This is a genomic window from Pedobacter nutrimenti (genome assembly GCF_032678445.1).
GTDB lineage: Bacteria > Bacteroidota > Bacteroidia > Sphingobacteriales > Sphingobacteriaceae > Pedobacter > Pedobacter nutrimenti_A.
Window position 1 is genome coordinate 230687 of sequence record NZ_JAVTSQ010000008.1, and the last position, 57671, is coordinate 288357.

Sequence of the window (57671 nt, forward strand, 5' to 3'; positions counted from 1 at the left end):
CATTTTCCAATGGATTTTCAGTTGCATTTTTACAGAGTTCCAGAAAACGATCATCTAACAGCTGTTTGAGTTTATGCTCATTTTCGAAGGGCAGAAAAAGATTTTTTAAATTGGCAAGCTGAACATGAGGAAAACTATCCAGGTCAATTATTTGGTCGAGGTAGGCAACCATATTCAGTCCAAAAAATTGAGTTAACGCGGCTGGTTTTAGTTTTATAGCAAAAGATCCAGTCCAACCCGTATTTTCAAGGTAAAAATAACTGGTGATCTGTCCTGCAAATAAATGTGGTGATTGGAATTGCCACTCTCCGCTAATTTTTGATTTGTATACATCTCCGTAATTAAAGATCAGCTCTGTAAATCCGTCAGGAATAATCTTTTCGATTTTTGGGGTGGAGTTCCTGGACTGCATCATCCAATAGCATTCAATGAATGGTTCAAGGTCAGGATGTGGGTCAATTCTGGTAAACTTCATCATGCAAATTATAAAATTTCGGAATTAACTTGGCTCGTACAGTTTAAAATTTAATCTTTATCAATAAATCATCAATTGATAACAAAAGTTTAGAATCATTTAATTGGCTTTCATCAAAAGGTGGTTATAATAAAGCTCGATTATGAATATAAAAACGCACAGGATTGGAGAACGCAAATTAGCTGAGATCATTTCAGATTCTGTTTTAATAAATAATGCTGAAGAAGGATTACAACTTCTTGTTGATTTGTATTACCAGGATTTTGAAAGTATAATCATTCATGAAAATAACATAACCCCTGTTTTTTTTGATTTGAAAACGGGGCTTGCCGGTGAAATATTACAAAAGTTTTCCAATTATAGAGTAAGACTTGCCATTGTAGGAGATTTTGAGAAATATCCCGGTAAAAGTATCAGGGATTTTATCTTTGAGAGTAACAAAGGCAGATTAATTAATTTCTTATCTACAGCAGATGAAGCGAAAGATAAATTACTCAGTTAAATCCTTGGGTAATTATAGATGTGATTATATATGGAAGTACAGGTGATGTAAACAGCCATGAACATTTTGTTTTGAAGGGGATTGTTAAATCGGCTTATACAGATCCGGAGAGTAGAGAACATATTCTGCAACTTCCTGATGAGCGAAGACTAGACTGGGCAAAAAAGCAGTCCAATTAATAAGGTCTAATGCTAATGTAAATTTAACCTCCCGGGTTTTGAAATTAAAAAGGATATAGGTACTTTGTTATACATCAATTTTAATGTTATCCATTAATTTTTAATTAAAAAATATGAAAGCGAATATTGGTATTAAAGAAGAAAATCTTGCAGCTGTTGCGCATTCTCTAGGTAAAATTCTTGCAGATGAATTTGTACTCTACACGAAAACGAGAAAAGCGCATTGGAATGTCGTGGGGCCTGATTTTCATAGCAAACATCTCTTTTTTGAAGCTCAATACGGAGAACTGGAGCAAATTGTGGATGATGTTGCGGAGAGGATCAGAACTTTAGGGCATTTTCCACCAGCATCTTTAAAAGAGTATTTAGCTTTAACACACCTTACTGAAGAATCAAAAGGTAAAAATGACAGCGCAAGCTTTATTAAAGAATTATTGGAAGACCACGAGAGCATTTTAATTCATTTGCGTGAAAACATAGATGGCTACAGTGAGGCGTTTCACGATGAGGGCACTAGCGATTATATTACTGGTTTGCTTCAAACCCACGAAAAAATGCCCAGTTTGCATTTATCAAAGACTAAAAAAGGCACTATTACAGTGCCTTTTTTAGTCTTTGATAAATGCAAACTGGGCATTTTTATATACGGGTCTTTGCAATTGAACTTTAAGCTCTCTGAAAATATGAAGCGGGCCCTCTGTTGCAAAAAGATTCACCAGCCAACTTGGTAGAGCGCCTCCCGGATCTACATGCAGCGTATACTCCACCCGGATATGATGATCCGATTCTGGTATGATCAACCATTTTCCTATAGAGTTATTTATTCTGACCACGCCTTTTTTTATTGGGACATGTCCACTTACCGCCGGGCCTTCGATGGTGATTACTTTAGTATGTGGATTTTGATTAACGGTCAGATGTGCTACAAAATCCCTGTTTTCCACTGGCCAGGGTACGCTTACTTCAGAATAATAATAAAGTTCAGAAGGAGAGATACGTTTAATCAATTTACAGGATTTTGTATGGTAAATCCAATCCGGAGCCGATTCCACATCAAGTAGTAATGCAACAATCTCAGAGGCTCTTGCATCAAATTCACATTCTACCCTGATGGCTTTAATCTTAGAGTTGGCCATATTCCCCGTGTAAATCTTAATGTTTTCTTTTTCTTTACTGAGTTTCCAGTCTCTTTGAGCAAAGACAGGTTGGAAGCTCCAAAATAAGAGTACGGAAAGAAATAGGTTTTTATACATGAATTTAAAATCTGAGCTCTGAAGCTTACAAATTTATTCATATTGGTAGAAATATATGTTGACTAAAAGTCATTATTGGTCAGATCTTCAGATTTTAATTGAATTAATACATGACACAGCAATAGAAGCTGCGCCATGTAAATACACTAACCAAAGTAACTTTACCAACTATGACCTAAGTCAGCGAAGGATGAATTCAAAAATATTAGAAATAGTTTACCTGGATGGGGTAAAATCCTAAACATTTAGGGTGGTATTTCATTATTTAATATAGTCTGTTGGCGTTTTTCCAAATTGTCTCTTGAATTCTTTGCTAAAGTATTTGCGGTCTGAAAAACCAACCATATAACCAATTTCATATACGGTATATCTTTTTTCAAGCAGCAGCTGAGCCGCTTTTTTGAGACGTATTGACTTTGAAAAATCATTCACAGACAAACCGGTAATGGCTTTGAGTTTTTTATAGAGTACCGGTAAACTCATACCAATTTTTTCTGCCAGAAGTTCTATTCCAAAATCTTCATCCTCCATATGGTTTTCAATGATCAGAATAAGTTTAGAAATAAATTGTTCATCTACATTGTTTATATCCAGGTCATTAGGTTCTGGAACATAACCTTTATTGTATTTTAAACGGATATTTTCTCTGGCCTGTAGTAAGTTACGCACATGCAACTGTAAAATCTTCGTACTAAATGGTTTGGTCAAATAGACGTCTGCTCCTAAAGTCAGACCACTGATCTGGTCGGTTTGCTCGGCTTTAGCTGTTAGAAGGATAACCGGAATATGGTTAGTCCTTTCATCGTTTTTCAGGCGTTCACAAAGGGTAAAGCCGTCCATTTCCGGCATCATGACATCACTGATGATCAGGTCAGGAATTTCTTCAATAGCTGTATTCCAGCCTTCGAGTCCATTACCTGAAAATAGGATATGATAACTGTGATCAAGAGAACCGCCAATCAGTTGCTGCAGTTCCGGATTATCTTCCACAATAAGTATCTTGAATCTTTTGTTGTCCGCTAGCTGGGGAATAAAATCTGAATGAACATCAGATTGACTTTCTTCCGGAACAGAGAGACTACAGTTGGTTTCTCCCGATGGATTCATCAGGTAATTTTTCGGAAAATGTGCATAGCCATTTAATAAAGTGATATTAAAACAGGTATTCCCTGGCTGATCTGCTGTAGCGGGATTACTGGTCACTTCAATTGTACCTTTGTGTAACTCGGCAATCGTTTTTGCCAGTGCCAGACCAATTCCATAACCTGTATTCTGTATGCTGTGGTCATCTACCTGGAAATAGTTGACAAACAACTGCTCCAAATACTGGGGGGCAATGCCACTTCCTGTATCCGTAATACTGACTTGTACCAGACCTTCTTTATGTTGAAGGTTAATGGCTATTTTTCCTCCCCCAGGGGTAAATTTAAAAGCGTTAGACAACAGGTTGAAAAATACTTTTTCCATTTGTACGCTATCGAAATAAATAAGAGCAGGTTCGCTGTCATATTCAAATGAGAAGTCAATGTTCTTTTTTACAGCAAGAACTTCAAATGAGCCACGGATTTCATCTAAAAACTCAATAAGATCATGTGGAGCAACTTTAAGTTTTAGATGTTTGGTTTCGGCTTTTCTAAAATCCATAAGCTCGCTAACCAGTTTCAATAAACGGTTGGCGTTCGACTTTATGCTCATCAGTGGCTTCATATTTTTTTGATCCTGAGCGTCATTTTCAATCAATTTTTCTACCGGGGCCATGATCAGTGTAAGATGCGTACGTATCTCATGCGATACATTGGTGAAAAAGTTCAGTTTAATCTGATGCAATTCCTCATCTTTTAGTAATAATCCTCTAAGGTAGAAGAATCTGGTAATGAAAAATACAATGATTCCCAACAGTATAATATATAAGCAATAGGCCCACCATGTTTTCCATAATGGAGGTAAGATTTCAATCTGCATGCCCACTGGTTTGCTCCAGACTCCATCATTATTAGCACCTTTAACCAGCAGTGTATAGGTCCCGGAAGGTAAATTGGTATATGTAGCAGACGGGGTATGGCTTTCTATCCATTCTTTGTTAATACCCTCTAATTTATAAGCATACTTGTTTTTATTTGATTTAATATAGTTAAGAAGAGAAAACTCAATAGTGAAAACATTCTGGTCATCATTAAATATCAGTTTTTTTGTGAAACTGATGTCCTGTTTTAATAACCGGTCTCTGGAATTAATGGGCACAGGGATGTTAAAGAGCTTTAAGCCTGTAAAGACTATCGGTGTAACATAGTTGTTTTTGCCAATTTCCTCAGGATTAAAATAAGTAAGGCCATTAAAGCCCCCAAAATACATGGTGCCGTCCTTTGCTTTAAAAAAGGAATTATAATTGAATTCATCACCTGCCAGCCCATCACTGGTTGTGTAGGTTTGAAAGGTATTCAGCTGCGGATTGAATTTCGATAGTCCATTTGAAGTACTAATCCATAGCTGATGAGTTTTATCTTCCAGTATTCCCACTACATTATTGTTTGGCAGGCCGTCCTTAGTGCTATATACATGGGATAGGGATTTTTTCTGTGGATCATATTTGCAGAATCCGCCATAGTAAAGCCCAATCCATATATTTCCTTTAGAATCTTCCTGAATGCAATTGATATAATTAGCATTATTATTTACACTATTACTGCCTTGCGTCAGTTTGAAGTACCGAAGCACAGAGGGTTGATATGTATATTGGTATAAACCGGTTGTAGTAGCTATCCATAGATTATGTTTGCTATCTTCAAAGAGAACCTTAACGTTCTTTTCTGCTAAACTCTTTAACTGCGGCTGAATAGGGGAGATTTTTAGATGAGTTCCATCTTTTTGAAAAACCCTCAAGCCTGTCTGGCTTCCAATCCATAATGCCTTGTTATGGTCTTCCAAAATTGCAACGATCTCAGCACGTGTTGTCCTTGTATTGTTGCCCTGAGTAACGAAATGCTTAAAACTGTTATGGACAGGGTCAAAAAGATTAAGATCTGCCCCATGTGTACCGATCCAAAGGTGATTGCTTTTATCTTTATATAATACCTTAACAAGATTAGAAGCCAGACTGTTTGTGTCTGTATAGTTGTAACCATAGGCCTTGAATTGCCGGGTAGATCGGTTATAATAATTCAGGCCACCGCCTTCTGTTCCGATCCAGAGGTTATCTTTCTCATCGCCAAGTATTGAGCTGATGACATTATGATTTAAGCTTGTTGATTTTTCATCATATTGCCAGGTTTTGAAATTTGTTGCATTGGCATAAGATACGTTCACTCCGCCATAATAGGTGCCTATCCATATCGAGCCATTTCTGTCCTGGTAAATGCTATAAATGGAGTTCTGATTCAGGCTCTGGTTATTGGACTTTCTGTGTTGATAGGATTTGAAAGTCTGTGTATTGGCATTCAGTATGCTTAGACCTTCCTGGGTTCCGATCCAGAGGTCTCCGGTCTTCGTTTTGATGATCTTACGTATCGCATTGTGCACGGGTCCATCATCTTGCTGAGGTTTGTGCCGAAAGGTCTTAAAAGTCCTGGAAGCATGATTATAGAGGTTTATTCCTCCTGTTTCTGTACCAAACCAGAGGTTTTTCAGATGGTCTTCCGCAATAGCGGTTACGGCATTATCACTTATACTCCCAGGTTGACCGTCCCTGGTAAAGACTAGTGGCTCTTTTCCTTTGCTGAAATAAAGAAGACCTTTATTCGTACCCACCCAAAAAGAACCTTCATCATCCTCAAAAATGCTCAGAATTTCATTACTAAGTAGCGGGTGACGAAGGCCGGCGAAGGCTGCTGGCTTGAATGTATCTGTTTGACGATCTGTAAGTAGATAGAGCCCCATATAGGTGCCCAGCCAGATTCGTCCGGTTTTGTCCTCGTAGATTGTTGTAATGGCATTAATACTGTTTTTATATCCTGAGGGAATATAGATTCTTTTAAAGGAATTCTTTACTGGGTCGAATCTGTTTAACCCATTGGATGTACCCACCCACAATACATCCTTTGAATCATTATACATGGACAGTATATAGTCATCAGAAAGTGTTGTGGTATCTAATGAACTGCTTTTATAAAGTAAAAATTTATGACCATCGTATCTGTTTAAACCAAATCTTGATCCATACCACATAAAGCCCCGGCTGTCTTGCGCGATAGCAAATATGGAGTTTTGTGAGAGTCCATTTTTGGTCATGAGCTGGTTGAAGCGGAGTTCCTGGCTTTTGCAAAAGTGATGCAAAAACAGAAACAGACTCAAAAAAACAATTCTTTTCATTTGCTCTGGTTATAAAATATTTGGTCGACCGTACTGGTAAAGCGACTACAAAAATACGATTTACAGGGTGTTTTGAGGAGTTAAGCATGATTTTCATCCCATTTAGTTATGATTTTCATCCCTCTTTTTTTATGATTCACTCCAATTTTACCCTCAGCCAAAGAAATAAATTTTGTTGCCTAAAACAAAATAAAACCTAAACCAAATTATGTATGATAAAAAAACTACTCCAATCCAGTCAGGCTTTTTTCCGAAGCCATAGTAAACACAAAACCAATTAACCAATACTAACCAATCAGGGGTAAAACCTGCAGACGTGTTTTATGAAAAGAATACTAATGATCATTTGCACAGCAATCTTCCTGTTGCCGGGAATTGTCAGTGCACAGAACAAACTCATTACGGGTAAAATTAAAGACAAAGATGGCCCATTACCCGGGGCAGGGATCACCGAAAAAGGGATGGAAACCAACGCTACACTCACAGATGCCAGCGGGAATTTCAAAATCAGATTAAAAGGTAACAGTCAAATTCTTGTTGTCAGGAATATAGGGTACCAAACGCAAGAGATTGACGTAACTGGAAAGACAGAAATTTCAGTAACATTAAATACAGATTCCAAAGGACTGGATGAGGTGGTTGTAGTTGGATATGGAACTCAGAAGAAAGTGAACCTCACTGGTTCAGTAGCCTCTATTAGTGGCAAAGAATTAAGTGCAAGACCCATTACCAACGTTTCATCTGCTCTGGCCGGTTTAGCACCTGGGGTATCTGTTCGACAAGGCAGTGGTAAACCAGGCTCTGATGGGGCTACCATCCGAATCCGTGGAACAGGTACGTTGAATAGCAATAACCCATTAGTTGTCATTGATGGTATTATCGGTTCAATGGATGCGGTAAATCCAGAAGATATTGAGAATATTTCTGTGCTGAAAGATGCTGCTGCAGGCGCTATTTATGGATCGCTGTCTGGAAATGGTGTAATTCTGATTACAACAAAGAAGGGTGCAGTAGGAAAGAACAGTGTGACTTACTCTGGTGTTTTGTCTTTTGCCAGACCAAGCAACTTGCCTGATTTTGTTTCTGATTATGCCAGATTTATGCAATTAACAAATGAGAGCGCGAGGAATATGGGCGTTTCCGAAGTGTATTCTGCTGCGACAATCCAAAAATGGCAGGAAGCCGATAAGAATCCTGATGGAATTTCGGCAAGTGGTGTACCTAATTATGTGGCTTATCCCAATACGAACTGGGCTGACTGGATGTTTGGTAAAAATCAGGTAGTGCAAAATCATAATGTAAGTTTGAATGGGGGAACAGAGAAAATAACCTATAATATCTCTGCTGGATATTTGGGAAATAAAGGGATTATGGACAATACTGGTTTATCCAGATACCAGTTTAGAGCGAATATTGAGTCTAAAATCAATAAGTTTATTACACTGGGTACACAGACCTTTATTTCTACTCAATCCATTGGTAAGGCAAATACAGATAATGCTTTTAATTACCTGTGGCAAACCACTCCAGGGATTTATCCGATCTATGATGGAAAATATGGTTTTGCGCCAGCTGTAGAGGAACCGGTAACAAACAATAATATTTTAACCTATTTAAATGGAACTGGCGGAAGGAATAAAGAGACTAGGATCAATAGCACATTGTATGGCATTTTTAATATTTACAAAGGATTAACTTTTGAAACAAAGGTAAATTATCAAGACCGGTACCAGGAGTTAAGTTCATTCGCATTGCCAATTGAAAGATGGGATTTTTCAACAAATGCGCTGAAAACTCCGCTTTTGGCTGGAAGTGATCTGACAACCAGTTTTGAATTTAATAAGAACTATACGCTGACTTTTGATAACGTTTTGCGATACATTACAAAAATTGGTGATCACGATATCAGTGCAATGGTAGGTTATAACCAGTTCTATTATGATTACTATAACCTTACGGGTTCTAAAAAGGGTCTGATCGACTATAATATTACAACACCTGGATCGGCAACAGACATTTCTAATGCAGTTGGAGGAACCGAATATGATAGAAGTATGCGCTCATGGTTTGGAAGAGCCAATTATGCATACAAATCGAAATATCTTTTGGAAGGTGTACTGCGATACGATGCCTCTTCAAAGTTTGCGGCTGAAAATAGATACGGTTTCTATCCTTCCTTTTCTGCAGGATGGAGGATTTCTGAAGAGGATTTTATGAAAGGTATGTCTGATCATATACAAAACCTTAAACTGCGTGCGTCATGGGGAAAGGTAGGAAATAACGTTATGAGCGCAGATGATAACAAAGGGAATTATGATTATATGGCTACCTACCAGAAAGTAAATTATTCTTATAATAATGCTTCTACCTCTGGTTTGGCAGTGCTTAAAATAGGAAATGATCTATTGCAATGGGAAACCACCACACTGGCCAACATTGGTCTGGATGCAACAATATTCAAAGGAAAGATGAATCTTGGAATAGATCTATATAACAAAATTACCGATGATATCCTTACCATTCCACCGATTCCTCTGACTGCGGGAACTGCGTCTGCACCAACACAAAATACGGCGTCAATGAGCAACAAAGGTGTAGAGATTGCTTTGGGGTGGAAAGATAAAATTGGTCAGGTAGAATATTCGGTAACAGGTAATTTTGCTTATAACTATAACCGGGTGACTAAATATAGAGGTGTTTTGTCTGAAGGCTATACTACCGATGCAAATGGTAACAGTATATATAGTTCTAATATTGGCTTGGTTTCTTCTTCTACGGATGCCATTCCTGATGGAAGAATCCTGGAAGGACATACAGTTAATGAATATTATCTTTTGAACCCTTATAAAGGTAATGGTTCCTATAAAAATGCAGACGGTAGTGTAAATAGAAATGGCGGACCGAAGGATGGTATGATCAGAACTCCTGCCGATCTGGACTGGGTGAAATCAATGATCGCGGCTGGCTATAAATTTGGACCTGTAGGTACAGTTGGAAAAGGGCAGCTTTATTATGGAGATTTAATTTATGCGGATGAAAATGGTGATGGTACTTACGGTAATAATGCAGATAAAAAATTTACAGGGACCTCAACAACACCAAAATATACATTTGGACTAAGTCTTGCCGCGGCCTGGAAAGGTTTCGATTTTTCTATGCTTTGGGCGGGTAGTACTGGTTTGCAGTATATGTTTAACCAAAGTGGAATTAACAGTACCAGAACGAACTTAGGCAACGCTATTGGGACTAGGATTGCTAATGATCACTATTATTATAATGATGCTAATCCGAATGACCCTGCCAACAATATCAATGCTGGATTGCCACGTCTTAAATGGGGGTCTTCTGATAGTCAAACCAATATTCCAAGTACATTTTGGCTATATAATGCATCTTATCTGAAGCTGAAAAATGTTCAGATTGGTTATTCTTTCTCAAAACAACTGGCCGGTAAAATTGGACTGAGCAGACTTCGGGTTTTCCTAACTGGCGAAAACCTGCTGATGATTACAAAATATCCTGGATTAGATCCTGAGGTAGGTATCAATCTATCTTATCCAACAATGAAGCAATTTGCTGCTGGTTTAACTGCAACTTTTTAAACGAAATGAACATGAATCAATATACATATACTACTAAAAAAGCGTTCATGATACTAATTGCGGCAATAGGTATCTGCGGATGTAAAAAGGATTTGTTAAATACAACACCTTACGATTCGGTAAGTTCTGCTACGATGTGGACGAGCGATAATTTAACGGATTTAGGTGTTACAGGCGTATATCAGACTTTAAGACTGGGAATTGCAAATAGTGGTGCGACAGAAAGAGAGCTGTATCAATTGGATGGTCTTGGATTCAGTTCTATGACGCGTGGAGGAAATGACTTGGTAACGGCAACAGCAAACAGTTCCAGCGGTCGTTTCAGTAATACATGGAAGGAACTTTATGAAGGTATAGCGCGCGCCAACGATGCAATTCAGAACATTGCCGACCGTTCGCCGTCCTCCCCCGAAAAAAAAGCACGATATATAGCAGAATGTAAATTTTTGCGGGCCTATTTCTATTTCCGTTTGAATCAGGTTTTTAAAGGAGTACCGGTTTATTTGAAACCTACCGCAGTAAATGGATTTACTAAAGAGCGTGAAACAGAGGGAAAGGTTTGGGAAGTGGTCGTAACAGATCTTACCGATGCGATTAATGAAGCGAACCTGCCTTTAAAATATGCAAAAGGCGCTAGTCAGTACGGCCATGTTACAAAAGGGGCCGCTTACGCATTAAGAGGCAAAGCGTATTTGTACCAGAAAAAATGGGCAGAAGCTGCTGCCGATTTTGCTAAGGTAAAAGATGCTGGCTACAGTCTTTTTACAGGCGGGTATAAAGCCTTGTTTAAGGAAGCAAATGAACAATCTGATGAGATGATATTTTCTATGCAAAATATTGCCGTAGATGGTTACGGTTCCACAACCCAATGGTATTTGGGAAACCGCGAATCTTTTGGTTCTGGTACTGCTGCAGGAGCGGGATGGAATTCTTACTATATATCGCCTTCCCTGGTCGATACGTATGAAAATGCAGATGGTACAAAGTTTAATTGGGATAGTGTTATTCCCGGATACAATGCAATGCCAGTTAACCAAAGAGAAGTTTATTTTTTAAGGAACAATCTGACTCCGGCAGAGATGAGTACCTTTGCGGCCAAAGGTCTCAATATGGCTTTATATTTGCCTAATGGAAATGAGCAACGTATCAAAATGGCCTACGCTAATCGGGATTCCCGCTTAAATGCAACAGTAATCGTCCCATATTCCACTTACCTTGGCCGCCCTTTAAATGGTGCTGATCAGAACTATACGATGCGCTGGCCAGCAAACAATGATCAAATCCCTGTTCTGGATCTGTTTTCAGATTCCCGTACCCAATTGTTCTATTTGTATCGAAAATTTGTCTATGAAGGATCTTCTGAAATTATTAACCGCCAATATGGCGCCATTGATTTCCCAATCATAAGATATGCTGATGTACTGTTGATGTGGGCGGAAGCACTAAATGAACAAGGTTTAACCGGAGAAGCCATTAATAAAGTCAATGAAGTAAGAGTAAGAGCTGGAATTGCATCATTGAACTCTTCTGCTGCAACACAAGTGAACGGACAAACAGATCTGCGCGAGCGCATCAGAAATGAAAGAAGGGTAGAGCTGGCAGGAGAGGGAATTAGTTATTTTGATGAGTTGAGATGGGGAACATTAAAAGAAAAGGTGTTTGGACCAGGAAGTGGTGTAAATCAGATTTGGGGTGGTATCACTGTTCCATATGTTTGGAAAGGTGATTATATTACAACCTGGCCAATACCTCAAACAGAAATTGAAATGAATCCTAATCTGAAACAAAATCCAGGTTGGTAGTCTGCAGAATAATTTGTACATCAAGGAGACAACAATATAATTATGGTAAAGAAGAGTTTAATGATCTGTTTGATTGGCTTAATGTCAATTGCTGCAAAAGCGGAAACTTATTATGTGGATAGCTCCGCCGGCAACGATCAACTCAGCGGACAATCCGAAACACTAGCCTGGAGATCACTGCAAAAGGTGAATTCTACGGAATTCATGCCAGGAGACCGCGTTTTGTTCAAGCGGGGAGGTATCTGGCATGGACAGCTTGTTCCAAAAGGCAATGGAACGAAAGAAAAACTATTGATTTTCAGCGCATACGGGAAAGGCGCCCTGCCGGTTATCGCCGCCGATGGCAAATTTCAGGACGCTGTGCTGCTGAAAAATATCAGTAATCTTTTGTTTGAATTTTTTGATATCTCGAATGCAGACACTTTAGTACAAGAACAGAATACGGGCCCCGTTGGGGTCCGTATCCTCTCTGAAGATACGGGTACAATTTCTAATATCCGGCTGTCCGGATTGTATATTCACGACATTAACGGGGATAACAAGAAAGGAAGTAAAGAGGGAAATGGTATCTTCTGGGATTGCAGAGGGCCCAAACCAAGTAATATTGAAAATCTGATTATAGAAAATTGCAGATTACTCCGTGTAGATCGCAACGGGATTAGAGGTAATGGTACATTTGCTTTTAGAAACAATTGGTTTCCGAATAAGAACCTGGTCATCAGAGGCTGTACACTTGAAGATATCGGCGGTGATGGAATCGTGATCAAGGCCTTCGATGGCGCATTGGTTGAACGAAATAAACTTTTTTATACCAGAACACGGGCAAAGGACAACGCTGTAGGTATATGGCCGCACAGTAGCGACAATACGGTGATCCAGTACAATGAAGTTGCTTATACTAAAAATGTAAACTGGGCCAATGACGGGCAGTCTTTTGATATTGATGGGAATTGCAACCATACGATCATTCAGAATAATTATAGTCATGATAATGAAGGAGGGTTTATGCTGGTTATTTCAGACGCGATCGATGAGAAAAGCAGGATGACTACAAATAACATTATACGGAATAACTTAAGTGTAAATGATGGAAATAACCGCAGGCGCTTGTTCAATTTCGCCCTGGTAACGGATCATACACTTGTGTCGGGAAATATATTTTATAACCAGAGTGCAGAACCATTTAAAATGGAACTAATAGATATTGAACATGGCATTCCAAAGGATATCGTTTTTGAAGATAATCTTTTCCTGTATAGGGGAGGAGTGATCGGAATGTTTACCAAATCGGCAGAACAATATCGTGCTGTGACCTGGAAAAACAACGTGTTTAAAGGCAATATAAAGGGAAAAAGCAACCTGTTACAGGTTACAGAGACCAAAGCCAATTCAGCATCCGGTAAGAATTTGAATGAATATCCATGGATGTTCTTAAAAACATTAAATCTAAAAAACTAGGACCTCTCAAATATAAAAGAATGCGATATAAGAACATCATTGCCGTTACGATCCTCCTACTATTTCATTTCAGTTCCAGCATGGCCGGATTTCTTTCAAGAAAAGATGAGGGTAGGCAAATGATTCCATTGAATACCGGCTGGCAATTCTATTTTGCCTATAACTTTGAGCAGGGTATTAAAAAAGAGCAGGTCAGTTTGCCGCATACCTGGAATGCGAAGGAAGTGCTTCAGGGAATCGCAGATTATAAAAGGACGTCAGCTATCTATGAAAATACACTTCATGTATCCCAGGAATGGGCAAATAAACGATTATTTCTTCACTTTGAAGGGGTAAATAATGTTGCAAATATTTTTGTTAATCATAAAATGATTGCAGAGCACCGGGGTGGATATACCGCTTTCAGCGTAGAGATCACAAATGATTTGAAACCTGGAGACAACTTGATTACCGTTCAGGTTAGTAATGCTTACAGACTTGACGTGATACCCCTACATGGTGATTTTAACAGCTATGGAGGAATACATCGGCCAGTTTCCCTGCTGGTTACGGAACGTAATTGTATCAGTCCTCTGGACTATGGTTCTCCCGGAGTATATCTCAAACAAAAAAATGTAACTCAGCACCAGGCTGAAGTAGAAGTTTTGACCAAACTGTCTTTGACTAACCGAAAGGATTTGCGGCTAAGAACGACAGTTTATGATCAGGAAAAACAACAGATAAAAACAATAACTTCTGAAATTACAGCCTTAGAGGGCCAGGATGTTAAACAATCTTTGATCATAGATAAACCACATTTATGGAATGCTAAAGCTGATCCCTATCTGTATCAGGTTAAAGTAGAGCTGCTGCACGACGGAAATATAATTGATCAGGTGGTTCAGCCACTGGGCTTTCGTTATTTTAAGGTCGATCCTGATAAAGGGTTCTTTTTGAATGGACAATACCTGGATTTATATGGTGTTGGAAGGCATGAGGATTTATCGGGTAAAGGCTCCGCTTTAGGCGATATGGATCAAGACCGTGATATGGATCTGATTAAAGAATTAGGCGCCACGGCTGTAAGGCTCACTCATTACCCACATAGTCAACATTTTTATGATCTCTGCGACCGAAATGGAATTGTATTGTGGTCGGAAATCCCCTTTGTTGGGCCAGGCGGTTATACAGGTACAGGTTATGTGAAAAATACTGACCTGGAAAATAATATTAAGCAAACACTGACTGAGCTTATCCGTCAAAATTATAATCATCCATCCATCTGTTTCTGGGGTTTGTTCAATGAACTTAATTTCAACTATGATGATCCTGAGCCTTTTATCAAGTCCTTGAACGACCTGGCAAAAAAAGAAGATCCCGATCGGCTGACCACTCTGGCTTCTAATCTGGAGACCAAATATTTTACAGGTTTAACAGATCTGATGGCCTGGAACAAATATTTTGGATGGTATGGTGGAAAATTTGAAGAGATCGGAAGCTGGGCAGATCAGGTTCATCAAGAACTACCAGCAAAACCGATGGCTATTAGTGAATATGGAGCAGGGGCAAGTCCTTTTAAACATACAGAGAAATTGACTGCGCCAGAAGCAAAGGGAAAATTCCATCCAGAAGAGTGGCAAACCGCCTTTCACGAAAAATATTGGTCTGAATTAAAATTAAGACCCTTTATATGGGCGAAGTTCATATGGGTACTAGCCGATTTTGGTTCTTCCATTCGTACAGAAGGAGATCAGAATGGTATCAACGATAAAGGCCTGGTTACTTATGACAGAAAGACCAAAAAAGACGCTTTCTATTTTTATAAAGCGAATTGGAACCCTGTGCCAATGTTATACATCGCCGAGCGTAGAAATAACATACGTCGTGCGGCCTTGACCTCAGTAAAGATATTTACAAATATACCAAGTGCAACGCTTTGGGTTAATGGTAAACTTTTAGGAACGCATGTTAAAAATGATCTGAACACGGTCATATGGTCCGGAGTCAGGCTAAAAAAAGGCCAGAACAGCATCGTTGTGAAAGCTGTATCTGGGGGAAAAGAAATCACAGACAATTGTATCTGGAATTTGAAATAGCTCCATCCAATCACTTAAAAAAAATGATTAAATAGATGAAATTAACCGGTTTAACTAAAATTATACTGTTTGTCGCTTGCTTTCTAGTTACCAGACCTGGCCTGGCACAACAAAAGAATCAAGGCTTGCCCGAAAAAGGTTTTAATCTGGCACAGCAACAATATCATCGTATGCTGGAAGTTTCAACGAATCTGAACAAATATCCCCGTACCAGTACCAAAGACGGATCTTTGAGATCCGTGGACATATGGGACTGGACAGGAGGATTCTGGCCTGGTGATTTATGGTACTTATATGAATATACCAAAGACACGGTATGGAAACAGCAATCCATCAAATGGACAGAATCCCTGGAAAAAAATAAATTCAATACCAGCAACCATGATCTTGGTTTTATGATGTACTGCAGTTATGGAAATGCATACCGCTTAACTGGTAATGAAAGTTACAAAGACATACTCATACAGTCTGCAAAATCCCTTTGTAAAAGATATAACCCCAAAGTTGGCAGTATAGAATCCTGGAATTCGCGATTGTCCTGGGATGGAAAAACCATGTGGTATTATCCCGTGATCATAGACAATATGATGAACCTGGAACTCTTATTCTTTGCTTCTAAGGTTACCGGCGACCGAACCTACAAGGATATTGCGGTTAAACATGCAGAACAAACGATGAAAAACCACATCAGGTCAGATTATAGCACTTATCATGTCGTAAATTATGATACACTGAGTGGGAAGGTCCTGAACCGCCAGACCTGTCAGGGCTATTCTGATCATTCTACCTGGGCAAGAGGGCAGGCTTGGGCAATTTATGGTTTTACGATGGTTTACCGGGAAACAAAAGACCCTAGATTTCTAAATACAGCCATACATCTGGCTGATTTCTATCTCAAAAACAAAAATCTTCCTGAAGACAAAATTCCTTACTGGGATTTCAATGTGAATGAAAAAGGCTATCGCCCAGATTGGAAATATGATCCTTCTTTATATAAGTTGGTTCCCAGAGACGCCTCTGCTGCTGCAATTGTGAGTTCCGCATTGCTCGAGCTGAGTAAGTATGCCGGTAAAAAAGGCAAAGAATATAAACTGAATGCGATTCAAATGCTGAATTCCTTAAGCTCCTCGTCTTATTTGGCGCAACCCGGCACAAATAATAACTTTTTGATCAAACATTGCACCGGAAGCTTTCCGCATGGCGAAGAGATCGATGTTCCCCTGGTTTATGCGGATTACTATTATCTTGAAGCCTTATTAAGGCTAAAAGACTATTGATGATAAATAGACTTGCTTACAAATATTAATCCTTCCTCAAAGGAATAATTGAAAGCATTTGCATCTGTCGAGGTTATTTATTTAACTTGTATAAATAAATAGCCAAATATGTCAGGACAGTTAAAACCGCCAGTTAATGATGCCGATCATACCAGGGGTGCAAAAGAAGCGCAATTGGAGATTGTAGAGTTTGGAGATTTTCAATGTCCTTACTGTGGAGCCGAAGAGCCTATCGTTGAAGAAATTATGGACCAATTTGGCGAAGCGATTTCATTTACTTTCAGAAATTTTCCACTCAGAGATGCACACGAATATGCTTTTGATGCCGCATTGGCTGCCGAAGCCGCTGCTAAACAGGGCAAATATTGGGAAATGCACGACCTGATCTATGCAAACCAGGATCTGCTTAACCAGCCTAATTTAATCCGTTTTGCGGAGCAGATTGGTTTGGATACAGAAGTCTTTCAATTGGATATTAAGCAGCCAGAACTAAGCCAGAAAGTAGAGGATGATTTTGAAAGTGGGGCACGTAGCGGCGTGAACGGAACACCAAGTTTTTTTGTAAATGGTACCCGCTTTGACGGAGGCGCAGCAGATCTTTATGGCCTGATTAAGGAAAGTATTTCCTCCGTTTAATTATTTACACGCAATCCAGATTAATATATAATGAATATAAAAACGCTATTCACCTTACTGTTACTGACCAGTACCTCTCAGTCCTTTTCTCAGGATATCAATACACCTTATGTGCAAAAAATAGAAGGCACAAAGCTATCGTTCAATATGCAACCTGTACCCGCTGGCACCTTTGTGATGGGCAGTAAAAAAGGAAAACCAGATGAACAACCATTGCATAAAGTAAAACTCCAGGCTTTCTGGATGTCTGCATATGAACTTACCTGGGACCTATATGAACCCTTCCTGTATAAAGATTATGAAGTTTCTCATAGTACGGCTCCGGTTCCTCCTGAGGTGGATGCAGTAACCAGGCCAACTAAGCCCTATCTGGATATGACTTTTGGTATGGGAAAAGAAAACCATCCAGCACTGGCAATGACACAATATAATGCTATACAGTATTGCAAGTGGTTATATGCAAGAACGGGTGTTTTTTACCGTTTACCAACAGAAGCAGAATGGGAATATGCTTGCCGGGCAGGAAGTTCGGCAGAGTACGCTTTTGGTGATGACGACACGGTACTTGGTGATTACGCCTGGTTTAAGAACAACAGTGGTGGGAAAACTCATCCCGTGGGCTTAAAGAAGCCAAATAAATGGGGGATCTATGACTTATATGGAAATGTAGGAGAGTGGACTTTCGATCAGTATCTCCCAGACTTTTATAAAGATATGAAAGCAAACCCGGTAGAAAATCCTGTAGCTGTTCCCTCTAAATTATATGCACATGTGATTCGGGGTGGGTCTTACGACGATACTGCCGAACGTTTACGGTCTGCGGCAAGAACAGCTTCAGATCCTGCATGGAAGCAACTGGATCCTCAAATTCCTAAAAGCAATTGGTGGTTTCCAGAGGCACCATTTATAGGAATGAGATTGGTTAGACCTGCTGTCCCCCCTTCAAAGGCAGAAATAGATGCTTATTACGATCGCCCTGTAATTGCAGATTATTGATTTAATACACTAAACCCACATATAAAACCGAAATGACTATGAACAATGAAGAACTTGGCGATAAACGCCGTGAGTTTATTAAAGCCTCGGCACTGCTTGCAGGAGGCGTTTTATTGAACCAATTTGCTTTTGCAGGTGGACATTCCTCTGTAAATGATACCATTAAAATTGCTTTAATTGGCTGCGGAGATCGTGGTACAGGCGCTGCATTTCAGGCATTAAGCACCACTGCGAACCTCAAACTTGTGGCTATGGCCGATGCTTTTCAGGACAGAATAGACAATAGCTATAAAGTCCTTTCTGAAAAATTTAAAGATAAGGTAGATGTACCCGCAGAACGGCGTTTTGTGGGCTTTGATGCTTATCAGAAGGCAATCGCTTTAGCGGATGTTGTTTTATTGGTAACTCCCCCGGGATTCAGACCTGGCCATTTTGAAGAAGCGGTCAAACAAGGGAAACATGTGTTCATGGAAAAACCGGTAGCTGTTGACGCTCCGGGAGTGCGAAGGGTATTGGCGGCAGCTGAGGTTGCGAAACAAAAAAAACTAAATGTTGTGGTAGGCTTGCAACGCAGATACCAGGCCAATTACAGGGAAACCATGAAACGCATCCAGGACGGTGCTATAGGTGATATCTACAGCGGACAAGTATATTGGAACAGTGGAGGAGTCTGGGTAAAAAAACGCCAGCCTCAGCAAACTGAAATGGAATATCAGATGCGTAACTGGTACTATTTTAACTGGTTGTGTGGAGATCATATAGTAGAGCAGCACGTCCATAATATTGATATTGCCAACTGGATAAAGGGTTCTTACCCTGTTCTTGTTCAGGGAACCGGAAGCAGAGCATGGAGAACAGGAAAAGACTATGGCGAAATATATGATAACCATGCTGTCGAACTGACCTACGCTGATGGTGCAGTGATCTATAGCCAATGTCGTCATTTCGAGGGTACAGAAAACCGGGTTGACGAATCTTTTCAGGGTACTAAAGGCCGCACTTACTTATCTGCTGGTAACCATGGTATATTATGGGACCATACAGGTAAGGAGATCTTCAGCCATCCGACAAAAGGAAATAAAAATCCTTATCAGACAGAACATGATGAGTTATTTGCTGCAATTTCAAAAGGCGAATATAAGTTTAATGACGCTGAGCGGGCGGCTAAAAGCTGTTTCACAGCAATTATCGGAAGGTACGCCACCTATTCAGGCCAAAGCATTAAATGGGACGAAGCTTTAAAAGCGGAGAACAGCCTTTTTCCTGAGCAGCTAAGCTGGACAGCAAATCCAAAAGTTATGCCGGATGCGAACGGGTTATATCCGGTGGCTACCCCCGGAAAAACTAAAGTGATTTAAAGAAGATATAATGGGTTATTTCCATAAAATAGTTCTACTATTTTTGCCCTTGCTGCTCTCTTTTCTATTTACGAAAAAAGAGCAGCAACTTTATAGTATACATGGGTATGCTCAGGGTACGGATTATTCTATTAAATATTTTGCAGACTCGGCCCTGATTGCAAAGGAGGGAGTGGACAGTATTTTAATGAAGATAGACTCATCCATGTCTCTGTACAAGCCCTATTCATTAATCAGCAAGTTTAATTCTTCAGAAAACGGAGTATCCCTTGATCCTCATTTTTTGGCAGTGATCAGGAAATCCTTTGAAATTTTTAAAGATACACAAGGTAAGTTCGATGTAACTGTGGCTCCCTTGGTTCAGGCATGGGGTTTTGGCCCAAAACCCATCAGTGTTTTCCCTGACTCTGCGGAGATTACGGAATTGTTGAAAAATGTTGGAATGGATTACCTGGAACTTAAAGGTAACAAACTTTTAAAAAGCAGACCAAACGTACATTTGGATTTGAATGGAATAGCCCAGGGATACAGCGTAGATGTAGTTGCAGATTATCTTGAAGGCAAGGGGATACATTGTTACATGGTAGAAATAGGCGGAGAGATCAGATTGAAAGGACGGAAACCAGATGGTACTGCGATGAAAATCGGTATTGAGGGTCCAGCACCAGACGGTATATCTGAACCTCAAATCAGGCATGTAATTAGCTTTACTGAAGGCGCTGTAACTACCTCAGGTAATTATAGGAAATTTATTAAATCAGGCAATAAAAAGATCTCTCATCTGGTCAATCCCAAAACGGGTTATCCATTGAACACTGAACTCATCAGTGTGACCATTTTTGCAAAAGATGCACTTACGGCAGATGGCTATGATAATGCAATTATGGCGATGGGACTTCATGAAGCCCTTACATTTATTGCCGCAAGAAAGAATATGGAAGCCTATATTATTTATCAGCGCAAAGACGGAGTAACAGCAGATACATTGACAACAGGTTTTAAAAAATTGATCATAAATTAATTCAATAGATAGGTTTTAAGATGAACAGAATTGAGTTTTTAAAAAATAGTGCAATTGCAACAGGTACACTTTTAACTGGTTCTGCCGTAAATGCGGTTGCAGAACCCATAAACTTATCCAGACATCCTGTTGCAACTGGCAAGACATTTAATCTTGACTACGCGCCTCATGAAGGGATGTTCGCACAACATGCCGGAAATAGTTTTTTAGATCAGATCAGGTATCTGTATGATATGGGATTCAGATCGATAGAAGACAATGGTTTTCTGGGGCGCTCAGAAACAGAACAATCCCAAATTGGAGAACTGCTGGCCAAACTGGGGATGCGAATGGGCGTATTTGTAGTGGATGGCGGTGATAATTGGAAAATTTCGCTAACCACAGGTAAAAAGGAGTTCAAAGACCATTTTGAAGAAACTTGCCGGCGAGCTGTGGAAGCTGCAAAAAGATGTAATGCGAAATGGCTTACCGTTGTACCTGGCTTTTATGAACGTAAATTACCTTACGGAATTCAGATGTCCAATGTGGTAGATGCGATGAGGGCAGGTGCAAAAATCTTTGAACCGCATGGTTTGATTATGGTGCTTGAAACATTGAGCGATACACCAGAACTTTTTTTGCAGCATACCCATGAGACTTATAGTGTGTGTAAAGCCGTCAACAGCCCCTCTTGCAAAATCCTTTTTGATATTTACCATATGCAACGGAATGAAGGAGACCTAATCGTTAATCTCGACAGGTGCTGGGAGGAGATTGCCTATATACAAATAGGAGATAATCCGGGGAGAAAAGAACCTGGTACCGGCGAAATCAATTACAAAAATATATTCAAACACCTTTATCAGAAGGGCTATAAAGGCGTCATGGGAATGGAACATGGCATTTCCATAAAAGGGAAAGAAGGGGAGATGCGTTTAATTCAAGCCTACAGAGAAGCAGATAATTTCTTGTAATACCTGGAATATATCTGACACTGATTTCGCAGTAACCATAAGAATTTAAATAAAATTCGCAGAACAGATAAAAAATATTTAGATTAGGGTTAACCTAAAAAGAATCAATTGATTGTTTACTTATAAAACTAGATTATGCAAAAATTTAATGAGCTCAAAGAACTGCTAACTTCTGCTGAAAAGGAAGCTGTTGCATTTTACGAAAAGGGAAATAAAGCTGCAGGAACAAGACTGCGCAACGCCCTTCAGCAAAGTAAGGCACTGGCCCAGGATATTCGCCAGGAAGTAACTGCTAAAAAGAATGCTAAATAACAGTACCCACTGTTTTATACATAAAAAGCCCGGTCAAAACGCCGGGCTTTTTATGTAGCTGTTTATAAATTATTCAGCAACTAATTTATCTATTTCTGCATTGAATTCTTTCACATATTCTGTATAATATTTTCCTGTTGCAGGTCCATTATAGCCTGTATATATCTTGGCAACATTACCTTTTTTGTCTATAAATATGGTTGTTGGAAAGGAAAGGAAGCTGTTTAAAGCAGGTAAAGACTCAGACACACTTTTTGGATCGGCAGTCCCGGCAATCACCTGATCATACTCAATATCAAATCTATCCTTAAAACGACTCAATACTTTTTTGACATAGGCAGGTTCTGTTGTTCTTTCATAATGAAGTCCAATTGCTTCAACACCACGACCTTTATTCTTTTTGAACCACGGCGCTAAAAATGAGGCTTCATCCATACAATTAGGACACCAGCTGCCGGTAATGGTTAGGATAACTACTTTACCTTTATATTTTTCATCTTTTAAAGAGACTTGTTTACCATTAAGGTCCGGAAAACTGAAATCCAATGTTTTATAACCATCTTTTAAGTAAGTTAGTGAATACGCATCTGCGAGCGTTGCCTTATCATTTCTTGTTCCGCTAAATGTCTGTTTTCCACTAACACCGACCAGACCACTGATAGCACCATTTGCCAAAATAGTTCCTTCGTAATAACCAACACCAGAACCTATAAAAGTTGATAAGTAGAATTTGTTTCCGTCAACAACACCGTCAAGAAATCTGGAATCTCCTGTAGATTTTAAGAAAGTTCCGTTAAGTTTCGTTCCATTTTGGGAAAATAAACCAACAGATTTAGTTTCTTTTCCCAACTGGTCTTTAAATACAACTTCGTAAGTACCCGTCAGATTAGCTGCCGGTTTTTCTTTAGGCTCTGCAAACCTGTACTTCTTCCCGAACTCAGCGCTTACAGGAGTTGCCCCCGAACCATTTTGCTTTCTTAGGACACCTTCAAGACTATTATTGCCAATTTTTAATGCAAGTTCATTATCAAACTGGTCCAGGTAGATAAATAAAGAGTCTTTGACCTGTTTCAACCTGTTGATTTCGAAACGTTCCTTTCCATTGATCAAATAAATTTTTGCATCTGCTGCAGTTTTTCCTTTGACTTCGAAATTAAAAGGGACTTCTTTACTGTTGTTCAGCAGGAAAGCACCTCTCCAGAAACCCTCTTGGATAAATTTTGATGGTGGTTGCGCAAAGGAAAACAACGAAGCTAAGCTGGAGACGATGGTCAGACTTGCGGCTGTGGTGATGGTTTTGAAGTTCATAAAGGCAAAGATATTGAAAAGATTAATACTATAGAGTTAGTGGTTTATTTTGACTTTAGGATGTTCTAAAGAATTAATCTAAATAATCATATATTATTTAGACTTGATATAAATAATATGATATCTTTGCCGCCATTAATTCACACATTACATTATTTATTTGATGAAATATCTATACTGCATTCTACTGACATGCTTAATGTCAGGATTTTCTATTTGCGCTGCTCAAACTACAGGGAGTATTTCCGGAAAGATTACGTTGATAGATGGAAGTCCATTTAGCTCTGTTTCTGTAACGCTAATTGAAAATCATAGAGCTACTTTAACAGATGCAGGAGGAAATTATACCTTTAACAACCTGCTTCCGGGAAGGTATACCATTAGAATTCAAATTCTCGGGGCAAAAGAAAAAGACCTGGAAGTTATTGTCAATGCGGATAAAGTAACTGAAGCCAACTATCACCTTACAAAAGAAAATGTTCAGGCCCTACAGGAGGTAACCATTACCAGTGCGGCCAATAAGTTCTCCAAAAAAGAGAGTGTATATGCTGCACGCCTTCCGCTGAAGAATCTGGAAAACCCACAAGTATATACCACCGTTCCAAAAGAAGTTATACAGGAGCAGATTGCGATAGATCTTGGTGAAATTGCTAAAAATGTTCCAGGAGCTGGCATTCCAATGCTGGCCAACCAGGGTAGGGTCACATTTCGTTCCCGGGGTTTTGAGACTGAGCCTATGGTAAGAAATGGGGTTGCAGGTTTTGCCTACACAGCAATAGATCCGGCAAATCTGGAACGCATCGAAGCTATTAAAGGACCTTCTGCAACATTATTTGGCACTAACTTATCCAGTTACGGCGGGTTATATAACAGAGTAACCAAAAAGCCTTATAATGGTTTTGGTGGAGAATTGTCTTTATTCAGTGGCAGCCGGGACTATAACCGACTGGCATTTGATGTGAATACACCCGTTAATGCAGATAAAACGGTTCTGTTCCGTTTAAATGGTGCAACAACATTCGATAAAAGCTTTCAGGACCTGGGTTTTACCAATAGCATAAGTTTAGCACCTAGTTTTTCTTATCAGATTACCGATAAACTTTCTATGCTGTTTGATGTGGAATTTGGACAGGCCAAAGGAACTTCAGTGGTCCGGTTTAATCCCTATATGCCAAAAATAGGGGTAACCAGATCCATCGAAACGATGAATGTACCTTACAATCGTCTGTTTGGTAGTAATGACCTTACCTATCAGACCCAAATGCTAAATCTTTTTACACAGTTCAATTACAAAATATCTGAAGAATGGACTTCTCAAACGATCATTTCCAGATCAAGAACATCTATCAATGGCTATATATCAGCTTTGAACCAGAAAACAGATTCTACCTTAGCTGCAAATATTATGAGGGGCTATACCGCCTTTATCGCCACGGATTTACAACAGAACTTTACGGGAGACTTCATGATCGGTTCTCACCGCAATCGTTTGGTTCTCGGCCTGGATTATTATAATAATGCAAATAGCTTCGACAGATTGACCATTACAGGACCATTGGTCGATTATACCAAACCAACCATTACTCAAATTAACCGGGCAACCATTGATGCTTTGGCAGCTTCCGGCGCTACACGTTCGGAAAGCAATGGAGACAACAGTTACGCTGTATATGCTTCCAATGTGTTTAATGTTACAGACAGATTACTTGCTATGCTTAGCCTTCGTCTGGATCGTTATTTTAATTTAGGCGTTACTCCTGTAAATACAGGCGTTGCAACCGGAGCATACAATCAAACCGCATTATCCCCAAAACTGGGTTTGGTCTATCAACTGCTGAAGGACCGTGTTTCCGTATTCGGAAACTATATGAATGGTTTCACCAATAAACCCGGATCAGATTTTAATGGTAACTCCTTTAAGCCGGAGCAGGCAAATCAATTGGAAACAGGTATTAAAGCAGATATTTTTGATCATAAACTTGTCGGAACGATAAGTTATTATGACATCAGAGTGAAAAATATAACCAGAGATGACCCTGATCATGCTAATTTTTCCCTTCAGGATGCTTCACAAAAAAGTCAGGGTATAGAGTTTGAACTAACAGCAAGTCCCTTTGCTGGTTTTAATATTATCGCCGGCTATGCCTATAATGATAGTAAGTATACCAATGCAGCCTCTTCGATTAATGGGTTAAGGCCTGCTTTATCGGGTCCGGCAAATACCATTAACTTTTGGATGAGTTACCAGGTACCGGAAGGAAAGATGAAGGGATTTGGGGCAGGTTTTGGTGGAAACCATGGAAGTGCATCCTTCCAAACCAATACGACCACCAATAAAGTAATCATACCCGCATATACCATGCTCGATGCGACTTTGTTCTATGATCAGCGCCGTTTTCGTATAGGATTTAAGGTTGATAACCTGACCAGTGAAAAGGCATGGTCCGTACGTTTAACACCTCAGGCTCCTGCCAGGGTGATCGGGAATCTTATTTTCAGATTTTAAAATCAACAGTCTTTTTAAAAAGAAAAACCGCTGAATCATTTCAGCGGCTTTCATTTAAATTTCTAGTTCTTTTTTGGTGGAAGATCAAAGGCAATGGCTTCATGCTCGAAATGTCCATTGTGCGCGCCATCACAGAATGGCTTATTTTTTGAAAGACCGCAGCGGCAAATAGATAAAACAGTTCTGCCCTCAAGGCCATACGTATTTCCGTTTCTATCTACGATCTCAAAATCGCCTTCTATTTTCACTGATCCGTTATTGTTAATGGTTAATTTAGTTTTTGACATGTGTGCTATTTGTTTAGCTGCAAAACTATAACAATCATACGGTGTATTAGAAATGGATTACAATTTAGAAACATTCCTTAAAACAAAAATATTGGGTATATAAAAAAAAGCATCCATGAATATGGATGCTTTTTTCGATTTATAAAATAAGTTGATTAAGCGATCTTAACATTGATTGCGTTTAATCCTTTTTTACCTTGCTCTACATCGTAGCTAACAGAATCATTTTCACGAATGTTATCTATTAAACCTGAAGAATGAACAAAGATTTCGCTATCACCATTTGCTGGTACGATAAATCCAAAACCTTTTGACTCATTGAAAAATTTTACTGTTCCTTGTTGCATTATATTGTATTTAAATATTCTCAAATGTACTATTAATTATTTGAATATCAATTAAATAATATTGTTATTCATCAGAATAGCCATTTAGGAGCTCCAGAGGGTGCTTTTGTTTACTTGTTTTCAAACCTCAATTCGCTGATTACAAAAGAACCACCCTTTTTCTGAAGGAAAAAGGAGGTACGGAAAGTTCCTCCTGAGGTAACAAGGTTGCCGGCAGCAAAGCGCGAACCACCACCTTCGCCCTGGTGGATAATATCAAAAGATTTAACCTTGTTTTTCGCAAAAAACTCCAGTAATATACTTTCTGCCTTTGATTTATTATAAGAATCGGATTTTCCTGCGATGTTCAATTCAACTGTAGCATCAAAGTAAGCGGCAAGATCCTTCGCATTTCCATTTTTAAGAGCCGCAACAACATCCTCAAATGGACCAGGACCAGCAATTGCTGCTCTGGAGTTTGAGCCGGCAATAGAAACTAAAAAAGTGACCAATAAAATCATATACCTCATTCCCGCACTTATTTTGAAATCCAGTATTTTTTGGCCTGCTAATGCTTTCATAAGAAAAGAATAAAATAGTGAGATGTATTTTACAGATTCGAAAATTAGTTATACTAATATGCGAAAATAAATTGTGACAGCCTAATTTTACGCCCACTGTTCGCTTAAAATAAAGACAGGCCACCTTTATGGGGTGGCCTGTCTTTATTTGTTTATGATCTATTTAAAATTAATCGTCAGCATGTAGGGTGTCTTTGTGCTCTTCAGGTTTGTAATTGGCTTGTAGTTCAGCCAGTTTCTTTTTACCATAAGCCAGCTTGGTGATCAGTACAAACAATACCGGAACAATAAACAAAGCCAGTATGGTCGCAGAAAGCATCCCCCCAGCCACTGTCCAGCCAATTGTTTGACGGGATACCGCACCCGCACCTGTAGAAATCATCAAAGGAACAACACCAAGGATAAAAGCCATGGAAGTCATTACAATTGGTCTTAACCTCAGTTTAACGGCTTCAAGTGTTGCTGCAATGAGTTCCATACCCCAATCTACCCGTTCCTTGGCAAATTCGACAATCAGGATCGCGTTTTTGGCTGATAATCCGATAAGGGTGATCAAACCAACCTGCGCATAAACGTTATTGTCCAGTTTAGGAAGGAAAGTCAGTGCCAGGATAGCACCAAATAAGCCCAATGGAACCGCCAACAGGATAGAGAAAGGTACAGACCAGCTTTCATACAATGCCGCCAATAAAAGAAATACAAAAACAACAACAAGTCCGAAAACCATCATTGTACTGTTTCCTGCCTCGGTTTCCTCCAAACTTAATCCCGAGAAATCATATCCATAGTTTGAAGGAAGGGTTTGTGCCGCAACCTCTTTAAGCGCCTTAAGTGCGTCTCCTGAACTATATCCGGGTTTGGCAGCACCACTAACTTCTATTGATCGGAATAGATTATAGTGATTAATAATAGACGCATTTTCTATGGTTTTGTAAGAAACCATAGAAGAGAGAGGAACAGATACCCCGCTGGAATTGGTGACATATAACTGTCCAAGATTTTCAATTTTAGCCCGGTAATTGGTATCGGCTTGTGTTACTACCCGGAAGTTCCTGCCGTATTTTGTGAAGTCATTGATATAACTACTTCCCAGATAGGCGGAAATTGTACTGTAAATCGAACCAACGGAAACCCCCATTTTCTTCGCCATTTCACGGTTCACATTCACTTTGTAATTGGGTGTCCTGGCGTTGAAAAGGGTATAGGCCATACCAATTTCCGGCCTTTGATTAACTGCAGCAAGAAACTTGCCCACATTCGCCTCAAACGCTTTAATGTCTCCGGTTTGTTTCTCCTCTATTTCCATGGTAAAACCTCCGCTAATCCCTAATCCAGGAATTGGAGGCGGTGCAACCACGAGTACATAACCATCCCTGTCTCCGGCAAAATCTGCAGAAACACTTGCCATAATCGCATTCACATCTCTCTTACGCTCATCCCAGTTTTTCAGCTGGACGAAGAAAGTGGCTGCATTGGATTTAAATGACCGGTTCAAAATATTTAACCCGCCAATTGAAGCAATATTTTTTACCTCCGGATACTTTTTCATCACGTCATCAGTGATTCTTTTAATAAAGGCACTTGTCCTGACAGCAGAAGCACCTTCAGGAAGAGACACCCCCATGATGAAAATACCCGCGTCCTCATTTGGAATAAATCCAGATGGTTTTTTAGAAAACAATCCAACCGTTCCAACATAAAGACAAGCCAAAATGACCATCACCAGCGGCGCTTTTTTTAAGGCTTTTTTTACCCCGTTGGAATAACTATGTGTTACATTGGCAAACCAGGTGTTAAACTTATAAAAGAATTTATTTAATCCTCTGGAGTCTTTATCCAGCTTCATCGGTTTCAACAGAAGAGAACACAAAGCAGGGGTAAGGGAGAGGGCAATAAAGGCAGAAAGCAATACAGAAACAGCAATTGTAATCGCAAATTGCTGATACAATTGTCCCACCATTCCCGGAAGGAAACCTACCGGAATAAACACCGCTGCAAGAATCAGTGCAATTGCGATTACCGGAGCGGTAATATCTTTCATTGCTTTTCGTGTCGCCTCAGGAGCTGAAAGTCCTTCATGATCGATATAATGCTGGACAGCCTCCACCACTACAATCGCATCATCCACTACAATACCAATGGCCAATACGAAACCAAACATCGTCAATACGTTAATCGAAAAGCCAAAGAAAGTAAAGAAGATGAATGTACCAATAATCGACACAGGAATAGCAAGTACAGGGATTAAGGTAGCCCTCCAGCTTTGAAGAAATAGGAATACCACAATGGTTACCAGAATAAGGGCTTCAAAAAGGGTATGAACAACTTCACTGATCGATACTTTTACAACGGTAACAGTTTCATATGGTACGGTATAGTCCAGATCCTTAGGGAAAGATTTCTTCAGTTCTTCCAGAGCTTTATCAATACCTTCTGCCGTTTGTACAGCATTTCCACCCGGACTTTGATTGATGGCGAGCAACGAGGCTTTTTTACCATTTACTTTGGAATTTATCGCATAACTAAACTCACCAAGTTCTACTCTTGCCACATCTTTAAGGTAAACAGGAGAACCGTCTTTTCCTGTTTTAATAATGATGTTTCTAAATTGATCTTCCGAATTCAGGTCACCATCAAGGATAACTGAAAATTCGAAAGTCTGATAGTTTTGTTGTGGTGCTCCACCAACACTTCCGCCCGGAACCCTTACATTCTGTTCCTGAATTGCTGCAGAAACATCTGCCGGGGTTAAGCCAAGTCTGGCCAGTTTGTTGGCATCCAGCCATACCCGCATACTGAAGGGTTGACCAAATACCTGCACATCCCCAACACCTTTGATCCGGAGCAAAGCATCCTTAACGTAAAGGTTGATGTAATTGGAAATGAATTTTTCATCATAAGTGCCATTTGGCGAATATAAGCCAACAACCATCAGGATATCGCTGTTGGCCTTTTTTGTAGTAACCCCTAAACGCCTAACGGCTTCAGGCAAGGCAGGTTCTGCAATCCCCACGCGGTTCTGTACATCCAGTGCTGCAACATCAATATTGGTACCTACATCAAAAGTAACAGTGATGGAAGATTGTCCGTCAGAAGTACTGTTGGAAGACAGGTATTTCATACCAGGGGTACCGTTGATCTGGCTCTCTATAGGAGTGGTTACTGTTTGCTCCACAGTTTGTGCATCAGCTCCTGTATAAGTGCCTGAAACGGTAACCGTTGGAGGAGCGATACTTGGATACTGGCTAATTGGCAGTGTTCGCATAACGATGACACCAATTACAACTATTAATATGGATATGACGATGGCCGTAACCGGGCGCTTGATAAATACTTCTGAAATCATAATGTCTGAAATTCTTTTAAAAACTATTTCTTAGCTCCAGCTGCAGGCTGTTGTCCATTTGCTTCAGCTGCAGAAACCTCTTTAACGACTGCACCTGGTCTGACATTCTGTACGCCTTCTACCACAATTACTTCGCCGCTCTTCAATCCATCAGTGATGACCACGTTTTGCTCAAATTGTTTTCCAAGCTTAACAATCCTCGGCACCGCTTTGCTGCTGTCTCCAACCACCATCACATTGTATTGACCCAACATCTCACTAACCGCTTTGAATGGAATAACAAGTTGATGTTGAGGTGCTTTATTCAGTGCATTTAGGTTTACGGTCATACCTGCAAATAATTTGTTGGTTTCATTTGGATAACTAATCCTCACTTTGATGGTACCCGTAGCCGGATCAACCGCTCTGTCAATCGCCACGATATGTCCCTGACGTTTGTAAATACTGCCATCAGGAAGCTGCACACTGAAAAGTGAATCTTTCACGGCCTGAGGATTTTTCTTCATCTGCTCAAATCTCGGAATCTCCTCCTGACCAACAGCGATATCAACCGCGATAGGATTGTTGGTGGATACAGTATTTAAAAGAGTTGTTCCCGGAGAAACCAGTGCACCCAATTTTACCTGAGAAATTCCGATTGTTCCATTTAGCGGCGAAATAATGATAGAACGCTGCAAATCATTTGCTGCAGACGACACATTGGCCTGAGCAGCTGTTACCTGCGATTCTGCATTAGCAAGATCTGTTAATGCATAATCCACACGTTGTTTTGCAACCGCATCCTGCTGAGCCAGTTTAGTGTAGCGGTCGGCATCTTTTTTTGTTTTATCGCGGTTAGCTTTAGCTACTGCCAGATCTGCTTTTGCGCTATTATAAGCGGCAATATATTTTGTCCGATCTACCTCGTAAAGTTTCTGTCCTTTATTTACTTTTTGTCCGTCTTTAACATAGATTGCTGTAATATAACCGCCCACCTGTGCCCGGAGCTCTACTTCATTGAGCGCAACCACTACACCAGGATAAGTATCTGTCGTGGTTACTGGTTGATCAGCCACTTTATAAGTTGTTACAGGTACAGCAGGAGGGGGGCCTTGCTGTTGAGGAGCCTTATTGCCACCACAAGAGGCAAGAGAAAGAGAACCAAGAATAACGATGCCAAGTTGTATGTAGTTAAATGTCTTCATTTGAGTGCTTATTGGTTTACGGTAATTGTTCCTAGTGATTGTTGTACGTCCAGTTTAGAGGAAAGTAAACTGTACAATGCATTTAAATAGTTGAGCTGAGCTGTGCGCAGATCTGTTTCCGAAGTCATCAGATCCAAATAGGTCTTGATTCCCTCGTCATACTGCAATTTAATAGTATTATATACCTGTCTTGAAATGTCTACGTTCGATCCCGCGGTTTTCCAGTCATTCAGGTTTGCTTTATAAGTAGCCATGGCTTGCTGATACTGCGTATTGATCTGGTTTTTGGCATTTAGCAAATCAAGATCAATCCTTTTTTCCTGCAATTGCGACTTTTTGATCTCCTGCGTACGTTTAGTACCTTGGAAGATCGGCAGTTTTAAAGTCAGGCCGAAAACGGAACTCGGAAAATTTCTGTCATAGAGGTTGCTGAAATTGTCATTCAGATAATTCCAGTTGTAATTTACAGAACCAGCAATTGTTGGTAAGTAAGCCCATTTGTTATAACTGGTGTTCAGATGTTGCAATTGCTTTTGGGTTTGCAGCAAACGGTATTCGATCCGGTTTTCATAGACAGACTGCTGGGTAGTGTCCAGGACAATCTCTCTTTCCATACTGCTGGCATCGAAATTTAAGCTCAATTCTTTCTCCGTTCCATAACCAATCAGTTCACGGAGATAAGCATATTTATACTTCATCAGCTCTTCTGTTCTTTTCTTATCGGCCTTAGAGTTACTTAAGCTGATCTGGGCGCGCTGGTAGTCTGTTTTATCTACCAGTCCGACATCGTACTGAGCTTTTGCATCTTTCAGTTGTTTTTCCAGCCGGGCAATGTTCTCATTAATGATATTGAGTTGTTCTTTACTCGTTAGAATATCATAAAAAGCCTTACTTACTTCTACAACAGTTGTAATCTTGGTGTTTTCCGTATTCTGTTTGTATTGTTGCCTATAGAACTTCGCTGCCTTTGAAGCCTGTATCAAACCGGCATTCAGAAATTGCTGGTCGGCCTGTAAGGTGAGTGCTGAAGTATGCTTAGAACCAAAGGTAATGTAGGAGGTCTGACCGTTTATGGTCAATGCATTGACTTGCTGTTTCAGGTTGTCATTATAATTCGCACTACCACTAATTTGAGGCAGCCAGCCAGAGAGCGCAGACTTAATATCTCTTTCCCCAATTTCTTCGTCAATCAAAGACTGCTTGACACCTGGCTTATTCACCAGAGCATAACTGATCACTTCCTGTAGTGAGGCATTGTTGAGCTGTTTATCATTGTTTGCAGTTTGCCCATAGAGAAGAGAAGGGAGTGCCAGAGGCAAACTGTAAACCAGCATTAAAACTAATTTGTTTATTTTCATAGTTAAAAATTGGAATTGAGTGCAGATGAGATCATATTAATTATTGTCTTTTAATTCCGTCCCAGACGATCTGAATTACGGTGTTTATGTCTTCTTCGGAGTACACCATATGCTCTGATAATCTGAAACTTGCAGCAGCAACTAACGTGCCCCGAATTGTAGGGCCGAGCAGGCGTGGGTCTATATCTTTAAAATAATTGGATTGAATGCCAAGTTCAAAAAAGGGGATGATTTTATTGGCGAATAAATCACTCTCTCTTTCGGGATAATTTTTGGCAAAAGGAGAATTGATGTATTGTTCTAAGAACAGCATCGAAGATTCATTCTCTACATAAAAATTATAGTTATTCCTCATAAACCTAAAAAAACGGTCCTTATAAGACAGAGTTTCATCATCGCCTTTTAACATGGCTTCAGACAACCTTTCTTTGGTCCGGATATAAAGCTCTATAATCAGGGTTTCCTTGGAATCAAAGTAATGGTAGATCGTCCCTGCAGCAACATTTGCGTTTTTTGCAATCTGACTCATGGGGGCACCGTGAAATCCATGCGATTTTACCAGCTCTAATGTGCTGTTCAGGATGGCGTCTCTTTTGCTATTATTTTCTAATTGAACGTTCATTCGGTCACAAAGGAAAATATAATATCCTTAATTTAAGGATTTAAAATCACTAATGACAAAATAATGATATTAATTTTTCGGGAAAGCGGGCAACGTAACAATTCTATGACCTGTTTGAACTTTGAATTATAATGTTAATTTTTGTATCCTCTATAAGGCATTGCGTCTAAACTATGAGCCTATCTAAGTATATCAAGATTCTATTTATCCTTGCTGGTATTTTACTAAGTGTAAAGCCTATTATTGGCTTTAGTATTAGTGATCATATACGCGCTGCAGATGAAAATGGAATTTTTTTGATGCAAAAGCTCTTCAATAAACGTAAACAGGAATATGCAGAAGAAATGTGTACGGAGGCTACAGATGCGGTTTTTCGTTTACCTGACCTTCCTGAATATCTTTTTACAACAATCTGGTCCTTATTATCTTTTCTCTTTCCATTAAAGGGACTGGCTGAATCCGGCACAACACAGCGTGCTATCCGGCACCTCATGTCCAGTTTGCTGCCGAACCGGGAAGTTTACATCTCTTATAGAAAACTGATCATATAATATTCCTTTTTTTTCAGGAACTACTATTTAACTGATCCGTTCGTTTCATCTTATTTCAAATATTTATGTATACCTATAAGAGGGCAGCGCTATTGTGCTGCTTACTCCTCAATGCGTTACAAGTTTGTGCGCAGCAAAGCAGGCCTGTCCTGCACTTGCAAGACCTGTTAGATCAAATCTCTGTAAGATCACCTGAGCTGATCTCTGATTCTGCTTCCGTGCAGATTCGTCGGTCAATGGCACAGCAAACGAGCTACAACTGGCTTCCGTCGCTCAAATTGAATTATCAAACAGATATAGGAAGCAATAACAATGTTGCCGGGCCATATGTGGGCTTTGGCATTGTTCCTTCCAATTCCAGAGGGGTGAGAACCGAAAGCAATACCAACGCGGTTTTGGGAGACCTTGGAATTGCAGCACTAGAATGGGAAATTTATAATTTTGGAGGTTATCGTGCCCAGAATGAAGTCGCTGCTTCTGAAGTTAAGGTAGAGGAGAACCGGTTTAGAGTATCAAAATTTGAACTCCAGAATTTCGGAATTGATGCTTATCTTAAACTATACCACTTTCAGAATATGCTGGCCATTCAGCAGAAAAATATAGACCGCAGCCTGGAAATCAGGCAATCTATACAGGCCTTGGCCCGAAGCGGATTGCGGGCTGGGGTAGATACCAGTATTGCCGAAGCTGAGCTGTCTAAATCCAGGCTCAATAAAATTGAATTAAGTGATCAATATGGCCAGCTTCAGCTGCAATTGGCTGCTGTCAGCGGCCTGAAATCTTCGTATATCATCCCAGATTCCACGATCGCAGCCAACCTGATCAGGCATGCCTCCGTGTTGGGGCCTCTGGGTCCGGATACCATAGGTCATCCAGGGCTTCAGTACTACAGATCGCTTTACCAAAACAGCCTGGAGAAAGAGAAACTGGTCAAAAAGAACTATGCACCAAAAATCATGTTAGAAGCGGCCGCCTGGGGCAGAGGTTCCAGTGTCGATGCAAACGATCATTTTGGTAGTCTTGGAGAAGGGATGGGGATAGACCGGAGTAATTATCTGGTCGGTATAGGAATTACTTATAATCTCTTTGATATTAAACATAAGCAATTGCAGCTCCATACCCAGAAACTGGCATCCGATTTTGCCTTGAAGAAATTAAAGGCACAACAGGTCCTTTTGGAAAGCAGTTCAGATCAAGCCTCGCTCGAATTTAATACCGCCTTGCAAAGGCTCCGGGAAATCCCACATCAGCTGCATGCTGCAGAGGCCGCTTACCGTCAGAAACTGTCCCTGTACAAAAGTGGTCTGTCAGATATTATCGAGCTCAATACCGCTCTAAGCCTGCTCTACAGAGCGGAAACAGACTATGCTACAGCAAAATATACTTTTTGCCGTGCACTCTTTCAAAGATCGGTGGCCCAAAATAAAGTGGATACATTTTTAAAATCTTTAAACTAGATACTATGTCTATGGTTACCACGGCTTTAAAAAAGCCGGTTACAACAGTTGTTATCACCTTAAGTCTGCTCCTTTTTGCAGTACTTTCTGCTATTAAGATACCTATCGATATCTTTCCACAGCTCAATCTTCCAACCATTTACGTGATAGAGTCCTACGGAGGAATGTCCGCGCAGCAAATGGAAGGATTCTTTTCAACCCGACTTCAAGACCAGTTTCTATATGTAAATGGTGTAAAAAACATTACGAGTAAAAACATACAGGGGCTAACCATGCTTAAACTTAGTTTTTATGAAAACACCAATATGGCAGAAGCCTCGGCGCAGGTGGCACTCCAGGTTAACCGGGCCATGAAATTCTTCCCGCCAGGAGCCCTGCCACCCCAGGTTGTACGTTTTGATGCTTCCTCTTTACCGGTGGGACAATTGGTTCTTTCCGGAAAATCGAGAAGTCTGAAAGAAATCTACGATATGGCAGCTACCCGCATCCGGCCTATGTTTGCCGCAGTACCCGGACTTTCTGCTCCTCCACCTTTTGGGGCAAATTCCCGCTCTGTTACAGTGAATTTAGACCCCAATAAACTCAGAAGCTATAATCTAACACCGGATGAAGTTGTAGAGGCCCTGGCCAAGTTTAACGTGATGTCTCCCTCAGGTAATCTCCGCATCAACAATACCATGTTCGTAACCTCAATGAACTCTCTTGTGAAACACGTGGACGAATTTGGAGATATTCCCATAACCACCAAAAATGGTGTTTCTGTATTGGTTAAAGATGTTGCACGGGTGGCAGATGCTGCAGATGTAACCGTAGATTATGCACTCATTAACGGTAAACGTTCCGTATATATCCCCGTGGTTAAAACAGCCGATGCCTCAACCTGGGAGGTCGTCAAAGCGCTAAAAGCTAAAATTCCGGAAATGCAGAGCTTACTTCCTGGCGATGTAAAAATATCCTATGAATTTGACCAATCGGTTTTTGTTGTTAACGCGGTCAAAAGTTTGATAAGTGAGGGCGCATTGGGTGCCTTACTTACCGGGCTTATGGTTCTTCTGTTCCTTAGAGACTGGAGGAGCAGCCTGATCGTTGTGATCACTATACCTGTTTCTATACTTATAGGGGTGTTGTTACTCAGTCTCTTTGGTCAAACGATTAATATTATGACTTTAAGTGGTCTGGCGCTGGCCATTGGCATTCTTGTAGATCAGGCCACGGTAACCATAGAGAATATTCACCAGCATTTGGAAATGGGGAAGGGTAAGCGGCAGGCTATTTACGATGCCTGTGAAGAAATCGCTTTCCCTTTATTATTGATCCTGCTTTGTATCCTCGCTGTTTTTGCGCCGTCATTCCTTATGAATGGCGTTCCCAAAGCCATGTTCCTCCCGTTGTCCCTCTCTATTGGACTAACCATGATCGTGTCCTTTATTATTGCCCAGACCGTTGTGCCGATCCTGAGCAACTGGATGATCAAGGCTGAGCGCTACCAACATTATGATCATCAAAACCTTCATGCCCATGCGGGAGAGGCTCTGGACAGCGTAGAGAGAGAACAAGTTAAAGAACACCTGATACAGGAACAGCAAGACCCAAAACACAATGATCTTTTTGAACGGGTAAAGCTGAAATATATGGACATCATTAAAAGCTGGATGAGCAAAAAGAAACTGATCATTCCGGCCTATCTGATACTGGTTCTGGGCCTGGCTGCCGCTGGATTTATCTATATCGGTAAAGATATGATGCCAAAGGTCAACAATGGCCAGTTTCAGATTCGCATTAAGGCACCCGATGGGACCCGGCTTGAACGAACAGAAGATAAATTTAAGCAAGTACTACAAATTATAGATGCCACCGTAAACCACCATGTGGCCATCAGCTCAGGTTATGTAGGAATTATTCCTAGCAGTTACGGCACAAGTAATCTGTACATCTTTAATACAGGTACGCATGAAGCGGTTTTACAGGTAAACCTCGATGAACAGTATCAGGTGAATATGGACGAATTAAAAGACGCATTGCGTAAAAACATTCGCCAGGCTATACCAGATCTGAGGATAACCTTTGAGCCTATTGATATGACAGAAAAGATCATGAGCCAGGGCGCAGCAACGCCAATAGAAGTTAGGGTCGCAGGTAAAGACATGCAGGAAATTGAGCGTTTTGCAGGTCGCGTAACAGATCAGTTGCGTAAAATACCTTACCTGCGTGATATTCAGATCGTCCAGCCTTTAAAAGTACCGGTAGTTTCCATAACCCTTGATCGTTTAAAGGCGGCGCAAATGGGATTGAATGTACAAGATATTGCCCGTTCAGTTACGGCAAGTACATCTTCCAGCCGTTTCACAGAAAAAAACCAATGGTTAGACGAAAAAGCGGCTTATACCTATCAGGTGCAAGTTCAGGTTCCCGAATATGTGATGGACACCATGGAAGAACTTCGGGAAGTTCCTCTGGTTAAGGGCCAAAGCAGTCCTGTTCTTGGAGATATCGCCTCTTTTAAAGTCATTTATACACCTGGCGAATATGACCGTACAGGGCCACGACGCTTTTTAACAGTAAGTGCCAATATTTACAAACAAGATTTGGGAACCGCTACTGCAGATGTTACAAAAGCATTAAATTCCCTGGGGAAACCGCCAAAAGGCCTGTTAGCTGAGGTCAAAGGGATGTCCAGTTTGTTGTCTGAAACGCTGTCAAGTCTTCAAAGCGGTCTTCTTTTCGCCATTTTGGTGATCTTTCTGCTACTGGCCGCCAATTATCAGTCATTCAAATTATCTTTAACCGTACTCTCCACTGTTCCGGCCGTAATATTAGGGTCGTTGGCAGCCCTGTTTCTCACAGGATCCACCCTTAATCTGCAATCCTATATGGGAATGATCATGTCTACCGGTGTATCTGTTGCCAACGCCATTCTTATTGTCACCAATGCAGAAAAACTTCGTCTGGACTACAGAGATTCCTCAAGAGCAGCAGTGATCAGTGCTTCTATAAGACTGAGGCCAATTCTGATGACCAGTCTGGCGATGATGGCCGGTATGATCCCTATGGCTTCTGGAATGGGAGAAGCGGGAGAGCAGACCGCCCCTTTGGGAAGAGCTGTTATTGGAGGATTATTTGCCTCAACTCTTGCCGCCTTATTTATCCTTCCCCAGGTATTTGCCTGGATGCAGGAAAAAAGTACGTATCAATCACCTTCACTAATGCCAGAAAATACAACACATGAATAATCCATCCAGAACAATCCGCTACAGGAACAATCAGGTCTTTAGTCTCCTGTTTGTTCCTATATTACTTATTATTTCCTCCTGCAATCATGGAGAAAAGCCAATTTTGATCCATCATAAAGCGAAGAAGAACGCCGGTTACGAATTGGGCGTACTCAAAGAAAAAAATATGTCCAGTTCTGTGCGTTTACCCGGGCAACTGAAGCCATTTGAAGAGGTTTCAGTATTTGCGCGGGCCAATGGATTCGTAAAGGAGGTTTATGCCGACCGGGGTTCGGTTGTCAAAAAAGGACAAGTGCTGCTCACCCTTGAAGCGCCGGAAATGGAATCTCAACTGGAATCAGCACGGTCAAAATATTTGCAAGCCAAAGAAATCTCACTGGCAAGTCAGGATAAATACAATCGTTTAAAGCAGGCCGACAAAGAGCCAGGAGCAGTATCTAGACTTGATCTTGACAATGCGTTTTCCAAGATGAAAGGTGATTTGGCTATCGCAAATTCAGAACAATCCAATGTCGCCTCTGTAAAGCATATGCAGCAATATCTTATTATCACGGCACCATTTGACGGAGTCATTACCCAAAGGAATGTATCTCCCGGGGCATTGGCAGGGCCAGGTAAGGGGGGAGAAGCTCCGCTTTTTCAGTTGCAACATTTACAGAAACTTCGGCTGGAAGTATATATTCCGGAAGCCTATGTCGATAAAGTTGACCTGAAAAAACAAGTTTCCTTGTTGTTTACTGCAATACCAGGTAAAACCTATAAGGCCTTGATCAGCCGGTCTGCAAACGCATTAAACAACAGCACGCGCTCAGAAGCTATCGAGGTAGATATCAACAATCAAGACGGACAGCTAAAACCGGGGATGTTTGCAGAAGTTGAAATTCCATTGTTATCCGGTGCTAAAGCCTTAATGGTACCCAACCATGCGATTGTAAGATCCACTGAGCGGGAGTATATTATAAAAGTGGAACATGGAAAGGCCTTGATGGTTGATATAAAGGAAGGCTTAAGCGCAGCAGATTCTACAGAAATATTTGGAAACATTCAACCTGGAGACCAAATTTTGCTGCAGGGTAGTGATGAGATAAAGAACGGGACACAGGTAAAATAGACGACCAGGCAATAGTCTACTATTTTGATAGACTATTGCCTGGCTTTTATTATATTTGTGACCAGTCAGTAATAAGTAGGTGATCATTCATCAGTTAAGCGTCATAATCAGTAAATTAAAAACATAAAGCGATCATTTGAAATTATTAAATTAGGACGGATGACCAGCATAAGAATATTTTTAAATCCTGTAAATTAAGAATTATGGAAAATAATGAACGAAGAGATTTTCTAAAAAGCTCCCTCAAAATGTCTTTGGGCGTAGCAGCTTTATCTACATTAAATGTTATTCCAGCTTTTGCAAAAGACCTTGCCGAGGAAAACCGGCAGGGTTTTGTGTTTTCTCAGGTAAAGCTTCCGTATGCTTATGCTGCGCTGGAACCGCATATCGATGCTCTGACTATGGAAATACACTATACCAAGCACCATGCTGCCTATATTAAAAATGTAAACGAAGCTATCCAGGCCGATCATCTGAATTTTAAAGACGAATATGACTTTTTCTCCAAGGCATCTACCTTATCTCCAAAAGCAAGAAACAATGGCGGGGGTGCCTGGAACCATAATTTCTTCTGGGAATCCATGCAGGCATCTGGCCCAGTTGCTCCTTCCGGGAAATTAAAGGCAGCAATCGAGAAGTCTTTTCAGTCTGTTGATCAGTTCAAAGAGAAATTTTCTCAAGCTGCGTTAACCCGTTTTGGATCGGGGTGGGCCTGGCTCATCCATAATAACGGCGTACTCAGCATTACCTCAACCGCCAATCAGGATAATCCGCTTATGGATAATGCCATTGAAAAAGGTACGCCTTTGCTGGCCCTAGATGTTTGGGAACATGCCTATTACCTGAAATATCAAAATAAAAGAAATGAATATATAGCTTCCTGGTGGAATATTGTAGATTGGAATGCCGTAAATAAGCGATTTGTGTAGTCAAGGGCTGATTTTATTGTTTTTTTGTCAAAAAAAGCACAGTTTAATGCTGTGCTTTCATTTTATTGGTTGTTTACCATATGTTTACAACGCTATACGATAAATAAAATAATTACATTTGCTGTAGCATGATTTAATATTTTGTAAAAACAGAATTGCCGATTAAGCATATTGTCATTTACCATTGGGACTTGTTATGAACGAAAGAAATGTTAAATATTCAATCAATATCAATTTTGAGGAAATCAAACTTCCTCCTTTCCAGGATATCCTGATTGTTGGCAAAAATTGTGTTCAGGGAAAGATTGGGCTAAGTAAATCCTTTGAAATGCTATTGCCTAATGGTTTTCTTAGTGTAGAAGTAGAAGATGAACGTGTAGAAACCGTTTTTATCAATAAACACATTTTGAAGAAAATGCCGGTGGAAAAAGTGTTGCATATCTTAACCAAAAATGTTTTCCCCTTCGTTTCAGATGGTGAGCTGATTCGTGTTGACTTTAAAATTAATATTTCTATTGAAAACATTGAAATCAACAACATATTAGAATAATAAGATAATGATCGCTCCATTTATTAGAAACGAATTCCTGACTGTCAATGCCTTTGATGGCATTTATGAAGTAAAACATAAAATCATTTCAAGTGGGGGAGCAGTAGTGATGATGGAAGACGAGCCAATAGGTTTGATTAATGCAAATGACCTCTTGTCTAAAACACATCACCTGGTGGTGGATTGTTTGTCTCAGAAACCTGAACTACAGAGAAATACAAGGATAGCCGATGCACTGAAAATTATGCTGGATACCCGTTCTGATGTATTGCCCGTCTATGAAGATAGTAAACTGATCGGTGTTCTTCATAAGGCCGATATGACCAATCACCTGGTTGAATCCCTGGAAAAGCACAAACAAGATTTACAGGCAGTAGTCCATGATTTAAAAACGCCGATTTCTAATATTATGGGTATAGTAGGGATTTTGGAAGAAATGCTGGAAGACCCCGATCACACAGAAATACTTTCTATGGCTAAAACAGCTTGTACCAACGCGCACAATCTTGTTCATGAACTGCTCAGACCACCAAGCCATAAGCAATTGGCTGTACAAGGTGATTTTTTTGAACTCAGGGGGCTTCTGGAAATTTGTGCGAATGATTTTCAGGTCAGCTTGCAGAAAAAAAACATCAATCTGAGTGTTATACTCCCTGAAGAAGGAAAATACAGCTATGGACACGCCATCGCAGTTCGAAGGGCTATAGATAACATCTTAAATAACGCAATTAAGTTTACCAGAGAATATGGCCGTATTGAACTTCATGCGGTTATAGATGGCCCTTATTGCAAGGTGAGTATTTCTGATAACGGCGTAGGTATACCCGAAAAAATGAAACCCCTGCTTTTTGAGAAATTTACAGCTGCAAAAAGAGAGGGAACTATAGGAGAGTCAACAACAGGAATGGGACTGCACATTACGATGAACATCTGCGAACAATATGGTATTGAACTCGATTTCGAGAGTGAAGAAGGCCGGGGAACGAATTTTCACCTCCGCTTCAGGCTCACTGACCATTTTTCCTGATCAAATATACCTTTGAATAACCTGTTACCTGGTTTTAACGGCTAATTGTATGCTTACGGGATACTTATTTGAAAACTGGAACAGCGCCTCAGCAAGGTCATAAGGAGCAGAAGTATTCCGTTTTGTTCTGCTGTTGACTTCAATACCTAAACGTTGGCCATCATTTCCAACAGTTTTATAAGAATTTGGTACATATTTGATCTTTTTGCTGCCACTGACCAGTGGGGGAGAAATAAAAATATGATCGTACCAGGATTTAGCGCCACCCCCGGTACCACACTGGTTTGGGATGCTTTCAGACAAGCGGGTAGAGGTCGTTAGAAAACGCTGATACAATTCCGGTTGCCTGGTCCAATTGGCTGGATAACTCAACACCTTATCTGGGTAGAACGGAGGATCAAACATTTTGGTACTGGCTTTTTCTGAATCCACTATAGCCTGATACCCGTCTTCTCCCGTCTTCCGGGTATTAAAGTCGCCCATAACGATCAGATTGGGTAGATTTGGGAATTTTTCCCGAATTCTTTCCATGAGTTTAGTCAGTTGTTTATCTCTCTGTTTACTATTGTCTCCAGATTGAGTATGATTAACAAGGACGTATAAAAATACAGTGTCTCTGGTTCTAGCGAGTTGTGGATCTTTGTAGTATAATTTATAGAGGTTAAAGTCTGTAATCCTTGCCAGAAGAGTTTCCGTTTTAACGAAAGCCAGTTTTTGTTTGTTGTAAAACAGTACCGACATATTATCAGCTTCACTCTCATTACTTGGATCTGCATAGGCATAACGGTCCCTGAAAACCGTGTTAAGTACACGACCACATATCAGTGCCGCAAAATCGGAGGATTTACGATTTCCAGGTACAAAGGCTGCAACTTTTTCGCAGCTGAGCAGGTCTGGTTTTGTGTATTTGACAATGGTTCTAAGGTAGTTGTTTAATTTTTCCGGATCACCCTGGCAACCATCTCCGTAGTTTAGAATGTTATAGGCCATTACCTTCAAAGTATCTGACCGGGTAGCACCACCACGAACAGTCTGAACAGGGGAATAACTTGCACGTGCCAGCAGCAATGCAGCAATAAGAAGAACAGGTAAAACACAAAACCGGATTGTTTTCATCTATAGGATTGCTAAGGTTAAGCCATGCAAATATAAATTCTTACCTGCTTAACCATCAAATAATCTTTCTCTGTTTAAAAGATTAGGTCTTCTTCTTAGACAATTGGTTCTATTTTTGCATACCGTTAAGAAACTTATGAATAACGCCATATCTATGAATAAATGTTATACGTTAATTTTTCTGTTGTTTTCCACTTTTGCATTGCATGCACAAACAGCCGGCGATTCTAAGGTGCTTAACGAAAAGCCCAGAGACACCTCTAATAAAAGAGATTTGATTGATATAGCCAAAGTCCTTTTTAAGATAAAACCCAATAAAAACCCAAAAGCCGGAGAAAAGAAGATTGAATTTTCCTTGCTGCCTATAGGCGGTAATGTTCCGGGAGGCGGAAGGGCACTGGTTACCTCTACCACTGCGGGTTTCTACCTCGGGCCGCGTAAAACAACCAATATATCCAGTGCGGGTTTTGCTCCTTACTGGAATTTTAAAGGACGTTTTGGACTGCCTTTACGATCAGATGTCTGGCTTAAAGACAATACCTGGGTGATTCAGGGAGATACTCGTTTTCTGGTTTACCCCCAGTATACCTGGGGCCTGGGAAGCGGGCAGGAGGACAATAAATTGTTGGTGAATTATAAGTACATCCGTTTCTATCAAAGCGCACTGAAACGTATCAAGCCTTATTTTTACGCTGGTTTTGGCTATAACCTGGACTATTTCGTCAATATCAATACCGCGGATACAGATCCACAGCTGGAACAGTTTTCCGGTTACCACGCGGGGACGCAAAAAGGGAGTAATTCCTTTTCTTCAGGTATATCATTTAATCTGCTTTATGATACCAGATCAAGTTCTATTAACCCGCTTCCAGGCAGTTATTTTAATGCGGTATTGAGAACCAATCCCAAGTTTTTGGGGAGTAATTCCAGTTGGAAATCTTTATACCTGGATGCAAGAAAATATGTTCCTTTAAACACAAAACCTCACCAGCAAAATGTACTGGCTTTTTGGACCTACCTATGGACTGGATTGAGTAATGACGTGCCTTATCTTAACCTGCCCAGTATAGGTTGGGATCCTTACAACAGGTCTGGAAGGGGGATGGATCAGAACAGGTACCGGGGCAAAGGTTTGTTTTATTTTGAGAGTGAGTACCGGAGGGATATTACGGATAACGGTTTGCTGGGTTTTGTTGTTTTTGCTAATGCGACTTCGGTTACGGAACCAGAAAATAATATGTTTAAAAAGATTCATCCGGCTGTGGGGGCAGGGATGCGGGTGAAGTTTAACAAAGGATCAAATACAAATGTTGCCATAGATTATGGGGTGAGTAAAGGATATTCGGGATTTTCTATAGGCTTGGGAGAAGCTTTTTAAATTTGTGGTATGAAAAAAAGGCTGCATAATTTTCGCTGAAGAAGCGAAAACAACGCTAGGCCATTTTTTTTATACCACAAATTTCTGGGTGCAGACCTTTCCCTCGCTTATACAAAATATTAAAATGATCTTTACAGGGGAGGGAGACCGGAAGGGATAGTTTCTGGGTGTAGATTTTATGGAAGATTGCTTTGCTATTTTTTTTAGTTAAGAATAAAATGATATCTTTGCTAAAATTTATAGTATTTGAGAGATGCCAATGACCATAACTGTACTCGCCGTAATTGAACCTGATATAACTGCTGCTGCACCTTTATCTAAAGTGATGAATGAAAGGCTCCGGCGTCTTGCTGCTGAATTGCAGAACGAGCATCTCAAAAACCTTAAATCAATTGATTCCGGATGCGAAGATGTGGTCATTTACATCAGTTACAACACTAAATATAACATCCGCTGGAAAATTGTAAATGACGTTCCTTCTGTTATAGAAACTGAAGTGGCTCATCAATGTGCTCTTTTGGGATATATCCTGTGGAAGGGCAGTCCGATCTATAATTTTAAATTTTAAAAAAGTCACCTTGTTCATTGGTGAATGGTATAATTTACAGCCTGTTGGAAAGGGTAGTTTTTATCAGGCCAGGAAATAAACTCCTGGCCTGTTCTTTTTTTAAGAATTTAACTGCTTGATCACAGCAATGATATCTTCTTCACCATAGGAAGGTTCAGCTTGCTGAAAAGTCTTTAAGGCTGTGGTGGCAAGCGGACTGGAAAGTCCTTCATTTTTTGCCAGTGTCAGGTCTTTAACAATGTGTTTGAGTGCGAAGGCAGCCTTGTACTGATCATTTAGAATGGCATCTCCTTTAATTTTTGTAAAAATATTGCTGAGCGCAGCCTGTCCGATCAAGGTCAGCAGGTCTTCGGTTTTAATCCCTTGCTGGTTGGCGAAAATAACGGTTTCTGCTAAACCCTGGGCATACAATGCAAGCAGACTGTTGATGGCCAGTTTGGTGCTGTTACCTGCACCAGTTTCGCCCACAAGTTTCGCCAATTTTCCGAGAACTTCGAGGACTGGTTTTACCTTTAAAAAGGTGCTTTCCGAGCCCCCGGCCATAATCACCAATTGTCCTTCCTGTGCTTGTTTAACGCTACCCGATACTGGTGCATCTATATAATCGTGACCAGATTCAGCAGATAACGCGGCCATTTCTTTACTCACACCAGGCGAAACTGTGCTCATATTAACAATGGTTTTGCCGGTAGTTTGTACACTCAATAAACCATTTTCTGCGTTAAAGATCTGCCGAACAGCCTGGTCATCTGAAACCATCAGGATTACAATGTCTGAAGATTGAATCAACTCAGCAGGCGAGGAGGTAACCCCGGCGCCCATTGCTTTCAATGCGTTTTCTTTTTCTTTGCTTCGGTTGTAAACCTGCAAAGGATAACCCGCTTTGATTAACTGTTCAGACATGGGAATCCCCATATTTCCAAGGCCAATCCAGCCAATTTTTGTCTTGTTCATATCTTATTCTATTTATGATTTTTGATCTCTTCTATACCACAATAAAGCATCTAATTGTTTAAAGAACCATTTATATCTCGCGTTGAAGATGCAGGTGATAAAGCTTTTGCTGTAGCGCTCTTAAAGCTTTACTCCAGTCTGTTTTGAAATCGTTTAAATTGACAAGCTCACTAACGGTAAGCGTTTCTTCAGCATACCGGTCAGACCATAGTCCTATTTCTATGATCAGGGGCACCAGGCCAATGCCTTTTTCAGTCAGGCTATAAATCATCTTTTGTTTGTGGTCCCGGTCTCTTTCTTTTATGATAAATTTTTCTTTCTCCAGAAAGTTTAATCTGTTGGCCAAAATATTGGTAGAAATGTGTTCCGCGGAAGACAAGAACTCATTATAAGAACGCTTGTTGAAGAAGATCATATCCCGTATAATCAACAGGGTCCACCGATCCCCGAAGAGCTCCAATCCAAAATTAAGGGGGCAGTCAGATTTCATGTCATCCAGTTTAAACTACTTGCAAATATAAAGTAGTTATTTATATTTGCAACAGCTTGCTAAGTGCAAGTAGTTAAAACTTGTAAAATGAAAAGAGTAGTTATAACAGGAATGGGCGCGCTTACGCCGGTAGGAAATGATATTCAAACTTTTTGGGACAGTCTTATCCAGGGAAAGAGCGGTGCAGATCGCATCACCAGGTTTAATCCTGCTGCATTTCGTACCCAGATTGCTGCAGAGCTTAAAGACTTTGATGCCTCACTTTTTCTCGACAGAAATGAGATCAAGAGAACGGATCCTTTCACTCAATATGCACTTGTTGCTGCCGGACAGGCTATTAAAGACTCTGGACTGGATTTCTCTGCGATGAATCCTTATGATACGGGGGTGATCTGGGGATCAGGACAGGGTGGAATGCTTACCTTTGAGGAGCAGGTTACGGAATATACAGAAAACAATTTTGTGCCCAGGTTCAGTCCCTTTTTTGTTCCCAAGCTTATCGCCAATATGGCATCCGGGATGATCTCTATAAAGTATGGCTTAATGGGCATCAATTATACAACGGTATCGGCTTGCTCCACTTCCAATACGGCCATTATGGATGCTTTCAACTACATTAGATGGGGGAAAGCGAAAGTGATCGTTACCGGAGGTTCAGAAGCGCCAATTACACAGGCTTCGGTAGGTGGTTTTTGTGCAATGAAGGCAATGACTACACAAAATGATACGCCTCAAACTGCCTGCAGACCTTTTGATGCGGGGAGAGATGGATTTTTAATGGGGGAGGGCGCTGGTGCATTGGTTCTTGAGGAATACGAGCATGCTATTGCCAGAAATGCAACGATCTACGCAGAACTTGCCGGAGCGGCGATGACCGCCGATGCTTACCACATGACCGCTACGCATCCGGAAGGAGAAGGGGCGGCTACCGCTATGCGTTTTGCGTTGGAAGATGCAGGTTTGAATATAGAGGATGTCGATTATCTAAATGCTCATGCTACTTCAACTCCTGTTGGAGATATGAGTGAGTTAAAGGCTATAACAAAGTTATTTAAGGATCAGACGGATCATTTGCACATCAGTGCAACAAAGTCGATGACGGGTCATTTGCTTGGTGCAGCAGGCGCTATAGAGGCGATCGCTTGTATCCAGGCCATCCGGCATTCTATTGTTCCTCCAACCATCAATTTGACAGATCCGGATCCTGCGATTCCTTCCAATCTGAATATTGTTAAGGTACAGGCAATGGAGAAGAATATTGATGTGGCTATGAGTAATACTTTTGGCTTTGGCGGGCATAACGGTATCGTCGTGTTCAAGAAGTTCCAGGGTTAAACTTCTTCGGTTTTACGGAAAAATTAAGATGCTCGTCGAGGACTGGACTCCTTGCCTCGCTGCGCTCTTGTGGCAAGGCGCCCTGAGGTCCTCTCTGAGCAATCTTAATTTTTTTTGGGCGTAAAACCGGTATGCGGTATAACCAGGTATGGAACTGAATGATGTCGGTATGACCATGTATGGAGCATAACCGTGCTGCTCCGCTATTTTTACAACATACCAGCTAGGCGTGAAATCCAGAAATAAATTTGGTGTCTGTAGAGAGGCATTGGCTGGTTTGCCCCCTCTTCGGGGGCTTAGCAGGCGCAGCCTCGAAACAGATACCAAATTTATTTCAATTCAGCACCCAACAAAAAAAATCCGGACGTAAGTCCGGATCCATTATTAATTAAACAAGAGAAAACTAAGCCTGCGGTTCCAGGTACTGCGCATAGCAGTATCCTTCTTCGCCGTCATTTGTGCGCACCAGCCACCATAAATCGTTACTTCTGTTAACCAGGGTAATCACTTCACCATGAGCTGCTTTTCCTACAATGGGCTGATCTGTTCCAGGGCCTTTGCGGATATTTAAATTAGAGCTGTCTGTAATTACTTTTGCATGCGTCACAGCAGCATCAACCGCGACGTTCACATTGAGCACCAGATCTCCGGAAGCGAAATTCGGGTCAATCTGATTGTAGATGTCCCAAAGGTTGTCCTTGGCCGCACCATCAGGCGCTGTGCCATCTACATACAGTACGCCATCCTGCTCACGTACGGCAAGATCGGTTATCCCAGCAGCGGATGCCGCATCTGTTAATTGTTTATATTTATCTTGTAAAGCCATGATGCGTACTATTTAATCGTTAATTTGTTGTCAATTTTTTTAGGCTTAAGTGCAGAGAGGTGCTGCATTAAAGTGATCAAAGACGCTTTCTTAAGCTCTCCGGTTAAGGTCACTACGCCATCTTTAACATCTGCTTTTACCGTTGGGAAGTCTTTAACTGCATCAGCAACATTCTTTTGAAGAACCGTATCCTCCGCAATCACAACAGGTGCAACAACAGCAGGCTTAACCGTTAAATCGTTTGCAACAGATTTGACCCCTTTTTCAGCTTTAGCAACCTGTTCAGCGGTCGCCTTTGCCGCATCATCCGGCACCTCGCCAGTTAAAGTAACAGCACCTTTGGCTACGGCAACCGTAATTCCACTTGCCTCCTTAGCCTGAACAGCCTTCTGAATGTCTGCATCCTTTGGCCCGCAACTCGCCAGGAACAGGGTCGCGGCAATAGCCGCACTCATCATTAATTTAGTTGTTTTCATCTTTTGGTATTATGTTAATTGTAAAATTAAATTGTATTAATAAGCAAAAGCAGAAGGGAAATGTTTTAGCAATTTCCTATCCATGATCAAAATTAGGGACGACTATTGATCTAATATAAGAAATATATATCCTGATGGAAAAGAAATAAAAATTAACCAGGAGATATACGGTGGCAAGATATTTGAACCAAAAATGGTCTATGAATGAACAATCATCCCTCTTGCAAGCCCTGAGATCGGGCGACGTAGAAGCGGCCAAACAACTATTAAATAGTGGGGAACGCTTACCTAAAAACCTCCAGTCCTATGAATGGAGTGCTATTTTTGAAAAAATCAAAGACCGTAAAGCATTTGATATCCTCGATCAGCTGATCCAGGACGGTACCATTGAAACCGACCTCTACGAATACGATTCCTTTAAAAAAAGCATCTTTGACCACATCATTCGTTTTTCCACAGACGAAGCCTCACTCGACTATTTCAGTAAATTAATAGGTAAATTTCAAAGCCTGAACAGCGACCTTCAGGACCAGACCTTGCTGGGCTATGCATTGGAAGAAGGGGCAGATATCGCCCTTATAAAGCGCCTGGTGGACGCGGGCTGTGACATCAATTACAAGAACAACGCAGAAGAGAATTTTATCTATCAGGTGGTCAATAATGGTGCCTTGAGTGTTAGGAATACAGAAAGAGGCGTAGAATATCTGAAACTTTTAATTGGCGAAGGTTTGGAGGTGGATACAGCGAATATTGTAGGAACCACACCACTTCACCTGGCTATTGACAGGAACAGAAAAGAATACCTGGATGTGCTGCTGGAAAATGGAGCCAATCCAAATGCGCAAGACAAGAAAGGCAGAACGCCATTTTATAACGTCGTAGTAGATCAGTTTAACCTCGCTTCCTATGATAAACTTGCCGGTTACGATAGCCCGGCGTTTGAACTTCGTGCACAGGAGGAAGGCACAATGCTGGCCAAGTATGTCAGCAGACTAGACAGGGCCTCAGAAACGGAGATCAAATTGCTGGAACGCCTGATACAGGATGGGGCAGACGTTTATCATACCTCTGAGCACTATGGAAAAGAGAAATCAGCTTTAGACTGGGCGGCGGAAAAAAATGCAGAGATATTGAAAATATTGGTAGAAGATGGAAATATAGACATCAACCAGCAAGATAATGAAGGAAACACCCTGCTGCATAAAGTCTGTGCACATGAATTGTACCGCGATAACGAAAAAGCAAAGGAAACTTACCGTAAAGTAAAGCTGCTCCTTTCCAAAGGGGCAGACATTCATATCCAGAATGATAAGGACCAGACCGCACTCATGCTGGCTTCCCAGGACAATACCAAATCAAAAACCGTAGAACTCTTATTACAGAACTAATATGTCGATGTCATTTATCCTGGCTTGCGAAAGCGGAAATAGAAAAATAGCAGAAATCCTTTTGGCTAATAAAGAAGCAGATTTTAATTATACAGATGAAAAAGGGCGTACAGCATTACATTATGCGGCGCACCGGGGCTATCTGGACCTGGTTAAAATACTGGTTGGCGAGGGTGCCGATCTGAACTATGAAGACCATGAAGGTGAAACCCCACTCTATTTTGCCTGCCTGCAAAAACAAAAGCAGACGGCGTTGTACTTGTTGGAAAATGGAGCAAATATCAATATCAACGACAAGCAAGGCAATAGCCTTTTACATCTGACTGCACTGTCGGGGCAGGTAGAAGTGATGGAGAAGTTGTTGAAAGAAGGTATTGAAATTGACTTGGAGAACAACGCTGCAGAGACCGCTCTTCTATTGGCCTGTGGCTGTAGAAATAAAGAAGTTGTACAGTTGCTCCTGCAGCAAGGAGCAAATATCAATACCACCAATAAACACGGAGAAAGCCCTTTGCTGTTTGCAGTCAGATCTAAGAATCTGCCTATGGTCGAACTATTGCTGCAAAACGGAGCTGATCTGGATCACGTTAACCACGCCGGCGAAAGTGCCCTGTTAATTGCCTGCTATGAAACCAACAGAGTCATTACTAAATTATTGATAGATAAAGGGGCGGATATCTTTGTCACATCCAAGAATGGCGTGTCGCCGGTATGGTATGCCTGTGCAAACAACCAGAAGGAAATTGTTGACCTGTTTCTGGAAAATGGTCTGGATGCCAACCACAGTAAACCGGTTTCTGATCAGACAGATTCCATGAACTCGTACCTGGACTGGGTAGAATCAGCCGCAGGACTCTCTTCAGACAGTAATTTTAACTTAACGGGTTCTTACAGTTCGGGTGGAGAAAGCTTGTTGCATGTTGCCGTTAAAAATGGTCATTTGAGCATGGCTAAGTTATTTATAGAGAAAGGGGCAAACCTCAATATTCAGGATGAGTCTGGAAATACCCCATTACATTATGCCGCTGCAAACGGTAAGAAGGATGTGGTGAAATACCTGCTCGAAAATCAGGCGGATGTTTCTGTTGTCAACGTCAAGGAACAAAAGGCAATTGATTACTCCAATATCAAAGGTTTTAATGAGATCACAGAACTGATCCTTAAATTTAGTCCTCAGGGAACAGCCGTTAAGCCAGTTGAACCGGTCACGGCAGCGCAAGCGGTGCCAGAAAATGACATGGCAGCAAAAAAGAAGGCCTTACTCGATTTAAAAGAACTGCTGGATGCCGGAATTCTTTCGCAGGAAGAGTTCGATACAGAAAAAAGTAAAATATTAAAAGGATAACAGGAGATCGGAATCAGCTGCGTTCTATGATACAACGTTCATTTTTAAGCAATTCAATAGACTCAGCGATTTCGAACTCCGTTTTCATTCTCTTTTCTTCCTGGCGGAGATATTTCTTAAGTTCCCTTTTATGGTAGGCTTGAAAAAATCGCCTGATATCATCGTCCGATTTAAGGATCAGACCAGGTACCTGGAGCGGCTTATGGTCCTCATCCATGGCTACCATGGTAAAGTAACTGGTATTGGTATGTTTCACCTCATTGGTTTTTACGTTTTCAGAGATTACCCTGATACCAACCACCAGAGAGGTTTTGCTTACATAGTTCACAGAAGCCATCAGAGAGATCAGTTCACCTACTTCAACGGGCGCAAGGAAATCAATAGCATCCACAGATGCCGTTACACAATAAGCCCCGGCATGTTTTGCTGCACATACGTAAGCAACTTTATCCATCAGGCCCATGATAATTCCACCATGGATTTTACCCCCAAAATTGGCGTAGGAGGGAATCATCAGTTCTGTTAAGGTCGTATGCGAATCTGAAACGCTTTTATAGTTTTCCATATATCATCTGTTACCGGAAAGTTATAAAAGAAAAATAAAAACAAGAAGTGATCATCCTGTTTTAGTATAGAAATGACCAAAATAAATATTCCTCTATCTTTGAGTATGCTTAAACCTGATTCAGACACAAGACAAAAGACCATTATTGTTGACTTCAACCTGAAGAAGGAAAAAAGATCAGTTGTGCCTTTTGGAGTGGCCGATTTCCAGGGAAGAAATGAAAATTCCTGTTTTACTTTTGAGTATAGCCTGGTAAGTCCTGTAAATGCGGTTCTCCTGGAAATCCGGGATGCAAGAGACCAGGTCTTATACCAATATTCTGCTGAACTTTTACCCATGCAGCCAGGGATTTATCAAATTGATTGGGACGGCTTTGATCAGAATGGGATTTACGATAGCCGTAGGTTTGATCAGCAGTATTTTTATGCGAAACTGACGATTATAAAAGATGCAGCTGTTGAGTCTGAAGTCTTGAAATTTGCTACACGCTATAAGGAGGTAAACTGGATAGATGTCAAAATCAACAGACCAATCCGTACCATTGAAGCGGTATTAAGAACCAATTTTGCAGATCTAGGTAGTATGGGGGCTGCAGAAGCACCAGCGAAAACCTATCAGGATCTATTGATTCTGGCCATAGAGGGCATGAAACAATATTGGAGCAGGAACCACCATCAACCCGAAGGAAAAAATATACATACGCCTGATGGCCAGGAATATGAGTTTTACCTGGATGCAGAGAACAGTACAAACAGGGCGATTCCCTCGCCGGGAATTGTATACAATAGCCAGGGACGGTTGCGCAGGTCAAGAAACTGGGAATTGTCCCGGATCCTTTATTATAATACAGGCGCCCTTAAAGTAAATGGGGAATGGCTCACGTTAAAGGACAATTATGCTGCTGCTGATTTCAAACACACGGCAGCACATGAAATAGGCCATGAGATTTTACTGGCCTATGGCGGACATCGGTATTCTAAAGCACATAAAGGGAGTTCTACCCTTATAACCCAGGCCGTAAAAGGAAACTTTCTATATCCCCAAACCGGAGAAATAGATCTGATGATCTATTATGGAGAAGATGAGGCTCACCCTTACCCGCCAGATTATAATAAACGTTCGGTTGCCTCAGAAAAAGATGTATTGGGCTTACTCTGGCTCAGTAAAATAAACTATTTTCTAGTCACGGGTGACACCCTCACCTAGATCCGCAGGAGCATTAACAATGGCGAAAAGGAGTAAAATTCTGCCTTCTACTTCGATCTGACGCTCCTGTTTTAATCCGAGTTTTTCCAAAAGACGAATAGAAGGTTCATTATCCGGGGCTACGGTAGCCAGGATCACCGGATATAAAGGATTTTTAGAAAGACGCTCCAGGACTGTTTTTGTTGCCTCGTAAGCATAGCCCAGCTTGCCGAAATCGGGGTGAAACGCATAACCAATGTCGTGGTGGTCAAGGTAATCTTTTTTAATAAAGGAAACTGCACCTACAGGTGTACAGTCTGTTGCTTTTTTAACAATCCAATATTGAATGGCGGGGCTATCTATAGTTCTTTGCACATAAGCCTCCGCATCAGACAGCGTTTTGATGTTCCTGTCTCCAATAAACTTTAGCCAGCCGGGTGTATTGAGCAGAGTAAGGATGAATGCGGAGTCGCCCGGAGCTAGTTTTTCAATCAGCAGCCGTTCAGTTGTAAGGGTATCTGACATTTTTATAAGGAAAATACATTTCTGCTAATCTATCCAAAAAATCAAATCAATCGATTATAAAGCAAGGAAATTGGTGTTTTTTTTAATAAATCTCCTAATTTTGGCTTAAATGACAGAAGTAACAAAAGTGGCACATCAGCTGCCGGAGCTTCGCGCAGTAAAGGTAATCAGATATGTTACTCCCTTAAGAGAAGGCGGTTCCATGCCTGCTATTGCAGAAGCTGACGATGAATTTTTATATGTAATTAAATTTCGAGGTGCCGGCCAGGGTGTTCGTGCATTAATTGCCGAACTGATAGGCGGGGAGATTGCCCGTAGTCTGGGTCTGAGGATTCCGGAACTGGTGTTCGCAGAACTGGATGAAGCCTTTGGAAGAACAGAGGCCGACGAAGAAATCCAGGACCTGCTCAAATTCAGCGTTGGGCTTAACCTGGCCCTGCATTACCTTTCCGGTGCCATTACTTTTGATCCGGTGGTTGATACTGTAGATGCAAAACTTGCTTCACAGATTGTTTGGCTCGATTGCCTGCTGACCAATATGGACCGCACGGCAAGAAACACCAATATGCTCATGTGGCATAAAGAATTGTGGCTGATTGACCATGGCGCATCGCTGTATTTTCACCATTCCTGGCAAAATTGGGAAGAACAAGCCAAAAAACCATTTGTTCTGATTAAAGATCACGTTTTGTTATCCCGTGCTTCAGAGCTGGAAACAGTAGACGCAGAATTCAGATCTATACTCAGCCCGGAACTCCTGAAGTCTGTTACAGACCTGATCCCGGTGGAATGGCTGGAAGGAGAAGGCCATTTTCAATCTGCAGAAGAACACAGAAATGCCTATACGCAATTTCTGATCTCCCGTGTCAGCCACTCGGACGTATTTGTAAAAGAAGCTCAGCATGCAAGAGAAAGACTTATATGAGTACGCCATCATTCGCGTTGTACCCAGGGTAGAACGGGAGGAGTTTATGAATATAGGCGTTATTGTATTTTGTGCCAAGCAACGCTTTCTGGAAGTGGTTTTCCACCTGGACAGTGCGCGTTTAGCCGCTTTTTGCCCGCAAACGGATCTGGAAGAACTGCAGCTGCATCTTAAAGCCCTGCAGCGCATTTGCAGCGGCGAAAAAGATGCCGGGCCAATTGCCCAGCTGGACAAACCTTCCAGATTCAGATGGCTCACTGCAACCAGAAGTACGGTGATACAAGCTTCAAAAGTACATCCTGGCTTTTGTGCCGACGCGGCCATAGCTTTAGAAAAAATATACCGCACCATGGTGCTTTAATGAAATTGAATGGACTATTTTAAAAGATTACTCGAACTGCTTCAGACAGAACAGTCAGAGGATCTTAAAATCTATCAGCAACTTACAGAAAGCTCTTCCGTAGCCGAACGCAGATCCAATGGACTCGTTTGGTATCCGGTGGCCATCAGAGGTTCGGAAATGAGCCGTGGTGACTATCTTACGGTAGAAACAGAACGGACAACACATCAGGATGTTGCTCATCAGTTTCGCTTTGGAATGCCGGCAGTCCTGTTTTCTAACCACGATCCTAAGAACGATCGGATAGAAGGAGTGATCGCTTACCAGGGCGGAGACCGCCTGAAACTCAGCTTGAAAACCGATGAATTGCCAGACTGGGCATCAGATGGAAAGCTGGGTGTCGAATTGTTGTTTGACAACAACAGTTATGAAGAGATGAAAATGGCACTGAAGGCTGCCGCCTCCACAGATGAAAAATCGCGCAGCTGGCCTATGATACAAGTGCTGCTGGGCGCAAGGCAAGCCACTTTTCATAAAGAAATCAAGCCCTTTGCAGGTAAGGGGCTTAACCACTCGCAGCAAAGCGCAGTTGATCAAATTTTGATGGCCAATGAGCTGGCTGTAGTACATGGCCCTCCAGGTACAGGTAAAACCACCACTCTGGTCCAGGCCATCATTGGATTATTGGCGCAGAACAAACAACAAATCCTGGTGGTTGCTCCAAGTAATACCGCTGTTGATCTGTTGAGTGAAAAATTAGCTGCAGAAGGTTTAAATGTACTGAGGGTCGGAAATCCGGCTAGAGTTTCGGAGCAACTGATGTCGCTGACGCTTGATCAGAAGATGGGCGCACATAAAAGTATGAAAGAAATACGTGCCCTTAAAAAGCAAGCCGGCGAGTTTAAAAATATGGCCCATAAATACAAAAGAAATTTTGGCAGGGCAGAAAAGGAACAGCGCAAAGCTTTATTTGATGAGGCCCACAAGATCATGAAAGAAGTGGACCGTACCGAGCAGTATATCATTGACCAATTGCTTTCTGAGGCGCAGGTTATTACGGCTACCTTGGTGGGCGCCAATCATTATACCGTACGCAACCGTCAATACCATACGGTGGTTATTGATGAGGCGGGGCAAGCCCTGGAATCCGCTTGCTGGATACCGCTGTTAAAGGCAGAGAAAGTCGTGTTTGCCGGAGATCATTGCCAGCTGCCACCAACCATTAAATCAAATGCTGCAGCTAAAGATGGACTAAGCATCACCTTACTGGAGAAATCTGTGAAACTACAGCCTGAAGCTGTGGTGTTGCTGGAAGAGCAATATAGAATGAACGAGTTGATCATGGGCTATTCATCATCGGTCTTTTACGATGGCAGGTTAAAGGCAAATCCGGCTGTTGCAAAGTGGGTTTTGTTTGAAGGAGACAAACCTTTGACCTTTATTGATACTGCAGGCTGTAGTTTTGAAGAAAAGGCGGAGGGCACCAGTACGGTGAATCCCGATGAGGCCGCTTTTTTACTCCGCCATCTGGAACAGTTGCTGAGCTCTGTTCCCTTTGCCGAAAATTCGCCCGAATGTCCGAGCATAGCGATCATTTCTCCTTATAAACAGCAAGTCCGGATCTTAAAAGAACTTTTACTCCAGGCACCTGAACTTTTAAAATATGCAGCCTGTATCT

Annotated in this window: 48 protein-coding genes and 1 pseudogene (2 of these 49 running past the window's edge); 31 read left to right on the plus strand and 18 right to left on the minus strand. The window is 41.1% G+C overall.

The annotated features are described in order from the left end of the window. Window positions 1-478: the 5' portion of a helix-turn-helix domain-containing protein gene (locus tag R2S08_RS16040; RefSeq protein ID WP_316836102.1), read on the minus strand. Its footprint begins 323 nt before the window's first position; 478 of the gene's 801 nt are visible here — the first part of the coding sequence; it begins with the start codon at window positions 476-478; its stop codon lies off the left edge, out of view. A 139-nt stretch (window positions 479-617) separates the two neighbouring features. Here R2S08_RS16040 and R2S08_RS16045 point away from each other — a divergent pair, with 139 nt between their 5' ends. From R2S08_RS16045 to R2S08_RS16055, 3 genes and pseudogenes are all read left to right on the plus strand, one after another. Beyond that, window positions 618-977 (plus strand): DUF4180 domain-containing protein, encoded by a 360-nt coding sequence (locus tag R2S08_RS16045; protein WP_316836103.1) that lies wholly within the window; start codon window positions 618-620, stop codon window positions 975-977. A 20-nt stretch (window positions 978-997) separates the two neighbouring features. Continuing rightward, window positions 998-1156 carry a hypothetical protein gene (locus R2S08_RS16050; RefSeq protein WP_316836104.1) on the plus strand — a complete coding sequence of 53 codons (159 nt, stop codon included), beginning with the start codon at window positions 998-1000 and terminating at the stop codon, window positions 1154-1156. A 113-nt stretch (window positions 1157-1269) separates the two neighbouring features. Continuing rightward, window positions 1270-1698: pseudogene (locus tag R2S08_RS16055) on the plus strand (Dps family protein); the annotation flags it as partial. A 66-nt stretch (window positions 1699-1764) separates the two neighbouring features. On the opposite strand, the gene R2S08_RS16060 reads toward R2S08_RS16055, so the two are convergent. Further along, complete coding sequence (locus tag R2S08_RS16060) at window positions 1765-2409, minus strand: START domain-containing protein (RefSeq protein WP_316836105.1); 645 nt, start codon at window positions 2407-2409, stop codon at window positions 1765-1767. 261 nt (window positions 2410-2670) lie between these two features. Next, window positions 2671-6714, minus strand: coding sequence for a two-component regulator propeller domain-containing protein (locus R2S08_RS16065; RefSeq protein ID WP_316836106.1), 4044 nt, complete (start codon window positions 6712-6714; stop codon window positions 2671-2673). Between the two features lie 323 nt (window positions 6715-7037). Here R2S08_RS16065 and R2S08_RS16070 point away from each other — a divergent pair, with 323 nt between their 5' ends. The 11 genes from R2S08_RS16070 (at window position 7038) to R2S08_RS16120 (ending at window position 22204) form a co-directional block, all read left to right on the plus strand. Continuing rightward, on the plus strand, window positions 7038-10316 hold the full coding sequence (locus R2S08_RS16070; protein WP_316836107.1) for a TonB-dependent receptor: 3279 nt from the start codon (window positions 7038-7040) through the stop codon (window positions 10314-10316). A gap of 11 nt (window positions 10317-10327) precedes the next feature. Further along, a complete protein-coding gene (locus tag R2S08_RS16075) occupies window positions 10328-12118 on the plus strand; it encodes a RagB/SusD family nutrient uptake outer membrane protein (RefSeq protein ID WP_316836108.1) in 1791 nt (596 codons plus the stop codon). A gap of 42 nt (window positions 12119-12160) precedes the next feature. Next, window positions 12161-13576 (plus strand): right-handed parallel beta-helix repeat-containing protein, encoded by a 1416-nt coding sequence (locus R2S08_RS16080; RefSeq protein ID WP_316836109.1) that lies wholly within the window; start codon window positions 12161-12163, stop codon window positions 13574-13576. A 20-nt stretch (window positions 13577-13596) separates the two neighbouring features. Then, window positions 13597-15651 (plus strand): glycoside hydrolase family 2 protein, encoded by a 2055-nt coding sequence (locus R2S08_RS16085; RefSeq protein ID WP_316836110.1) that lies wholly within the window; start codon window positions 13597-13599, stop codon window positions 15649-15651. Window positions 15652-15686: 35 nt separating this feature from the next. Next, window positions 15687-16928, plus strand: a complete 1242-nt coding sequence (locus R2S08_RS16090) for a glycoside hydrolase family 88 protein (protein ID WP_316836111.1) — start codon at window positions 15687-15689, stop codon at window positions 16926-16928. Window positions 16929-17036: 108 nt separating this feature from the next. Next, window positions 17037-17564, plus strand: coding sequence for a DsbA family protein (locus R2S08_RS16095; protein ID WP_316836112.1), 528 nt, complete (start codon window positions 17037-17039; stop codon window positions 17562-17564). Window positions 17565-17594: 30 nt separating this feature from the next. Continuing rightward, complete coding sequence (locus R2S08_RS16100; RefSeq protein ID WP_316836113.1) at window positions 17595-18560, plus strand: formylglycine-generating enzyme family protein; 966 nt, start codon at window positions 17595-17597, stop codon at window positions 18558-18560. A gap of 38 nt (window positions 18561-18598) precedes the next feature. Next, a complete protein-coding gene (locus tag R2S08_RS16105; RefSeq protein ID WP_316836114.1) occupies window positions 18599-19918 on the plus strand; it encodes a Gfo/Idh/MocA family oxidoreductase in 1320 nt (439 codons plus the stop codon). A gap of 10 nt (window positions 19919-19928) precedes the next feature. Next, window positions 19929-20939 (plus strand): FAD:protein FMN transferase, encoded by a 1011-nt coding sequence (locus R2S08_RS16110; RefSeq protein WP_316836115.1) that lies wholly within the window; start codon window positions 19929-19931, stop codon window positions 20937-20939. Window positions 20940-20959: 20 nt separating this feature from the next. Then, window positions 20960-21892 carry a hydroxypyruvate isomerase family protein gene (locus R2S08_RS16115; protein WP_316836116.1) on the plus strand — a complete coding sequence of 311 codons (933 nt, stop codon included), beginning with the start codon at window positions 20960-20962 and terminating at the stop codon, window positions 21890-21892. Window positions 21893-22027: 135 nt separating this feature from the next. After that, window positions 22028-22204, plus strand: coding sequence for a histone H1 (locus R2S08_RS16120; RefSeq protein ID WP_108555437.1), 177 nt, complete (start codon window positions 22028-22030; stop codon window positions 22202-22204). Window positions 22205-22273: 69 nt separating this feature from the next. Here the strand turns inward: R2S08_RS16120 and R2S08_RS16125 are convergent, their stop codons facing one another. Then, the gene (locus R2S08_RS16125; protein ID WP_316836117.1) at window positions 22274-23512 is read right to left on the minus strand and encodes a TlpA disulfide reductase family protein; all 1239 of its coding nucleotides are present in this window, start codon (window positions 23510-23512) and stop codon (window positions 22274-22276) included. A gap of 199 nt (window positions 23513-23711) precedes the next feature. Here R2S08_RS16125 and R2S08_RS16130 point away from each other — a divergent pair, with 199 nt between their 5' ends. After that, window positions 23712-26018: a TonB-dependent receptor gene (locus R2S08_RS16130; RefSeq protein ID WP_316836118.1), complete on the plus strand. Its 2307-nt coding sequence runs from the start codon at window positions 23712-23714 to the stop codon at window positions 26016-26018. 62 nt (window positions 26019-26080) lie between these two features. On the opposite strand, the gene R2S08_RS16135 is transcribed toward R2S08_RS16130, so the two are convergent. From R2S08_RS16135 to R2S08_RS16165, 7 genes are all read right to left on the minus strand, one after another. Beyond that, a complete protein-coding gene (locus R2S08_RS16135) occupies window positions 26081-26305 on the minus strand; it encodes a CDGSH iron-sulfur domain-containing protein (RefSeq protein ID WP_133779554.1) in 225 nt (74 codons plus the stop codon). 155 nt (window positions 26306-26460) lie between these two features. Continuing rightward, the gene (locus R2S08_RS16140; RefSeq protein ID WP_133779553.1) at window positions 26461-26652 is read right to left on the minus strand and encodes a cold-shock protein; all 192 of its coding nucleotides are present in this window, start codon (window positions 26650-26652) and stop codon (window positions 26461-26463) included. Window positions 26653-26762: 110 nt separating this feature from the next. Next, a complete protein-coding gene (locus R2S08_RS16145) occupies window positions 26763-27212 on the minus strand; it encodes a DUF4783 domain-containing protein (RefSeq protein ID WP_316836119.1) in 450 nt (149 codons plus the stop codon). 169 nt (window positions 27213-27381) lie between these two features. Then, window positions 27382-30558, minus strand: coding sequence for a multidrug efflux RND transporter permease subunit (locus R2S08_RS16150; protein ID WP_316836120.1), 3177 nt, complete (start codon window positions 30556-30558; stop codon window positions 27382-27384). A 23-nt stretch (window positions 30559-30581) separates the two neighbouring features. After that, a complete protein-coding gene (locus tag R2S08_RS16155) occupies window positions 30582-31742 on the minus strand; it encodes an efflux RND transporter periplasmic adaptor subunit (RefSeq protein WP_316836121.1) in 1161 nt (386 codons plus the stop codon). 8 nt (window positions 31743-31750) lie between these two features. Beyond that, window positions 31751-33100, minus strand: coding sequence for a TolC family protein (locus R2S08_RS16160; RefSeq protein WP_316836122.1), 1350 nt, complete (start codon window positions 33098-33100; stop codon window positions 31751-31753). A gap of 40 nt (window positions 33101-33140) precedes the next feature. Then, window positions 33141-33722, minus strand: a complete 582-nt coding sequence (locus R2S08_RS16165; RefSeq protein ID WP_316836123.1) for a TetR/AcrR family transcriptional regulator — start codon at window positions 33720-33722, stop codon at window positions 33141-33143. 173 nt (window positions 33723-33895) lie between these two features. Between R2S08_RS16165 and R2S08_RS16170 the strand changes: the two genes are divergently transcribed. From R2S08_RS16170 to R2S08_RS16200, 7 genes are all read left to right on the plus strand, one after another. Continuing rightward, complete coding sequence (locus tag R2S08_RS16170) at window positions 33896-34273, plus strand: hypothetical protein (protein WP_316836124.1); 378 nt, start codon at window positions 33896-33898, stop codon at window positions 34271-34273. Between the two features lie 65 nt (window positions 34274-34338). Continuing rightward, window positions 34339-35730: a TolC family protein gene (locus R2S08_RS16175; protein WP_316836125.1), complete on the plus strand. Its 1392-nt coding sequence runs from the start codon at window positions 34339-34341 to the stop codon at window positions 35728-35730. Between the two features lie 5 nt (window positions 35731-35735). After that, window positions 35736-38960, plus strand: coding sequence for an efflux RND transporter permease subunit (locus R2S08_RS16180; protein ID WP_316836126.1), 3225 nt, complete (start codon window positions 35736-35738; stop codon window positions 38958-38960). After that, entirely contained in the window at window positions 38953-40071 is a 1119-nt protein-coding gene (locus R2S08_RS16185; protein WP_316836127.1) for an efflux RND transporter periplasmic adaptor subunit, read from the plus strand. Before R2S08_RS16180 ends, R2S08_RS16185 begins: the two co-directional genes overlap by 8 nt. Window positions 40072-40274: 203 nt before the next feature. Continuing rightward, window positions 40275-41000, plus strand: a complete 726-nt coding sequence (locus tag R2S08_RS16190; RefSeq protein WP_316836128.1) for a superoxide dismutase — start codon at window positions 40275-40277, stop codon at window positions 40998-41000. A 196-nt stretch (window positions 41001-41196) separates the two neighbouring features. Next, a complete protein-coding gene (locus tag R2S08_RS16195) occupies window positions 41197-41550 on the plus strand; it encodes a hypothetical protein (protein WP_133779542.1) in 354 nt (117 codons plus the stop codon). A gap of 7 nt (window positions 41551-41557) precedes the next feature. Beyond that, window positions 41558-42577, plus strand: coding sequence for a HAMP domain-containing sensor histidine kinase (locus R2S08_RS16200; protein WP_316836129.1), 1020 nt, complete (start codon window positions 41558-41560; stop codon window positions 42575-42577). 24 nt (window positions 42578-42601) lie between these two features. On the opposite strand, the gene R2S08_RS16205 is transcribed toward R2S08_RS16200, so the two are convergent. Then, the gene (locus R2S08_RS16205; RefSeq protein ID WP_316836130.1) at window positions 42602-43693 is read right to left on the minus strand and encodes a hypothetical protein; all 1092 of its coding nucleotides are present in this window, start codon (window positions 43691-43693) and stop codon (window positions 42602-42604) included. A 154-nt stretch (window positions 43694-43847) separates the two neighbouring features. On the opposite strand from R2S08_RS16205, the gene R2S08_RS16210 reads away from it, so the two are divergent. Together R2S08_RS16210 and R2S08_RS16215 are read left to right on the plus strand one after the other, a co-directional pair. After that, entirely contained in the window at window positions 43848-45071 is a 1224-nt protein-coding gene (locus tag R2S08_RS16210) for a BamA/TamA family outer membrane protein (protein ID WP_316836131.1), read from the plus strand. 259 nt (window positions 45072-45330) lie between these two features. Next, window positions 45331-45639 (plus strand): hypothetical protein, encoded by a 309-nt coding sequence (locus R2S08_RS16215; protein ID WP_316836132.1) that lies wholly within the window; start codon window positions 45331-45333, stop codon window positions 45637-45639. A gap of 99 nt (window positions 45640-45738) precedes the next feature. Here R2S08_RS16215 and R2S08_RS16220 read toward each other — a convergent pair whose 3' ends face one another. Together R2S08_RS16220 and R2S08_RS16225 are read right to left on the minus strand one after the other, a co-directional pair. Further along, complete coding sequence (locus tag R2S08_RS16220; protein ID WP_316836133.1) at window positions 45739-46593, minus strand: NAD(P)-dependent oxidoreductase; 855 nt, start codon at window positions 46591-46593, stop codon at window positions 45739-45741. Window positions 46594-46663: 70 nt separating this feature from the next. Further along, entirely contained in the window at window positions 46664-47083 is a 420-nt protein-coding gene (locus R2S08_RS16225; protein ID WP_316836134.1) for a helix-turn-helix domain-containing protein, read from the minus strand. A gap of 87 nt (window positions 47084-47170) precedes the next feature. Here R2S08_RS16225 and fabF point away from each other — a divergent pair, with 87 nt between their 5' ends. After that, window positions 47171-48418 (plus strand): beta-ketoacyl-ACP synthase II, encoded by a 1248-nt coding sequence (gene fabF, locus R2S08_RS16230; protein ID WP_316836135.1) that lies wholly within the window; start codon window positions 47171-47173, stop codon window positions 48416-48418. Between the two features lie 403 nt (window positions 48419-48821). Here the strand turns inward: fabF and R2S08_RS16235 are convergent, their stop codons facing one another. Next, complete coding sequence (locus R2S08_RS16235; RefSeq protein WP_133779535.1) at window positions 48822-49244, minus strand: SH3 domain-containing protein; 423 nt, start codon at window positions 49242-49244, stop codon at window positions 48822-48824. An 8-nt stretch (window positions 49245-49252) separates the two neighbouring features. Next, on the minus strand, window positions 49253-49720 hold the full coding sequence (locus tag R2S08_RS16240; protein WP_316836136.1) for a BON domain-containing protein: 468 nt from the start codon (window positions 49718-49720) through the stop codon (window positions 49253-49255). A 200-nt stretch (window positions 49721-49920) separates the two neighbouring features. Here R2S08_RS16240 and R2S08_RS16245 point away from each other — a divergent pair, with 200 nt between their 5' ends. Together R2S08_RS16245 and R2S08_RS16250 are read left to right on the plus strand one after the other, a co-directional pair. Further along, window positions 49921-51108: an ankyrin repeat domain-containing protein gene (locus tag R2S08_RS16245; RefSeq protein ID WP_316836137.1), complete on the plus strand. Its 1188-nt coding sequence runs from the start codon at window positions 49921-49923 to the stop codon at window positions 51106-51108. Between the two features lies 1 nt (window position 51109). After that, window positions 51110-52453, plus strand: a complete 1344-nt coding sequence (locus R2S08_RS16250; protein WP_316836138.1) for an ankyrin repeat domain-containing protein — start codon at window positions 51110-51112, stop codon at window positions 52451-52453. A 13-nt stretch (window positions 52454-52466) separates the two neighbouring features. Here R2S08_RS16250 and R2S08_RS16255 read toward each other — a convergent pair whose 3' ends face one another. Continuing rightward, window positions 52467-53018, minus strand: coding sequence for an acyl-CoA thioesterase (locus tag R2S08_RS16255; protein ID WP_133779531.1), 552 nt, complete (start codon window positions 53016-53018; stop codon window positions 52467-52469). Window positions 53019-53123: 105 nt separating this feature from the next. Here R2S08_RS16255 and R2S08_RS16260 point away from each other — a divergent pair, with 105 nt between their 5' ends. After that, window positions 53124-54224 (plus strand): hypothetical protein, encoded by a 1101-nt coding sequence (locus R2S08_RS16260; RefSeq protein ID WP_316836139.1) that lies wholly within the window; start codon window positions 53124-53126, stop codon window positions 54222-54224. Here the strand turns inward: R2S08_RS16260 and R2S08_RS16265 are convergent. Next, a complete protein-coding gene (locus tag R2S08_RS16265; protein WP_316836140.1) occupies window positions 54198-54728 on the minus strand; it encodes a GNAT family N-acetyltransferase in 531 nt (176 codons plus the stop codon). The genes R2S08_RS16260 and R2S08_RS16265 overlap by 27 nt on opposite strands. Before the next feature lie 109 nt (window positions 54729-54837). On the opposite strand from R2S08_RS16265, the gene R2S08_RS16270 reads away from it, so the two are divergent. The 3 genes in view from R2S08_RS16270 to R2S08_RS16280 are tightly spaced (at most 9 nt apart) and all read left to right on the plus strand, a layout consistent with a single transcriptional unit that may run on beyond the window. Then, on the plus strand, window positions 54838-55653 hold the full coding sequence (locus tag R2S08_RS16270; protein ID WP_316836141.1) for a HipA family kinase: 816 nt from the start codon (window positions 54838-54840) through the stop codon (window positions 55651-55653). Further along, a complete protein-coding gene (locus R2S08_RS16275; protein ID WP_316836142.1) occupies window positions 55631-56014 on the plus strand; it encodes a DUF3037 domain-containing protein in 384 nt (127 codons plus the stop codon). The genes R2S08_RS16270 and R2S08_RS16275 overlap by 23 nt, the downstream gene beginning before the upstream one ends. A 9-nt stretch (window positions 56015-56023) precedes the next feature. Next, window positions 56024-57671, plus strand: partial view of an AAA domain-containing protein gene (locus tag R2S08_RS16280; RefSeq protein WP_316836143.1) — the 5' portion only. The gene runs 260 nt beyond the window's last position; only the first 1648 of its 1908 coding nucleotides appear in the window; its start codon is at window positions 56024-56026; its stop codon lies beyond the right edge, outside the window.

What these genes read in the sequence shown, in the direction of transcription:
- R2S08_RS16170 (WP_316836124.1), top strand. Translation starts at nt 33,896, where the DNA reads ATGAGCCTATCTAAGTATATCAAGATTCTATTTATCCTTGCTGGTATT.
- R2S08_RS16090 (WP_316836111.1), top strand. Translation starts at nt 15,687, where the DNA reads ATGAAATTAACCGGTTTAACTAAAATTATACTGTTTGTCGCTTGCTTT.
- R2S08_RS16160 (WP_316836122.1), bottom strand. Translation starts at nt 33,100, where the DNA reads ATGAAAATAAACAAATTAGTTTTAATGCTGGTTTACAGTTTGCCTCTG.
- R2S08_RS16105 (WP_316836114.1), top strand. Translation starts at nt 18,599, where the DNA reads ATGAACAATGAAGAACTTGGCGATAAACGCCGTGAGTTTATTAAAGCC.
- fabF (WP_316836135.1), top strand. Translation starts at nt 47,171, where the DNA reads ATGAAAAGAGTAGTTATAACAGGAATGGGCGCGCTTACGCCGGTAGGA.
- R2S08_RS16225 (WP_316836134.1), bottom strand. Translation starts at nt 47,083, where the DNA reads ATGAAATCTGACTGCCCCCTTAATTTTGGATTGGAGCTCTTCGGGGAT.
- R2S08_RS16070 (WP_316836107.1), top strand. Translation starts at nt 7,038, where the DNA reads ATGAAAAGAATACTAATGATCATTTGCACAGCAATCTTCCTGTTGCCG.
- R2S08_RS16235 (WP_133779535.1), bottom strand. Translation starts at nt 49,244, where the DNA reads ATGGCTTTACAAGATAAATATAAACAATTAACAGATGCGGCATCCGCT.
- R2S08_RS16140 (WP_133779553.1), bottom strand. Translation starts at nt 26,652, where the DNA reads ATGCAACAAGGAACAGTAAAATTTTTCAATGAGTCAAAAGGTTTTGGA.
- R2S08_RS16240 (WP_316836136.1), bottom strand. Translation starts at nt 49,720, where the DNA reads ATGAAAACAACTAAATTAATGATGAGTGCGGCTATTGCCGCGACCCTG.
- R2S08_RS16150 (WP_316836120.1), bottom strand. Translation starts at nt 30,558, where the DNA reads ATGATTTCAGAAGTATTTATCAAGCGCCCGGTTACGGCCATCGTCATA.
- R2S08_RS16260 (WP_316836139.1), top strand. Translation starts at nt 53,124, where the DNA reads ATGCTTAAACCTGATTCAGACACAAGACAAAAGACCATTATTGTTGAC.
- R2S08_RS16095 (WP_316836112.1), top strand. Translation starts at nt 17,037, where the DNA reads ATGTCAGGACAGTTAAAACCGCCAGTTAATGATGCCGATCATACCAGG.
- R2S08_RS16265 (WP_316836140.1), bottom strand. Translation starts at nt 54,728, where the DNA reads ATGTCAGATACCCTTACAACTGAACGGCTGCTGATTGAAAAACTAGCT.
- R2S08_RS16195 (WP_133779542.1), top strand. Translation starts at nt 41,197, where the DNA reads ATGAACGAAAGAAATGTTAAATATTCAATCAATATCAATTTTGAGGAA.
- R2S08_RS16045 (WP_316836103.1), top strand. Translation starts at nt 618, where the DNA reads ATGAATATAAAAACGCACAGGATTGGAGAACGCAAATTAGCTGAGATC.
- R2S08_RS16175 (WP_316836125.1), top strand. Translation starts at nt 34,339, where the DNA reads ATGTATACCTATAAGAGGGCAGCGCTATTGTGCTGCTTACTCCTCAAT.
- R2S08_RS16220 (WP_316836133.1), bottom strand. Translation starts at nt 46,593, where the DNA reads ATGAACAAGACAAAAATTGGCTGGATTGGCCTTGGAAATATGGGGATT.
- R2S08_RS16255 (WP_133779531.1), bottom strand. Translation starts at nt 53,018, where the DNA reads ATGGAAAACTATAAAAGCGTTTCAGATTCGCATACGACCTTAACAGAA.
- R2S08_RS16075 (WP_316836108.1), top strand. Translation starts at nt 10,328, where the DNA reads ATGAATCAATATACATATACTACTAAAAAAGCGTTCATGATACTAATT.
- R2S08_RS16145 (WP_316836119.1), bottom strand. Translation starts at nt 27,212, where the DNA reads ATGAAAGCATTAGCAGGCCAAAAAATACTGGATTTCAAAATAAGTGCG.
- R2S08_RS16205 (WP_316836130.1), bottom strand. Translation starts at nt 43,693, where the DNA reads ATGAAAACAATCCGGTTTTGTGTTTTACCTGTTCTTCTTATTGCTGCA.
- R2S08_RS16200 (WP_316836129.1), top strand. Translation starts at nt 41,558, where the DNA reads ATGATCGCTCCATTTATTAGAAACGAATTCCTGACTGTCAATGCCTTT.
- R2S08_RS16065 (WP_316836106.1), bottom strand. Translation starts at nt 6,714, where the DNA reads ATGAAAAGAATTGTTTTTTTGAGTCTGTTTCTGTTTTTGCATCACTTT.
- R2S08_RS16130 (WP_316836118.1), top strand. Translation starts at nt 23,712, where the DNA reads ATGTCAGGATTTTCTATTTGCGCTGCTCAAACTACAGGGAGTATTTCC.
- R2S08_RS16120 (WP_108555437.1), top strand. Translation starts at nt 22,028, where the DNA reads ATGCAAAAATTTAATGAGCTCAAAGAACTGCTAACTTCTGCTGAAAAG.
- R2S08_RS16165 (WP_316836123.1), bottom strand. Translation starts at nt 33,722, where the DNA reads ATGAACGTTCAATTAGAAAATAATAGCAAAAGAGACGCCATCCTGAAC.
- R2S08_RS16270 (WP_316836141.1), top strand. Translation starts at nt 54,838, where the DNA reads ATGACAGAAGTAACAAAAGTGGCACATCAGCTGCCGGAGCTTCGCGCA.
- R2S08_RS16275 (WP_316836142.1), top strand. Translation starts at nt 55,631, where the DNA reads ATGCAAGAGAAAGACTTATATGAGTACGCCATCATTCGCGTTGTACCC.
- R2S08_RS16185 (WP_316836127.1), top strand. Translation starts at nt 38,953, where the DNA reads ATGAATAATCCATCCAGAACAATCCGCTACAGGAACAATCAGGTCTTT.
- R2S08_RS16215 (WP_316836132.1), top strand. Translation starts at nt 45,331, where the DNA reads ATGACCATAACTGTACTCGCCGTAATTGAACCTGATATAACTGCTGCT.
- R2S08_RS16080 (WP_316836109.1), top strand. Translation starts at nt 12,161, where the DNA reads ATGGTAAAGAAGAGTTTAATGATCTGTTTGATTGGCTTAATGTCAATT.
- R2S08_RS16190 (WP_316836128.1), top strand. Translation starts at nt 40,275, where the DNA reads ATGGAAAATAATGAACGAAGAGATTTTCTAAAAAGCTCCCTCAAAATG.
- R2S08_RS16180 (WP_316836126.1), top strand. Translation starts at nt 35,736, where the DNA reads ATGTCTATGGTTACCACGGCTTTAAAAAAGCCGGTTACAACAGTTGTT.
- R2S08_RS16210 (WP_316836131.1), top strand. Translation starts at nt 43,848, where the DNA reads ATGAATAAATGTTATACGTTAATTTTTCTGTTGTTTTCCACTTTTGCA.
- R2S08_RS16115 (WP_316836116.1), top strand. Translation starts at nt 20,960, where the DNA reads ATGAACAGAATTGAGTTTTTAAAAAATAGTGCAATTGCAACAGGTACA.
- R2S08_RS16060 (WP_316836105.1), bottom strand. Translation starts at nt 2,409, where the DNA reads ATGTATAAAAACCTATTTCTTTCCGTACTCTTATTTTGGAGCTTCCAA.
- R2S08_RS16085 (WP_316836110.1), top strand. Translation starts at nt 13,597, where the DNA reads ATGCGATATAAGAACATCATTGCCGTTACGATCCTCCTACTATTTCAT.
- R2S08_RS16100 (WP_316836113.1), top strand. Translation starts at nt 17,595, where the DNA reads ATGAATATAAAAACGCTATTCACCTTACTGTTACTGACCAGTACCTCT.
- R2S08_RS16250 (WP_316836138.1), top strand. Translation starts at nt 51,110, where the DNA reads ATGTCGATGTCATTTATCCTGGCTTGCGAAAGCGGAAATAGAAAAATA.
- R2S08_RS16135 (WP_133779554.1), bottom strand. Translation starts at nt 26,305, where the DNA reads ATGTCAAAAACTAAATTAACCATTAACAATAACGGATCAGTGAAAATA.
- R2S08_RS16155 (WP_316836121.1), bottom strand. Translation starts at nt 31,742, where the DNA reads ATGAAGACATTTAACTACATACAACTTGGCATCGTTATTCTTGGTTCT.
- R2S08_RS16110 (WP_316836115.1), top strand. Translation starts at nt 19,929, where the DNA reads ATGGGTTATTTCCATAAAATAGTTCTACTATTTTTGCCCTTGCTGCTC.
- R2S08_RS16125 (WP_316836117.1), bottom strand. Translation starts at nt 23,512, where the DNA reads ATGAACTTCAAAACCATCACCACAGCCGCAAGTCTGACCATCGTCTCC.
- R2S08_RS16245 (WP_316836137.1), top strand. Translation starts at nt 49,921, where the DNA reads ATGAATGAACAATCATCCCTCTTGCAAGCCCTGAGATCGGGCGACGTA.